The sequence below is a fragment of the Pleionea sp. CnH1-48 genome (assembly GCF_024124665.1).
Lineage (GTDB): Bacteria > Pseudomonadota > Gammaproteobacteria > Enterobacterales > Kangiellaceae > JAMXSB01.
Map to the genome: position 1 here is coordinate 57,672 of NZ_JAMXSB010000003.1, position 57,671 is coordinate 115,342.

Sequence of the window (57,671 nt, forward strand, 5' to 3'; positions counted from 1 at the left end):
GCAAAAACGCGATCTGGAAATCATTGGTCAAATTCTTGCCGTCGGACAAGAAAAAATGGCCGAGTTCCTCAGCTCGGGCTTTAACTTTATCAATGAGTGCCGTGACCTGATTACCAATACTGCTGAAAAAGACTTGGATGTCATAGCCACATTGTTCAGAAATATGCATACCATTAAAGGTAATGCTCGAACCTACAATTTCGCCTACATCACTAATTCAGTTCACGAAGTAGAAACCACCTACGATGAGCTGCGTAAGCAGGAAGACAAGGAGTGGCAACAAGAGCAATTACTAGAAGAGTTGTTAACGGCTGAGAAAGACATTGAGTACTATCGCGATGTTGCACGAGAAAAACTCGGGTACGATGAGTCTGGCGGTGGCAGTGTTCTTGATTCCGAGCAAGTTAAAAACATTCTCGAAAAAATCAAAGCACTTGATACACAAGCACTGGACGCTCCCGTTAAAGAAGTGGTCGATAAAACCTATCAACTGTTTATTTCTGGTGACGCCAAGCCTATTGGCAATGTGATTGATGGTGTTATTCAATCAGTCGATTCTCTGGCCAAAGAACTTGAAAAGACACCACCCAAGGTCAATATTTCTGATGCTGGTCTGCTTATCAAAAAAGACTTTTACAATATGATGAATAATATCTTTATGCATGTGTTCCGCAATGCAATGGACCACGGTATAGAGTCAAACAATGAGCGCAAAGAAAAAGGTAAACCCGAACAAGGCTCCATCTTTTTAGAAACAGAACTCAACTCCAGCATGGCCACTTTCAAAATTTACGATGATGGCCGCGGGCTTGCTATCAGCAAGTTATTTTCTAAAGCTGTTAATGATGGTCTGTATGAAGAAGGTAACAAACCCGCCGATCTAGAAATCGCCAACCTGATCTTTGCTTCTGGTTTTTCAACTGCCGAAGAAGTGACGGAAGTATCAGGAAGAGGCGTGGGGATGGATGCCGTTCGACAATTCTTAATTGAAGAAGGTGGCAATATCGAAGTCTGTCTGGAAGACGACAAAGAAGGCTCCGATTTTAGAGCCTTTAGCACAAAAATCTCCCTGCCGGACAAATTCTATTTATTAAGCAACTAACACCGAATGAGGGCCTTAAGGCCCTCTTTTTTTGCCTGCATTTTCTCCTCTTAACGAGTAGTACCTTCCCTCTCTTCAATCTCACTCTCTAATTGCCCCTACTTTGGCAAAATCTATCATCGCCATAGAAACAACCAATAAATAAAGCATTTACTTTATTAATGACCCAGCCTAATATATAAAACAATTACTTTATTTATTGGGAGCAACGTCATGTCAGCCCGTACCAACCTATGGATAGTTATGTTTATTACGCTTATTGGAACCATTGGCATCGCTTTGCCCTACCCTATTTTATCGCCACTATTCCTCAACTCAGAAAGCGCCATCAACCAGTTTATGGGTCTGGATCCCTACTGGTTACTGGGGATTGCGCTGGCAACCTACCCCCTCGGCTTGCTGATTGGCGGCGAATGGCTAGGCAGACAATCGGACCGTCTGGGCCGCAAACCGGTTCTACTGTGGAGCCTGCTCGCATCGGTGGTCGCACACGGTTTGTGCGTATGGGCATTACTGGAAGAGTCCTTTGTTCTCTTTGCCCTTACCCGCCTGCTCACCGGTATTCTTGAAGGCAACATCTCCGTTGCTCGGGCCATAGTGACCGACCTTAATGACGCCTCAACAAAGACTGTTGCTTTTAGCTACGTTAGTTCGGCCAGCTACGCAGGTTGGTTTCTCGGGCCATTTATAGGAGGTTATAGCGCCGATCTGGGCTTTCACGCTCCCTTTGTTATCGCAGCACTGCTCAATCTCGCAGCGTTCGTGTTTGTATTAACCTCACTGGAAGAGAGCCACCAGCCAGCCCCAGCTTCTGTCTCAACTCAACAGGTTTCATCACCTTTCTGGCGAACGCCCTATCTTAAAACCTTTGTCGCCATTCAGTTTCTGCTCTTATTAGCCGTCAATATTTATTATGAGTTTTATCCGGTTTATCTGGTCGTTCAATGGCAGTCGAGCCCACAAACACTCTCTCATGCGACTATGATAGCCACTTCAGCAATGATGCTATGCAGTCTGTTGTTTATTCCACGCTGGGCAACAAAGATCTCTAAAGAAATATTGTTTGCAGGCGGTGCGATACTGACTGGCTTCAGCTTTATTATCTTCACATTACCAACCACAGAAAACGCAACCTTATTTACCTTTTTGCTCAGCGGATTCTGTATCTCTCTTTACGCCAGTATTTCCAATGCCTGGTTCTCGGATCGCTTTCCTCAGCTACAGCAGGGACGCTTAATGGGCACGCTGGTAGCAAACTTTTGCCTGGCCAACATAGTTGCAGCACTGGCGGGTAGTTGGCTCGCCAGCTTAAGCATTACCTTGTTGTTAGTCCTTGCGGGTATCGCAGCTATTGTTAGCGGTTTGCTTTTAATCATTGCGTTTGATTATCAGACCAAACAATCACTAACTCATCAAACATCTTAATCGGAGACCACAACCATGAGCACTATCGTTGAACACGCTAATATTTGTGTCGGAAACCTTGATGAAACTTTGCGCTTTTTGCAAACTGCGCTGCCATCTTATAAAGTACGAGGAGAACACTTTGAGTCAGGGGCAACGCCTCCCTATCGCTGGGTTCACTTTGGTGATGATGAACACTATCTGGCATTACAAGATGCTGTAGAAGAATCCACGGAGTCTTTCGGTGGTTATAAAAAGCTCGGATTAAATCATATCGGATTTCGCGTTGACTCTGTTTCTGATTTAATAAAACGGCTGCAAGATATTGACTATCATCCTCACTCGGTTAGCACTAGCCACCCTCACAGAACCAGAGCCTACTTTCATACGCCCGATGGTCTTGAGTGGGAGTTTGTTGAATACCACAGCCAACAAGCTGACGAAAGAAACAACTATCAATATTGAGTTTTGAGGACACACGTTTTGTCACAAGATACAGCAACCGCCATTATGGAATTGCTAAAACGCAATGGGCCTATGACGGCCAAAGCACTCTCTGCTGAGTTGGGCATCACCTCAATGGGTGCCCGTCAGTTTTTACTGAACTTACGCGAAAAAGAATGGCTGGTTGATTTTGATCGCGCAGAGAAGGTAGGACGTCCCGCCAAATACTGGCAGCTCACCGCAATAGGTCATCGACAATTTCCTGATCGTCATAGTGAACTCACCTTGCAAATGATTGAGTCGGTCAAAGTTATTTTTGGTGATGAAGGATTAGAAAAACTCATAGCTGATCGCGAAGAAAAAATGCAACAGCAGTATTTACAAGCCCTGCAATCCTGCCACAGTATCGGTGACAAAGTAGCCTGTCTGGCCAAGCTACGCTCTGACGAAGGCTATATGGCCATGGTTGAACAAAAAGACGATGGTACCTGGCTATTGATCGAAACCCATTGCCCGATTTGCTCAGCAGCTCAACAATGTCAAAGCTTCTGTCGTTCGGAGTTGGAAATTTTTCAACAGTGCTTTGCAGACACAGCGAAGGTTGAAAGAGAAGAGCATATATTGAACGACTCTTTTCGTTGTGTTTATGCAATTACTCCAGTTTAAATAGCAGGGTTTAAACTGTAGGGAATAAACATTGGAGGTTAAAACAATAGAACTTAACCAACGGCTTCTATTGCAGACGCACTTGACTCAGACTCATTTATAGGCAGTTCAATCGTAAAGCAGGTGCCCTTATTGATTTCGCTTTCCACAGAGATTTTTCCGCCGTGCTCCTCAATAATGCCATAAGCAATGGATAAACCCAGCCCGGTTCCGACTCCAACAGGTTTAGTGGTAAAAAAAGGATCAAAGATATTATTTAATTTATCCTCTGGTATGCCACACCCATTATCAGCGATCTGAATATAAACTCGTTCTTTTTCTTGCCAGGTTTTGATGAGAATAACGCCTCCCTCTTCCATCGCCTGGTTAGCATTAATAATTAGATTCAAAAACACCTGACTGAGCTCATCAATATTACACATCACCGGAGGAATATCAGCCAATGAAGGCTCAATTTGGCTAGTATACTTTACATCATTCCACACTACTTTGATCGTATTTTCCAAACATTGATTGATATCAGCCTCAGCGCGTTGATGATTGCCGGTACGGGCAAAGTTTTTAAGGCTCGAAACAATGTCTTTTACTCGTCGCATACCATTGGCGGACTCTTCCAGCATGTCACCAATATCGTCAAACAAGAACTCAATATCTTCTTGATCTCGATAATGCTCGATTTCTCTTATCTGATCTTTAAGCTCAGCACTCGCTTTTACTGATTGGCTTTCACATACGCTTTCATACTTTCTTATCAATGAAACTAGAGTGTCAATGTACTCACCCAAAGTATTAATATTACTGATAACAAACCCAATAGGATTATTAATTTCATGGGCCACTCCAGCAGAAAGCTGCCCTATAGATGCCAGTTTCTCTGAGTTAACCAGCTGTTGTTGAGCCAGCTTTAATGACTCATGAGTTTTAATAAGCTCTTCATGATTCTTTTGAGTTTGCTTAGTAGATAAGCGTCTCTCCAAAGCAATACCTAACTGGGAGGCAGCAACAGAGGCACTATCTTGAATACTTTGTGGAAACTGCTTCCAATCAGAAACACCAACCTCGATAACGGCAACTACTTTTGAATAGCACTTAATAGGGATAGCATGAATACCGATGAGATCGGGCTGGGTAAAAAGCTCTTCACATACATCAGTTTCACCCTGGCTCATGCTAACAGAATGACCTGTTTTAACTGCTTCGCTGACGGCCTGATTGAGCTCGTTTTTTTCTACATTGCCTTCAGAGATTTCTTGGTCAAGCATATGAAGTTCGGTAAACAGAACACTGGAAAATTCGCCAACTATACTGGCAAACTCTTCAATACTCTCAACAAACTTTTTTTCCTCTTGAGTGAATTTCGAAACAGTCACCAGTAACTCAAGGTTGCTTTTACGTTGCTGCAAGTCTTCAAACTGCTGTTGAATCAACAACATATTAGTGAAGACTTCTCTAGACTTTTCGTCGAGCATTTTCTCTGCACTTTGTCGAGCTTTCTTTTCTCGCTCCAGCGCTCGTTTGTAGACTTCAATATCTGCCATCATCGCTCACCAAAGTAAATATTGATATCACACTGTGCATCCCCTTTGTGCATACAGATGTCATGTGTAATTGTAATTGGCTCACCAAATTGTTTTGCGGCTCCTTCTAATAATCCTTCACTTAAGAAGCAGAGCTTTCTTGGCGATTGATAATGCATCACTAGCTCATCTGGCTTTTCATCAGTGTAAGTAAATGAAGGGAGGCTTGCTTCTGGGTGTAAACGAAGAACTTCCTTATGAATAACGGAGTCTACCTGAAGCAAAAATACTTTGAGACCACTATCAACATCCACATCTCCAGGCATACTACTATATAGTGACGAAAACAAGTACTCTCCAAACACCTTAATCAGATCAGGCAGAGCTATTTCGGTGATATCAGACAACTTTTGCGCGATAGCAAAAAGCTCTTTTTCGTTATAACGCATTACACTAGTGTAAGCCCCTCCAGACTCAGGAGCGACTTCAGTTAAAATACGGTCCCACAATTCAAGACCAAACTTTTCGGTTACCAAATCAGATAGTGCGATAAAAATACTGCCTTGCATAGTCTACCTCCTGGCCATAAATTCAACTTATATGTAAATAGCTAACACTGTTTTATGCTCTTTTTCATATTGTTTGAGTCGAGCTAGGTTTTCTTTAGTAATTTCTTGGTTAGCGGTTAATAGTGGCCGATTGTTGGATGGAATAATCAAATCTTTTTTCAGTGTATCTCCCACTCTTATTTCATCAGTACCTACACAATACTCAACACTTTCTGAGTCCTCAGGAGAACGTTCACTGATAAATATAATAAACTGTTTGACCAACTCTGGGTCATAAAGCTCACCGCTAAGCTCTGTCAACTCTTTCTTCGCAAGCTCATGAGATGTTGGCGTTCCGTTTAACTTGCCAGATACACGATCATCATATGCTTTAACTATACGCAATATTCTTGCCTGTATAGGTATAAGCTCTTTAGTTAAGTGCTCGGGAGTACCAGAGCCATCAAAGTTTTCTAGTTGGTGACGAATCGCTTTGGCTTCAATTTTAAAAGCTGGTAACTTCTCCAAAATATTGGCTCCAATGCAGGGGTAATCATGATTGTCATCACCCTCCCATACTTTACCGATTTCATGGAGAATAGCGGTTAAGTAAACATGAATAGCATCTGTTGACGATAAACCAATTTTCGTGGCAAACAAACGGCATTGGCTAGCGACTCTCTGTAACTGTCCGTTACCCTCTGGCTGACGCAGCTCAATGATCTCGGCCAACATATCCACCAGATTTTTATAGTGCTTATTTTGCGCATGATACTGCTTTTTAAGTTTTTCATGAGATATGGCTAAGGCTTCTGAGCGGCGCTTTACTTCTTCTTCTAAATTATTGTTAAGAAACTCTAACTCTTTGTTTCTTTCGGCCAAAGATTCTGACAACCTTTCTTTTTCGCGCTCAAGATCCTGCATCTTTGTTGCGTTAGCCAGTACTAATTTTATTTCGTTATTATCCCAAGGTTTTGCAATATAGGAATAAATAGCACCCTCATTGATAGCCGATATCGTAGATTCCATATCGGAGTAACCAGTCAGCAACAAACGAACGGCGTTTGGCTGAATATCCCGAGACTTCGCCAGAAACTCATCTCCCATCATGGTTGGCATACGCATATCAGAAATAATCAGATCAACTGGGTTGTCTTCTAAAAATGCCAAAGCCTCTTCGCCCGCTTCGAAAGAACTGACGACATACTCCTTTCTAAGTAATCGAGTAAGCGACTTTAAGATCTCTTTTTCGTCATCAAGAATGAGCAAACGCCTTTTTTTATTTTCCATAACTACTCCTTACTCACAGATGCATTATTACAATCACCTACGTCTTCCTTACCATATTGCTTAGGCCGACCATAAAGGTATCCCTGATGAAGATAACAGCCCAGTTGATTAAGCTTAGCTACTTGAGAGTGATTTTCCACTCCTTCTGCTATCACCTCAAAGTTGAGATGATTTGCTAACTCAATCATTGAAGCGACAATGAATAAGCTCCGATTGTCACTGTCTATATTTTGTATAAATGATTTGTCGATCTTAACAATATCTACGGGTAATTTTCTAAGATACTCCATAGTGGAGTACCCCGTGCAAAAGTCATCTAGCGCAATCTTAATCCCGAAGCTCTTTAAGGTATAAAGCTGTTTAGAAACCTGAGTTAATGACCGAATAAGTTCTGTTTCAGTAATCTCTAGAACAAAGTTACTTGCCGATGCTCCCAACTTTTTACAGAATGACTCAAGCTTTTTATAAAAAATAGAACTATCAAGTTGTAATGGGGACACATTCATACAAACTTTACGTTGACTGAGTACATGGGATAAATAATCCAGCAAATAGTCAAGCTGTTGAATACCAATATCTCGGATTACCTGACTGTGTTGAGTCAAAGGGAAAAAGTCGGCAGCCGTCAACAGTCCACGCTCGGGGTGATGCCAGCGAATTAACATTTCCGCAGCATACACCTCGTTGTTTTTTGTATTAATAATGGGTTGGAAGTAATTGAACAATTGATTGTTTGCCATTGCACAAGTTAACTCTCGTTCCATCTTTTGAGTTAAGTGCATATTTTCACGAGCATGACGATCAATGGCATTCTGCTCCAACACCGTTTTAACTTCTTGCCGAATTTCGCCATCAACCCAAGGTTTTAGTAGAAAACGTTGAATCGAAGCCTCATTAACAGCTTCGCTGAGAGCGGCAAAATCACAATACCCACTAAAAAGAATCCGCGATGTTGTTGGATAACGGCGATTCACTTCTGATAACAGAGCCGAACCTGTCATCAGGGGCATTCGCTGATCAGAAATCACCAAATCGAAGGGCTTTTGCTCCATTATTTTAAGCGCCTCGAGTCCGTTGTGTGCAGCCTGTAATGAGTATCCATCTTTACGTAAGACACGCTTAAGCGAATTAGTAATTCCAATTTCGTCATCAACTAGCAGGATCGATGGTTTCATACTCATTCTCCTCAATTAATATAGCTCTACGCCATTAAAGACAAATGCGACATTAGTGACATTTAATGTAATTAGTTATATAATGTGCTCATTATTTAGTCAAGCTCAAAACGAGATTATCAGTAGAGGGCAATATGGGATCTCAAAAAACACTGAGTAGTGGTGATGTCGCCAAATACTGTGACGTCAACTTACGCACCGTTATTCGCTGGATAGAAAAAGGCCACCTGAAAGCTCACAAGTTACCAGGACGTGGCAACAATCGTATCTTAGTGCCTGATTTTCTTAAGTTTTTAACTGAACATGAAATGCCCGTTCCCAAAGAACTATCGGATACAACAAATAAGATTCTGGTGATAGATGATGAACCCGCCATGGCATCAGCCATTAAACGTGTGCTAAAGAAAGCAGGCTTTCAAATAGAAACAGCAAGTGACGGGCTAGAAGCAGGTGTAAAACTGTCTGAGTTCCAGCCATCCCTGCTGATTCTCGATTTGATGATGCCCAATATGAACGGCTTTGAAGTCTTAAAGTTTCTGCGCAACAGCCAGTTTAGCAGTATTAAAGTGATCGTTCTGTCTGGTGCCGGTGATGATAAGTTGGACAAAGCCTTATCCTTAGGTGCCAATATCGCTATGGCCAAACCCTTCGAAAACGATGAGCTGCTAGCCAAGGTGCAAAACCTCATTGGCTCAGAAGCCGTCATCATATAAATAAACGAGTCATTAAGGATCTTCACAATGTTGATGACGAGTAATAAGAACGATATAAATAGCTTATAAAAACGAAACCATATAGAGAATGAACAATGAGATACCTTCACACCATGATCAGAACCTCCAAACCCGAAGAGTCGGTAGCTTTTTATACCGAAGCATTAGGGCTCAAACTGATCCGCAAGAGCGACTACCCCAATGGCCAATTCAGTCTTTATTTTATCGGCGAGTCAGAAACAGGGCCGATGATCGAGCTCACACATAACTGGGGTGATCGAGAATACTCCCAAGGCGATCAATTTGGTCATCTCGCCTACGCCGTCGATGACATCTATGGGACCTGTCAAAAGCTTATGGATATGGGGATCACGATCAATCGTCCGCCAAGAGATGGGCGCATGGCTTTCATCAAAGATCCCAATGGTGTCAGCATAGAACTGCTGCAAGCAGGAGAATGCTTACCAACTCAAGAGCCCTGGGCTTCGATGGAAAACACAGGAAGTTGGTAATACCCTTGTTTACCCTAAGCACAAAATCGAAACGATCACTTTGGGTAAACGCTAAAAATTACTTTTGAAATAGATAAATGCTTTCTCCATCCCCTATTTTTGCCATCTCTTGAATGGTGGCATCCGAGCTAGCACGACTAACTTCATCAACAGAAACAACATCCGATAATAACATCACTTTAAAAGGATACTTTTGCTCTTCTGGCGACAATTCTCGCAGCCAGTTTATCTGGTAAGTATTTTGATTAGAGTGAATCAATAAAGAACTCGGTAGCTGCGCTTGATCAAGCCAGCGGATCTCATAATTCACATCATTAACGCTTCCCTTCAGATGAGACTCGTTAGGACACACAGTAGAACTTTTGCTGAATTGCTTAACACTATCAACATCAACAAGGTGAAAGTATTTGTCCCATTGATGAGATTTATTAATCGCAGCCAAGTCTTTCGCTTGATAGCGAATGCCTCGATTATGTTCTGGAAAAAGCCGAATCAATTCCACTTTATTATTGAGATGACTGATCACCTCGATAACAGGTTCGTTTTTCCGCCATAGAATCACTCGATCAGCTGAGCGAATGTAGTTGAGCTCATAAACCTTAGAACCTACTGTTTCCTTATAAACAAAAGCGGCATTTTTCCCATCCACTACCACACACTCTTTGGCTTCCAATAACGTTGCCATACATATCAACCCATAAAGACTATTTCTAAACAATCTGCTTATTATTGTCATCACTGCACTACCACTCCATTAAGTTGCTTGATATCTAATCATTAAAACTGAACGCACTCCAATACTTTTACTACAAATAAACAACAGAAATATGACAATAACCACAAAGAATTTAATAATCTCCATCGCAACTTCCTGTTGCTCTAACAATCTCTAAAAAAGTGTCATCAAACTGCTTAATAATCGAAATAGAAATGCAATATTTTGAGATAGTAGCTACAATATAGAGACTCTGGAGCCAGTCTTAGTGCACTTCGTGCAAACAGAAAATTTCTCTTAAGGTAACTTTCTTACTCCATGAAAGATCATCAAGAACAGCGCCATCTGTATCTCACTCTCTTTACAGGTGTATTCCTGTTATCTGTCTGTAATGGCAGTCAAACAACACTCTTTGGTATTCGTGCCACCATGGAGGGGTTTTCGACCCTGGTTACGGGATTATTGATGTCCAGCTTTTTCGCTGGCTTTTTAATCGGGGCAATACGCGGCCCCATTATTATTCAGCGCGTCGGTCATGTAAGAACCTTTGGTGCTCTCACCGCACTGGCCTCGGCAGCTTTATTGTTACCTCCGTTGTTTGTCGATCCCTGGTTCTGGATGTTGCTGCGTTTTGTCTTTGGTTTCTGTGTATCAGGGATCTACGTTGTTAACGAAAGTTGGCTCAATGAAAAGTCCACGAACCAAAACCGAGGACAACTACTCGCCACCTACATGATGACCATTTTTATCGGTGTCGGTAGTGGGCAGTTTTTGCTGCAATTTACCGACCCCGGTAGTTTTGTTATCTTTAGCGTGCTCTCCGTACTGGTAAGTATCTCGGCGATTCCTTTGTTGGCAACCGCTGACAATGCACCAGAGTATAGAAAGCCAGACAAGGTACCCATTCGTTCATTGTATGAAACCTCTCAGGTGGGTGTTATTGGTGCGATATGCGCTCATGGCTCCATGGCGATGATATTTGGTATGGGCCCTGTGTTTGCCGCATCAATCGCTCTTACTCCGGCGCAAGTATCCTGGTTTATGGCAGCCTTTATTTTTGGCGGTTTCGTGTCTCAGTGGCCGATAGGCAAGCTCTCAGACTTAATGGATCGTCGCTGGATTTTGTTCTCTTGCTCATTGCTTGCAAGCCTTCTGGTTATCATAGTGCTACCGATGGTGAGAGACTCTCTGCTCATGCTGCTTTTCACCATCTTCCTGATCGGTGCCATGATACTGCCGCTCTACTCCATCTGTGTCGCCTATACTCACGACTCCTTAAAGCCAGAACAAAGAATCAGTGCAACGGGCACCTTAATTCTGGTAGCAGGCATAGGCTCAACCTCAGGCCCCTTTACTCTCTCGCTCATTATGAACCAGTGGCCTCGCGATGGCTTTTATTACGGGCTGTTCAGCCTTCTATTGTTCTTTGCCCTGTTCTGTCTGGTGCGCTTAATCGTCCGCCAGCGAACACGCCAATACACCAAAGAGCACCAACTGGTCGCCCCCACCTCCACAGGCCAGCTGGTCGAAGACCAAGAGAAAAAATAACCTTACAATTTCACCACCGGGTCATTCTTGTCAGCCCTGATCACAGCGTTTAGAATCGGAGCACGCACATAATAAGGATCAAAGAATGACCAGAATTACTCTCTCGTTGCTATCGGCCTTGGTGCTCACTGCCTGTCAGACCGATACCACTCAAACCGCTCAGAAGAGCACCTCAGAGAAGGTGCAAACACTCAGCATCCCTTACGAACAATACACACTGGATAATGGCCTGAATGTGATTCTCCATCAGGATAAGTCCGACCCTATTGTTGCTATCTCAACCATCGTACACGTGGGTTCGAATCGAGAAAAACCAGGGCGTACCGGATTTGCTCATTTCTTTGAGCACATGGCGTTTAACGACTCAGAAAACGTCCCTCAGGGTGCCAATCGCAAAATGATTGAAGAGCTGGGTGGCACGCGCAACGGCGGCACCTGGTCAGACGGTACAATTTATTACGAAGTGGTCCCTAAAGATGCTTTCGAGAAGTTGATGTGGATCGACTCTGACCGTCTGGGCTTTATGATCAATACGGTAACCGAAGGTGCTCTGGAACGAGAAAAGCAGGTAGTAAAAAATGAGAAGCGCCAACGCGTAGATAATCGTGCCTATGGTCATACTAACCACGTTATTCTCAAAAACCTCTATCCAGAATCGCACCCCTACAACTGGACAGTGATTGGCGATCTGGAAGATCTGCAAGCAGCGACTCTGGAAGATGTTAAAGAGTTTTATCATCAATACTATGGCCCAGCCAACGCCACACTCGTTATTGCAGGCGATATTGAAATGGATAAAACCAAAGCGCTTGTAGAGCAATGGTTTGGCGAAATTAAAGCTTCAAAACCGATTGCCGATCCTGAGCCGCAGGCTGTCACACTTGAAAAAACCAAGAAGCTTTACCATCTGGATACCTTTGCCAAAGCTCCAGAATTGCGTTTAACCTTTCCAACGGTTGAGCAGTATCACAAGGACGCCTACGCCCTTAGCGCACTGGCCGAGATTTTAAGTGATGGCAAAAAAGCACCGCTTTACCAAACCTTGGTTGCCGAACAAAAATTAGCTCCCGGTGTTGCCGCTTACCATAGTGCACAAGAAATTGCAGGCACCTTCACAATTCGTGTTCGCGCCCATGCAGGAAAAGATCTTGATGATGTTTTGACACATATCGAAAAGTCATTGAAAAACTTCGAGCAAAATGGCTTTAGTGACACAGCACTTGAGCGTATCAAAGCGCGTCAGGAAACGTCTTTTTATAACGGTATTTCCAGCATCTTAAATAAAGCCTTCCAACTGGGTAACTATGCCGAATATGCTGGCAGCCCCGACTTTATTTCTCAAGATATCGAAAACATCAAAAAGGTCACTCGTGCCGATGTGATGCGTGTGTATAATCGCTACATCAAAAACAAGCCTTACATAATGACCAGCTTTGTTCCTAAAAATGCACCCAAGCTGATTGTTGATGGTTCAGCCAAAGCCAATGTGAAAGAAGAAAAAATCGTACAAGGTGCTGAGAAAAACTTCGACTCCAACAAAGAAGCCCAGTACGTCAAAACGCCAACCAAACATGACCGTTCTGAGCCACCACTAGGCAAAGCCGCCGTTGTTCAAGTGCCAACCATTCATAAAACGGGCACCGAGAACGGTATGATGGTGTACAACATTGAACACAATGAATTGCCATTGGTTGAATTCAGCTTACGTGTTAACGGCGGCGGCTGGTTAGAAACCAAAGATAACCTGGGCTTATCCAGCGTGATGGCGCAGTTAATGAATGAAGGCACGCGCAGCAAAACCCCAGCCGAGCTGGAAGATGCCATTGGTCTTTTAGGCGCGAGTATTCAAATTTCTAGCGATCAAGGTGGTATTTTTGTAACCGGTAATACTCTGGCTCGTAACTACGACAAAACCATGGCGTTAGTTAAAGAAATGCTGTTGGAACCCCGTTGGGATGAAACCGAGTTTAAGCGCATCAAAGCCAGACAACTCAGCGGCATCCAACAAAGCGAAGCCCAACCCTTCCGCGTTGCCAGCCGTGCTTTTTATAAGCATTTATACGGAGACAAACATCGTGCAGGGTTGCCCGTTTCTGGAACTAAAGAAACCATCAGTGCACTCACTATTGACGACTTGAAAGCCTTTTATAAAAAGAGCCTTTCTCCTCGCAATGCCTACTTCCATGTTGTTGGCGATATCAAACAAGATGCCATTATTGCAGGCATTGAGCCTTTGATTAAAGACTGGCAAGGCGATAAGGTTGTGATTCCTTCTTTTGAACCACCAGCCCCCATCAACAAGCCTAAAGTCTTCTTTATTGATATTCCTGATGCCAAGCAGTCGGTTATCATTGCCGGTAAGCCTGCACTTAAAGGCGACAATAAAGACTTCTATAAATTTACGGTGGCACAGAATCGTTTAGGTTCAGGCAGTAGCGCACGACTATTCCAAACCTTAAGAATTGAAAAAGGTTATACCTATGGTGCCTACAGCAGCATTAACAAAAGCGGCTTTACTGCACCCTTCTTAGCTTATTCTCAAGTACGCTCTAACGTAACTTTAGAATCGCTACAAATCATCAAAGATTTGATTGCCAACTACGATGAGACTTTTGAAGCCAAAGACTTAGCCATTACCAAAAACATTTTGTCAAAAGCTAACTCGCGCCGTTTTGAAACTCTGGGTAACTTAATCAATATGTTGGATGATGTGAGTCAATTTGATTTGCCAGCTAACTATGTTGAACAACAGCAACAACAACTTAAGGCTTTAACATTAGAAGAAGCACGAGCCTTATATACAAAGTATGCCGAAGAGCAGCAAATGATCTATGTTGTGGTGGGCGATGCTAAAACACAGCTCGATCGTGTTAAGCAGTTTGGCTATGGTGATCCCATCTTATTAGACCGCAAAGGCAATAAGATATAATGTAAAAAAGTCCCCCTCAAAAAATTCTCGTCGCCGAGATTGAGGGGGATAATAATTGTCGTCATAGGGTATAAAACTCTAGAACACAAATAGAACGCCCTCGCTTACGTTTTATTCCAATATTTATTAAATATTTTTTCAACCTTTTACATCATAAAAAAAGCCCCTTCGATCGACACCGTAGCGGTGATATCAAAGAGGCCTAATGTCGTTTATCTAGGGGTATTGGATGAACGACATATAAATAACGTTCATCATTTATTTTTATTCCCAACAAAACCAATAAAAATTAACCTTAATATAAAAGCAATTTAGAAGGATGTTTGATTCCAGTCGGGGACCGATTCCAAAATAAACTCCTGATTCGTTTTACCCGCAGAGCCGCATCCCCAAAGTTGCCATTGTGTGCCGTTTTGCGTTGACCAACCGGGAACATCAATACAGTAGCTATAGTTTTTCGAACGGCTCTTAAACATACCGTTTAAGGTAATTGCCCATTTTTCTGAATCACCACCATCGCAATCCCAAAGGTGCATTTTTTTGCCATTACCTGCACTGCCCGATGAAAAGTCGACGCAATATTTATTATGATGTTTAGGCCGCAACTGACCTTCTGCCGTATAAACAAAACGCTGATTATCACCACCATGACATCCCCACTGATGAATTTTGGTTCCATTAGAACTACCAGAACCAGAAACATCCATGCACTTGCTGGGAGCGTGAGTGGGCTTTAACTTAAAGTATACGGGCAAACTACGACGCTTACCCACCAAAGGCACTTCACTCACCCAACTGGGCGTATGGAATGGACTGGCAATGTCCCAACCGTGGGCCTGCACACCGTGCCCTATTGCCAGCCAGGTCGCGGCGAAATCTGTATTATTAAAATCGCCAGCTCGATCCCACAGGTGCATAATCTGTTTGTATTCTGCAGCTCGATTCGCCGCAAGCTGATAATGATCTCCAGCTTTTACATTACCGCAAAAAAACTTTCTTGAGTTAGTAGAAGAAATAGAATCAATGGTCGAAGAAAACTCCTCGGGATCATCGGCATCCATATCAGGGCATAAGAATGTTGCCTGATTCGAGCCACGAACGGCTAAAGAAGATTCCATACGGTCATTCACATCAAACAGTTTTCCGCCCGTTAAAGCCACAATCACTTTGCCACGCAGTGATTGCACCAATGGCCAGCCAATAGCCTTTAGACGCTCTCGATAATTGCCACTGTAGGCCGAGCCTAAGCGAGCGGTTAAATCGCTATAGCGATACATCTTGTTGCCCAGGTAGCTACTGATAAAAGAATCTAAGGCAGCAATTTCGTTCGGGTTCCAGTAGTCGGCAAAAATATTACTGCCCGACTTCATATCGACCAGAATTAACAAAGGCGGCTCATTAGGATTATCGTTCAGCCATTGGCGAATATCATCAAAACAGTGCCCTAATCGATCATTGCCCGAATAACTACAGTTGGCACCCGAGGGGCTGTAGTCATGGCTAATATAAGGCCCTTTGCTATTGCTTTGCCAGCTGCCTGAATCGATAACATCCAGCTCCATCGAGCGATATCCATTATCCAGCCAATCTCTCAAGGAATGATGATGCTCGTAAGTATTATGGGGCTGTATGTAATAGAGCTGATCAAAGCGAAAGTGATCTTGCACCCCTTGCGCCTGATAGGGAGGGTAATGATTTTGTGTCATGCCACTGACCGCCATCAAACCCAGAGCCAGACTGCCAAAAAGTCGAACTGCCTTATGTTTTAATCGATTGTTAAACGCCACTTTATATCTCCAAGAATAAAGATTACCGAATGAAATTACCTCAAAATTGCTTAAGAAGTATCTAGGAAGAGCTATCTATACCCAAAGTATTTCAAGGCGACGGGCATACCCAAAGCATTTCAAAGTTCAGGTAGGCGGCCAGCAAGTGAATCCCCTGAGCTTAGACACACTAAGTGATTGGGGTGAGTGCGCGCAGCCAACACCGCTGCACCTTGAAATGCAACGGGTATAACAGAGTTCTATTAAAGTTTCTTAAACATCCTTGTAAAAAAGCTAAAGGCTTAACACTATCGATGGATTCATCTCAATAAAGAGAGAGCTCCAGAAACCTATAGCCCGTCGTTCATGAGCGACACTTTAAGCCCGTGTTTCTCTGCGTAAAGTGAGCAATTGCATAATCCCCAGCTCTGCCACCACTAAAGCAATCACCAGTGCAGTAACAATTCCAAAAGTCGTCGTCACGCCAAAGCCTCCAACCACTAACACCAGCGTCGCTAATACCCAGAGAAAGTCTCCTGCCGAAAAATAGAAAATCCAATGACGCGAAGGTTTGGACTGATAGGCAGCCCATAGCAAATGCCCACCGTTCAGAAGTAACACGATTCCTGTTGCCCAAATTAATAAGCTGGGCAACGGTTGCGACTCACTTAAAAACACGGCAATGCTGGACGGCATCACTGCGAACAAACTACCAAACATAAGACAACTGGCCGCATTCAACTTAAGTACCTGTTTTAGCGTGATCATCACTCACTCCTCATGTAAACTAGATTGACATAAGTATGGTTCGAGGAAGACTTCATGTCAACAAGGTTGACACAAAAAGGCACACCGATGGTAGACAGCCTGTCGTTGCAGCTGGTGTTTAGCGCTTCGAAGCTACAAGAGCAGATTTCTGATTATCTGGCTAACTCATTGAAAAGCAAGGGCTACGAATCCGCATCCCCTACGGTTCTTAACTTTCTCAGCGCACTCGACTGTGGCGTTAATTACGGTTCAGAGATTGCTCGCAATCTGGGTGTCTCGCGGCAAATGGTTGCCAAAACCGTTAAAGAGCTTTGTCGTGTGGGCTATTTAGAACAAGTGGCAGGCGTGGGTAAACAAAAGCAAATCTTGTTTACTCAGTTAGGTGAGAATTTAATATCCGATGCGCGACAGTTGCTTGCGGATCTGGATAAAAAATTTATGACGGAAGTGAACGATAAGAAGCTTCAGGAAACCCTCGATTCACTGAACCAACTTAATACCTTGTTGCTCGATTCGGACAAACAATAGAAAGTAGAACCATGTCGACTCTTAAGAAATCCCCCCATCATCGAATCAATGTGATCGGCACCAGCGCCAGCGGCAAGTCGACCTTTAGCCAAGCCTTGGCAAAGCAGCTCGATATTCCCTATATCGAAATGGATGCTTTGTTTTGGAAACCAAACTGGCAACACCCAACAGATGAAGAGTTTTTTGCAAAACTGCAACAAGCCATCAGTGCAAACACCTGGGTGCTTGATGGCAACTACAGCCGCACTATGGCCTTTAAGTGGCAACAAGTGAATATGGTGATCTGGATCGACTATGGTTTCTTTCGAACGCTTTATCAAGCTATCTCTCGAACACTGAATCGCTGCTGGACTAAAAAGGAACTCTGGCCAGAAACCGGCAACAAAGAGTCTTTTAGAAAAGCATTTTTTAACCGCGACTCGATTCTTTGGTGGATGCTAAAAAATTATTATCCAAATAAAAAGAAAATAAAAAAGTGGATGGAGTCTGATGATTACTCACACATTCAGTTTGTGCGTCTTAGTTCTCCCGCAGAAGCCAGAGCATTTTTGGAAAGTGCCATCATTGAGAATGGATAAGTTAGAGTTTTACATAAAGCTTTATTAAAGATCTTCCTTCCACTCAACTTTTACATCCGGTATTTCTAGTTCCATATTCACAGGCTCAATAACAAGCGGCTTGATTTCTAACGCAGGATGTTCGCCGCTTTCTAATAGCCTACGTTCTTCTTCCATTGCCCGACTGATGTCTTTTACATCTTGCAGTACTCCCTTATCAAAACTTAGCTGGTACGCTGTCTTGTACCCATACGCGCAATGAGCCCCAATAGCAAACTCAAAGCAATCCACACTGTCTTGACCAATAAACAACTCGCCAGTAAAGTCGAGTGGATAATTCATATTATTAAATGCCCAGGGCCCAATGGCATCGACTCTCGACTCTTCTGGCTCTATGCCTGCAAAAGGTTTCGGCATGCGAGGTTGGATTCCATCGGAATCATTAATGATTAAAGTTTGTAAGTAGAGTTGTTCTTTATCCGAAGAGGTTTCGACTTTGTATTCTACCCAATAGCCAGCACCACAAGCGGTACTCGCAGGCATAGGATCATAGCCATGTTTTGTTGGTGAAAATAATGAACCACCGTCAGTCCCGCAAATAAAAAAGGAACGATCCTTCCAGATAACCACATCGGATGCTTGTTGAGTCATATTAAAACGAACCTCATATCATTGCTATCAAGCTAGCTTAGGTAAATAACAACAAAAAGCCAAGCACTAAACACTTGGCTTTCGTTAGCTAACCTATTATTTATTGCAGCAGCTCCAGTGCTCGCTCGATAGCCGCATCAGTACCCGCATCACGATCACTTTTTAAGAAAACATCCATAGCAATATCTGGCTGAAATCCTGATGCTTCGTAACTAACACCGTCTCTATCGCGATACACTTCGTTCGATAAAGAAAAGTGCCAACCATTCGGCAACTGTCGAACGAGCCGATTAGAAAAAATGCCTGCCGTTTTTTCTCCAATCACTGTTATAGGCAGTGACAGCAAACTCAGCAATTGAACTTCGGCGGCACTGGCTGTTACCGAACTGGTTAATACCACAATGGAGCCTGTCCAGGGTTGTGCAGCAGGGCTCAAGGCAATCACTTGCTCTGGTGTAAAGCCTGTACCATCTCGTGCTGAAACAGAAAAAACGGGCGTATCTTGTGAAATCATTCGACGCGCTACTCTCAGTGCCGACTCGGCCATACCACCACCGTTCAAACGCAGATCCAGCACCAGGCTCTGGGTATCGGACAAATCAGCAAACACCTGATCCAATGCCGATTCCAGTGCGGCCATCTGGCTGTCAAAATCCGTCGACTCGGTAAAGTTCTGCATTTGTGCCAGTGCCAAATATCCGGTGTGGTCATTCAGTTTGCCCCAAATTACCTGACCATTCGCCGCCTGTTTTACATCTCCTCCTAGATAGACCGCCAATATCTGCAAGATACGCTGCTGTTGTATGGCAATGTATTCATCCAATGTGCTTACCTCTGACTGCGCCGCAAACTCCTGCGCAATTCGCGCCAATAAAGCAGGCACTTCTCCTGCACGATACTCCAAATATTCATCCGTAAGAGAGACATGGTCCTCTTTGAACCTAGACAGCATAGATACCATGATCTCTTTCAATTCTGCACTGGTAGTGGATGCAGATACCTGAGGTCTGAATTCTGCATAAGCAGCCGCCCAGTTAACATTACGTTGCTCAAAAAAAGCATATTGTTCGTTGAAGGTATGCCACAACACTTCAAAGTTATATTCTGGGTCCGATGGCGCAGGTGTTTCACCCAGACATTGAGCGGGTAAAGCAGACACCTTATTCAAGTAGAACTCTGTGTAATTCCCATGATATTGCAGCTTCATCTGTGTCTGTGAGGTATTCACTTCAAATTGGTCCAGGCTCAGCTCTAAGCCTTCCAGTGTTCCTTGTTGTGATGGCAAACAGCTGACCTCGCTCACTTGATAGTAACGATAATTCTCTTCAGTGATTTCTAACACCTGACCATACCCCTGCTGCAACCAGACACCCTGAAATTGTTTAAAAGGCGATTCGGGCTCTACAGGGTTCGAACTTTTGCAAGCCGTCAGACACAGCAAGGATGCAGCCAAAGTGAAAAGCGATAGCGTGTTAATAGTCATCATGTATTCCTCATCAAGGTTAAGTTGAACAGCGATGCAGGTCGCCGCGTGATGAGAAAAGTATGCTGAGAGAGTCGGTATGGAGACAGCGAATCCATTGCCCAATACCGGAATTGGGCAACGAAACCTTCTTGGGAGCCTTAATTGGGCACTATTTGGCTAAAAATCAGCCCAACTTTTGCTCTCGATAGGCTTTGGGCGTCATATTCTCGTACTGCTTGAATAACCGATTGAAAGTGGATGAGGATTTAAACCCACAGTCGTAGGCAATGCCTTCCAGCTTATCAAATCGCTTATCAGGATTTTCCAGGCACCGCTTCACGGCCTCGATGCGATATTCATTCACAAAGGCATAAAAGGTTTTATCGAAGCGGCTGTTAAGAATATGAGAGACTTTTTTGGCATTCAGCTGCAAATGCTCAGCGAGTTGTTTGAGTGATAATTCAGAGTTGAGATAGAGTTTATCCTCTTCCATGGCTAATGTGAGTTGCTCACCTACCCTGTCCACTACATCTGGCTCTATGGATATCGATGATTTCTTTTTCGTTGTCTGTAGCTCAAACGTCAGCACCTCTGGTTTGAGCATGCTGTAATATCCCATCCAATAGACCAACACCGCCATCGCCAACCAGAACCCTTGAAAAACATATTCAGGGTAATGAACATTCAGAATACGAAGATCGGCGCCAAATACCAGCACCCAGATTAAGAACAATCCAATAAAGGCCAGCAACAGTTTTTTGATCCAACGCATGCCAACCCCTTCTACTGAAGAAAAATTCAACTCCAGCTCGTGGTCGAGTCGGCGCAATCGTAGTACCGCCAGAATAAAGTACACCAGAGTTTGAATCACCACCAGAACCACCAGCAAACTGAAGACCCCGATCAACCACGGGTATCGCTCGGCTTCTGGCCAGTCAGTCACCCCCAACAAAGCGCTAGATAACAAGACTCCCAGATACACAGCCGCCAATATAAAGTGTTTGCCATAATTTGGCTTAACCGTCGCTGTCACCGAAATCGCGGCCACGACATAAAGGTAGATAAGAGGACCGTACAAAGCAGGCATGCCCAGAGATACCACTCGAACGATATCGAAGTTCGCCAGATATCCATGGGCTTCCAGAATATTCCGTAAAATATTAATCGAAAAGGCTAATACAAAAAGCCCTAAAAACAGGTTAGCGGCTTTTCGATGGCGAGGAGAAAACAGCAGTACCGAGCTGAGGAAGATGCCCTGAATCCCACCTAGTAAAATAATCGATTCGAGTAAACTAAAGCCCATAATTATTCTTGTTTATTGGGTTTGAGCTCTCAGCATGGCGTAACCACAATAGGCTTGTCAAATGAAGCTCTCTTAGCATTCTGTTTTAGAATGTATGCATTGATACAGCTTGATAATTTTTTGCTTTTCTTCTTCTGTCAGCGAATCATGGTTACGTCGTTGATAGGCTTCCTTAATCCAGTGACGAGCCAATGCTCTATTTTCAGTCCCTGTAATATCGGTGGTATAAACCGATGCTAATGTGAACTGGGCCAACACATGATTTTGCTGGGCGGCTTTTTCTAACCATAAGACCCCCGTCTTAAAATCAGGTATACCTTGTGCCTTATAGCCTTGAAAGTAGATGACTCCCAATAAGAATTGATCTCGAGGATTTGGCTCTTGTGCGGCTTTGTCGATGACTCCATACATCTCTTCAACCATTCGATGCATTTTACTCACGATACTGACCGGAAAAGCATGACTATGCACTTCATAACAGGATGTCGCTCGTGTTAAGCCTTGCTTAAATCGACGATAAAACTCCGATGGCTGGTTATTTTGTAAAGCACGATGCGCTAGCCAGTAACTGGACTCCATACACTCGTTGTCAGCGGCCTTGTAATGATAGCTCAAGGCTTTCTTTTCGTTTGAAGACCGATAGGTGTAATAAAATGCCAGTGCTGACTGGGCTTTTCTATGCTCTTCACTAGCGGCTTGAATCAACCACTTTTCTATTTTAGAAAAATCGCGCTTGCCAGAGAATTCTTTCAGGGCTTTTTGATAAGCACTTTCAGCGCCATTAGCAAATGCGGATTGAGCCAATACCAATCCAAGCAGTGCAAACCCTAACACAATGAGCCTCGTACTTCTTAAGCAAGTATTACTTTCTATCATTCCAACTCGTATTCATTGATCACTCTAAAACAGTAATATACCACTCTATGCCCATGAGATAGAACAAAATGCGAGCCACGGATATTTATATATCGGGTAGCGCTATTCAGCGGTTTCAAACCGATATCCCACATCCCGTATCGACTTTATGTATTTTGGCCGTGCAGGATTGGGCTCAATTTTTTTCCTCAAGGTGGTGACGCACCGATCAACGCTGCGCGTTGTGGTCATTACACAGCTCTTCCATACCGCATTCAAAATAGTCTCACGCGCTAATGCTTGCCCTTCTCGTTGCAAGAATAACAATAAAACACCAAACTCTTTGGGAGTTAATGGAATTTCATCATCACCTCTCAGTAACTTTCTGGAATCAATGCTCAGTGCATAATCATCAAACTGATAGGTCGTCACCTGCTTTCTTTTTCTTAAAAACGCATTCGCCCTTGCTAACAGTTCCATAATACTAAAGGGTTTTGTGACGTAATCATCAGCCCCCAGATTCAACCCTCTTACAATGTCCTTTTCTTGACCTTTTGAAGTCAACATGATGATGGGCATGTCGCGTTCACATTCTCGAATACCTTCGCACACCTGATATCCATTCATTTTAGGCAACATAATATCCAGTATTACCAGATCGATATCTTCACTAACCACCATATTCAAACCGGTCTCTCCATCCATGGCTGTTTTAACGTCGAACCCACGTTTAGAGAAGCTGTCTTTTAGCCCTCGAATCAGGGCCGAATCATCCTCGATGATTAATACTGTCTTTGTCACTAAGAATTCTCCTCACAAACTGGCAGCCGAATAGTAAAGGTGCTGCCAACACCCAGTTCGCTTTCGACGGTAATGTCACCTTGATGGTGCTCAACAATGTACTTGGTAATATTCAGACCAATACCACAACCATCAATGTTTTGCGCCAGACTTTGATCGACGCGATAAAAGCCATCATAAATCTTTTTGCAATCATTACGTGACAATCCAATGCCTTGATCGACGATATCAATATAAAGCGCTTGCTCTACTACTCTCGTTGTTACGGTAATATGTTTTCGTTCAACGGAATATTTGTAAGCGTTCTCCAATAGATTACTGATGGCCACCACCATTAAATCGATGTCCACTTCTATATCCGGCAAGGTTTCTGGCAAAGGCGTTTCAAAAATAAATTGCTCGGCCTTCAGCTTTTCATAAAAAGGCGCTAGCGCGGCTTCTATAACATCGAGAGCACACACCTGCTCGCGCTGAAACACCTGCTTGCCACGTTCCATCCTGGAAAAAGTCAGGAAGTTTTCGATCAAACGCGTTAACCGTCGATTTTCCTGGTCGATGAGCAACAGATACTCTTGAGTCCGTGGCGATAAATCCTCTTCATCATTTAATAAAATCTCAACAAACAGGCGCATGGAAGACAGTGGCGTTTTGAGTTCATGAGTCACCGTCGCCATAAGATCATTCTTTAAAGTGTGCAACTTCTCGCGAGTGAATATGTACCGCACAACAAAGCTGTACACAATCACCATGGAGACCACCAGCAGCACACCAATCCACAGATAGGCGGCCACCTTGGCTTCAGAGGTTTCACTGCTCATCAGCTTAGAGTCCAAATAAAGATTCAAACGCCATCCAGGCATAAAGTCACCGATAGCAACAGACTCGGCCACGGGCTGTCCCTCATGATGATAAGCCTGCGCAGGCAATGGAGGTTGCAACTTAATCGAGTAACCTCGCCCCGCATAAAGGCTGTCTAACTCTTGCTGTAAGAATTCAGTCGTTATTAATATACCGAGACCAGTGCCACCTAGCTTCCATAACCAAAGATTTTCAATGGCCGTTCCACTCAGTACTCCCTGTTCCATAGAAGTCGCTTTAGTTTTCAAATAGTCATGGGCCAGCTGCTCTGCGCGATAAGTGGGCATGTGTTGTTGCAAAGATTCCAGTTGGTTCATGATAAACCAACGCTGTTTAGCATCCAGCGCTTTGGCACTGTAGTGATTAACCAACTCTACCAGGCGACCTTCAACAACTTTAAGTTGTGCAGATGAATCTGACATTTCAGCTAATAAATCCCGCGCCTGCAATAATGCATGAGCAAGCACCAATCGTCCCTGAAGGTTACGTACTTCAGAAAATTGAGACTGAGTATAAAGCTCTTCCAGTGTCGAGAGCGCTCGTTTCGGTTGCTCTAATTTGATCAAACAACGCGCAGCGGCTTGGTAGGCTAATGCTCTAACCAAGGGTTGATGATGATTGTGAGCAAGATACTGATACTCTTTGAGAGCTGCTGAAAAATTGCGTTGTCTAAACTCAAGAGCCCTTGCATTTGACCATTGATCAGGAAAAGCAATAGAAGCAGAAAAGTCTCCTCCAGTAACAGGATAGCCTGCTTTTGTTCCCTTTGGTTCGATTAGAATGCTGCTTGCGATTTTTCTTTCTATAACCTGTTGAAAAAGTGCCTGACTGGCTAGTGAGCGTTGCGACAATTGTTCCAGCTGATTTATCTTTTGACGCCAATGCTCTTCCCATCGCTGATGAGCCGACATAAGTTGCTCGCGATACACCTCCACTACTTTTTGACGAGCGGCGAAACGTTCGTTTTGCATCGCCTCTACCATAAACCATAAAATAAAAGCGGTGGGCACAAAAACCCCAAGAACCAGTGCAAACGCAATGGTTCTTGGGAATCTTCCATAATATATCCGATTAAACATCATTAATCGTTCTCGTCCTTACAGTATTTCGAAGCTGTTCATGATGTCTTGAAGCTGAGCATTCACACGCTCGTACTTCGCTTTATCAGTGATGATACTGAAATAGAACAGCTGGTCATTGTTGGCAAAGAAAACTCGTGCCATGACTTTCTCTTTACTCTTTTGAGTAAAGTCGGCAACAAAGCTATGTGTCGATAATCCTCCAATGGTTCTCTCTGCTACATCAGAGCGCAACGAGAAGTTATCCAGTCGACTCTTAAGTCGGTTCACCTGATAGTCACGCTTGTTACCAGGAACACGTAAATTCGCCGAAGTGTCGTCTTTTTCTGGCGTAATCACCGTCAAGTAGATGGGTGTATCCATGTTAGAATCGAAAGCTCCCAGCAACAACTCAACGGAATCATCTTTAAAGGTTAAGTCCAGGGCTTTTCTGGCTGCTTGAGTGGAAAACTTAAAGTTTAACTTATCGAACCGGTGCTCAACTTTACTCGCCGTTTTGCTAGGCGCAATTTTTTGCAGTTGAATAGAGGTTCCGTTGCTTTGTTCTTTCAGGTAATAGCGTTTGCCGCTGTTTTCTACCCAGTGCAGACTTTCCTGAACGGTTCTGCCGTTGTGAGATAAGACGAGCTTTATTTTGAAGCAGTCAAACTCTTGCCCTGCGGTTTTAATGACTTCTTGTCCAACCACAGAAATGTTAGCGTCGTAGACACCATTCGACATGTTTTCGTACAGCGAAATGCTGGTGCTGTAATCATTGTTCAACGGCAAGCGTCTTAATAGATAAGGCAAGAGTTTCATATCAAACGCAGGGTTCTTTAAATCCAGCTTGGTTTCTGAATCCTCACCATCTCGGTTATAACGCGTCTTCACACTGTTGGAGTCGAATGATGAAGCGCTCGTACCAAATTGTGGGCTTTTTGATGCGCTGCTGATTGAAAACAGGTTGTCCAGGTTTGCAGACGACTGAGTGTAAAGCTGATTACCACCAGCAATATAATTTTCCATAGTCCAGATAGGTCGGCTGCTGCCATCTGTTTTCTTTACAGTCGAAACCATGGAACCCATTTGCTTTCCGGAAGGTATCCGAATTGAGTAGTGCAATTCTTCACCATCTTCCCAGGGCGTGGGCAATAGCGCAATGTCTTCGGCGTTGACTTCTAGCATTAAGGTTTTGGCTTTGCTCACCAGACTCGCTTGTGCCGGGTATTGATTGATCAATCGAGTCAGTGCGTTAATGGACTTTTGCTTATCACCTAATAAATGGTAACAAACCGCCTGTCGATACAATGCTTGAGCAATATCCTGTTTGCTTGCATCGGCCTGACCGATAACCTTTTCATACAACTTAATGGCTGCTTTCAGCTCTCCTTTGCTCTCTTCGATATAAACCGCTCGCTCCATCAGCTCTGATGATGACTCGGCTAGCGCGGGGCTAGGAGTAGAAGTCATCGCTAACATCATGGAAAGCATACCTTGACATGCCATGTTTTTAACTAAATTCATTGTTTCATCCTCTTTGATTAACTTTTACGTCTAAGCGATGGTTAAATTAGCAATTCCATGACACCACTTTGTTACCAAATCGGACTAAATTTAATAAATGCGTGATTTATTTGCAAGAAGGGGACAAACCACATACCGATTTATCCCCATTAGGATAGAAAAAGCTAGTCTGTCGGCGTTAACCAAGAAACCACTTTAGCCCTCATTCATGAGAAACAGAAACATCCGACCCGAAAGAAGAATACTACCTTGTATTTATCTTCTCTTTATTATCGATTGACCTGGGCCTTTCTTTCAATTTTTTTAACAAGATGCTACGAACTTCTGGAGGGTAGTTCTCTTCACTAAATATTTTGGAAAGCAATATTGAGCCATTAGATAACTTAACTCCTTCGAAAGAGTAGTAACCAACTTTATTTTTTATGATCGAATAAGGGATATTTTTTATCTTCACGGGAATAGAATCTGTCGTAGCGAAATATAAAGCTTCTTCATCATAGGTTATGTACCCCCTTAGCATCTCTTTAGAAGACAAGCTTGCTAGCTTTTCAACTGCTTCAATTAAATGTTCATCGCCTTTACGAATTATTTGGTCGGGCGAACAAGAACTAATATTAACTGACTCTCCCGTCTTGGAGTAAAGTAAATATCGCCCCTTTTTTACCACCGAATGACATAGGCAGCATACCGCATGATCTACAGTTTCTATATAAGAGGGGCCATGGTAAATACCTTTCAATGTTTTAACGACCTTAAAATGTCCTCGCCTAAGCCCTTCTTTAGAAGCGCTTCTAATATTACTTTCCTCAGCCCCACCTTTTTCCAATACTTCAATCATGTAAACATCGACAAGGATAATAGCGTCATTTGCAGCCACAGCTTCTTCTTGAGTATAACGCATGCATGAGCAAGCCAGCGCAAATGATGAATAGGCCACAATCAGAATCAGTATCCAGTTCTTTATTTTCAGCATCGATAATGCCTCCTTTTAATCTGTTCTGGTTACTGTTAACGATGTAAAGGTTGAGTTGGGTATTTTTAATGTAAATTATTTTGGTAGCTTATTAAGTTTTTTAGACGTCAATGCTAGTAGTAATTAGGGGTCTGTAAGCGTTTTTTTTAAATATCTAATATAGACAACTCTGAAATTCGACCGTTTTTAATATCCTTAATGCCACCAATAATATGCGAAACAGTGTTCTGACACTCCATTTCTTTGCGTATCAAATGTTGTAAATACTCATTCGGTGAGGAAAAAGGTTTGGTATTCCCAACTTGAGAATTCACGAAGTTTGTAAGCTCATCAGAAAGCGACAACTTCAAATTGCTTGACATAATAGATACCTCCATACTAGAAGAAAGAAATTAAATAGTGCTCTTAGTCTTGTAAACTGTCAATATTCAGCAATACCTTATAGTTAGCTTCAAAGCAAACACTACCTAAATCCAACAACGAGACAACTTAAAATCTAGTCGCTGTTGTTCCAAGTAAGTATGCCTTTTATCTCGCCAAAGCCGCTGTAGCAACTAAACTCAGTTTCTTTGGCAATGACATGTACCCATGCTTCCATAGACTCGCTTATCTTTTCTCGATCAACCGAGATTCCTTCTGTTTCTGGAAATCTAGCAAGTAAGTTATCTATCTCGGTTGCCTTTGCCTCGGGCAGTCCAGTATCAAAGCCGTCAAATAACATGCACAATTGAGTTTCCAGATGTTCAGGATCAGTCAGTAGCCTATCGTTGTTAATCGGAATCAAATAGCCTTCAATGATAGGTTGAGAGCACGTACATCCATTGGCCTGATTAGTGTAATGAATCCCACTAGGTCCAGGTATAATTAGCGCTGCGCCACTTAATTCCCATAGTAGTACTTTTTTCATAATAGGTTCTTACCGGTTAAAGGTATTCATTAATGGCTATTGCGAAAAATGTCCGCGATTGGGACCATCAGAGAATTTGAAGTACCACTGAGTTTGGCAGCTTTTGCATTGGTAGGTGATTTCCAACCCATTTTCATTGATTTGGGTTAAGTTGCCTTTGTTAATGTTTTGTTTGATCACCTGTTCGATGTTCTGCGAGATGGCTTCGGTGGCTATCCAGTTGTTAGTGAGTGGCTTGAGGTTATTGCAGGTGGTGCAATTAGTTTTGTTGAATGATGTGTTCTTTTTTTGCTTTCCCATTGAGTATTAATCCTTGTTAGTCTCTTGCTCTACGTTAATACTTTCATTACCTTGTTGAGCGATATGCAGTTCCATATCTTTAGCAATTAAACGATAAATAGGCTTAAATTTGGCATCGTTTTCAGCAGATGAAAAATTGAGGAGAACATCACTGCTTTCAGATAAGTTGGTAGGTAAAGAGAGCTCTATATCAACAACCTTCATAAACTGTTCATAAGTCATTCCAATTTTAGGCGCTTCAGTTCGTATAATCTCCTCTAAATTTTGCCGATGTCCTTGAATGGCGGAAATAACCAAGCTTGGAGTTTTTTCGCTCAAGCTCGATAAAGATACAACCTCTTCATGTTCATAAGTCTGCTCGATATTGCATTTTGATAGCAAAAATAATGTTAGGACGATAAGCCCCAGGATATTTCCTATCTTATGACGCTTTGTTTTTCCTAAAATACTGAATCCAGACATGATACCTCCAAGCCTTTTAAACTTAATAAGACAATAATTTCCAATAACTATATGCAGATATTTTGGATATTAAACCAACAGTCTAACGCTTCGAAACATCAATATTATTCCTTTCCAGTAAGCTTTCTAAAGCCCCAAGATCTATTGCCACCCCATTTTTATTAGGAACAAATAGGCATTCATCCTTATTATGGTAAACAAATATACCACTCTCAACAAAAATAGACCTCTCTATCAAGTTCCACTTCCATCTCGCTTCAGAACTTTCAGTAACCAACTCCATCCCGTCATCATCAAAGCTTACACTGACGGCGTCATTATTAAATGGCGATAACCTCAATTTTCTCTGACAGTACCAATAGTCAAGCTTCGGAGACATAACAAGCAACACCATAAGTAGCACCATAAAAGCTGCGGCGAATAAAACGGACTTGTCGTAATTGATACTAATGAAAACAAATATTGCCAAAAGAGCCAGCAAACCGATAAAAGAGACAATCTTTAATAAGATGCGAAGACCTCTGGCTTTATGCATCTTTCTGTAAGCATCCAGTGTAGCTTGGATGTATTCTGTATCGAAGTTGAACTTCACGCAAATCATACTGCTACCAGTTACCAATTTTAACCATATTCAAATAATCTAAGCTTCTTGCTACTAAGGTTAAGCACCTGTTCTCAGAGCTAATATATCTTAAATAAGTAATATGCCCTGTTCTTTTGTTCGTACCCTTGATCTCTAAAAACCTTAACTCATTGGATATAAACTCCCTTGTTAGCTCAAACTTGGGTGGCTTAATCTCAGAACCTTCTATGCAGGGCTTATGGCTAGTTCTGATTGAAATTAAATATTCGCCAGTTGGTGGCTCACAGTGGATGTTATATTCAGCATCTTCGCTTTCAGCATAATTCATGCAGTATTTTGGGAGCTCATAGTTACCCCCGAAAACCTCTATAAATGATATAGGTTTCTCTGCCATAGCCATAAATGGTAACAAACAAAACACCTTTAACACTCTCATAACTTTCATACCTAATTTATAATGATTAAGCCCATGTCCTAGATTTTACTAATTCACTTACTCAATTGATATAATGCCCTACTTCGATAACTTCCCCGGAGCATCCAATTGTTTCAGAGCAGTTTTCTAAGCTAAGATTAAGATCATAACCTTCTGTTTTTAATAACTTTTTACCATAGTCCTTATGGTCGTTTTCGCTCTACTTTGCCTATCATTCATGCTAATATCAAAGCTACTTATTTAAGTAGTTATTTTATTGCTATTTAAATAAGTATTAGGTGCGGATTGAAGAGTTGCAGCTCTCCAACCCGCTGTTCGAATAACCTGTATACGAGGTTACTCAAACATGAAGAATGATAGTCAAGTTACACCCGTTGAGGCAATAGCCAAATTTCGCTCCAATCATCCTATCAACGATTTATTGATTGGCGACACGTTAGAAGAAAACCTGTTTAAACTTCAACAGCTACTCGCCGTTATCCAGCAAGGCTTTACCCCGCCTTTTACAGATATCCCTATGAAAGAAGCGACCATGGCAGGTTTGGATTTGTTATTGGAGTATGCGCAGCAATTGCTGGAGTTAGAAATTCAGCGGATTGAGGTTGAGTAAAACTCTTAAGAGAATCAACCCAGTTTAATCAGTACTGGGTTGATCGAAACTAAATATTAATTTGCCCCAACAAAATCCAAGCCAACTCTTGACTTAGCAAAACCCAAGCGAGCTAAAAGATTCAATGCATATTCGTATCTGAGCTCTGCTACTACTTTTGCGTTTATACTCTTAATCTGGACCTGCTTACTCTCAGTGCAACCATAGTGCAATATAACTTCTTTACTTTCTTCATCAAATATTCCAGCATTAGCAACCCAGTACTCTCTTGCATTAGGGTTAGCCTTTCCATCTATACCAACAGTAAAACTAAAGCAAGAAATATCTTCCTTTTCAGGGAGCTTTACGAAGATCAAGTTGTTATTTTTAGAGTAACTTAATACTTGTTCTTCAATATTATTTAAGCTGGGATCAAGTTGACTAGGATCAACTTTCAGAGTTTCAGCCATGCGAGCTTTTGTTGAGATCCAAGCAGATTTCGCATCATACAACCTAACCAAGGTTACGGGGAGAAAACTTCCAGCTTCTTTTTGCCCAGGCACTAAGTCGCAAGCGGGAGACAAACAGAGCCAAAAATTGCTATTTTCTTGAATAATATGACCAGTATTTAAATGATATGACTCTACACTCTTCGAGCAGCTAAAACAGTTTTCATGGTAAGCCTGTTGGTTAGAGTTTTCGATGATGTGCTCCTCTACAAATAACTGTAAAACTTCGTGAGTAGAGCCTTTCTTTCTTAGTTCATGGGCTAGCTTCAAAGCGAATTTACTAACGTTATTTTTTGTCTCGTTAGCAAGCTCTTCCCATAACTTCGAAGTAACATTCCAGGTAGCAGATTGTAAGGCTCGGTCGTCCTCTATTTCCAGCAACTTTCTTAACCACGCCGCTTGCAAGTATTTTTTATTAATAATGTTTTGAGCTGCAGAAATCCCCATACTTTCCACTTCATGTCTCAACTTAGCTAACACCAGCTTGTTGGGATGAGGATTCCAACAGCTCAAAGCACCAAGCAATCTATCAGGTATCTCCTTAATTGAAGTTTTCTGCTTTCCAACTACAGTTAGAAAAAGGTTATCTGTCTTTAAGAAATTATAATCACCAGAAACTTTCCAATCAAAATGCCCATAATCATTCTCACCAAAACTGTCGCTATGTTTAGAAAATTTCCTAGTACATAACCATTTTATCAGGAGTGGAAAAGAAAACTTAACATTTTCTGGCTTAGAATTATAAAGTGTTTTCAATTCAGATAAATACTTCGAGTTTGAGCTTCCATCAAGCAACTCACTTTTCTCGTCTTTACATAACTGAAGTAATTGAATAGTAGAAATTGAGTTAATGAGCTTCTCCTCTAAACCGTCCATATCTGCAGCATCTTCCCAATTATTCAAGTATTCATCTACTTTATTACTCAATCGCTCTGGGAAAGCACCTATGTTAGGTTCTTTTTGCATCTTGAAAACAATATCTTGAAAAACAGTATTTATATTTCCTTCATAGCCTTTTGTGTGTACGACAACTAGATTAAAATGACTGCTATTAGCTAGCTTTTCTATCAGATTGAGAGTTATATCACACGAACCATCATCCTCACCATCAAGGTGGTAATCTAAAATCAACAAGTCACTATGATACAGCTTTCCTGCAATATCTTCGCTATCGTGGCTCAATTCACTCCCATCATATACATCCAGAAGCCAATTAAATTCTTTCTTACGAGCTTGTGTTATGACATTTCTAAGTCTATCAATATCATTCTTATTATAGTTACTTAGTTGTCCATCTATAAGAGTTTCCAGTGTTGGATACTCATCATCAATTACCGTAACGGTTCTAATTGGATCAATATATGCACTTCTTAAAAATGGCGTATAATCAATATTCCTTTCACTTGTCACTACAAATCCCCTCAAATAAAATCACAAAGTTTGCCCCGTTTAATATTTTATTATTCTTATCTTCTTCATAATAAATGCTATGACCGCCAGCTTGAAGATTCATTCGGCAAAGATACAGACCAACGCCTCGTCCTCCTCGTTGCTTTCTGGTGAAAAATATAGTAAATAAGTTCTGAATATCTTCAGGGTGAACTCCAGGTCCATTATCACCAACTATTACTTTTTCATTAATATAATCAAGCTTGATAAGGCGTTCTCTTTCTTCTGTATGCTTAACCCAATATCTAGAGTTATTTACTAAATTTATAAATACAGGATATATTCTTGAGGGTAAGTCAAATAAGTGAAGACTACGAAATGACTCAGAACAAGATAGCTCAATACCGTTACTTTTTAGTCTATCACTGAAATAATCTACTACGTAATTAAATATATCTTCCCCAGTAATATCAACTTTTACTTTCTCACCAGATAACTTGAGCGTAGAAAGAAAGCGCCATGAGTTACTTAATGATTGATGAGCTAATATCACAGTGTTTAGATACTTCTTTTGTTGCGGTTCTAAGTTTGTACCACTTAGATTTTTCAACCCTGATTCTATGGTAACATCCAACCCTTCAATTTCATGGCCAATTATTTCAACAGTAATTCCTAACTGAGCAAGACTGTGAAGTCGTTCAACTTCTTTCTTAAGGGCACGATTTTCGTTTGATGAATAAATGGCGACTCCTTCTAGGTCGATATTATCCCCAATGCTTTTTAGTGCAGAAACGTATGGTCTAAATTGCTGAACAACTCTTAAGTAATGCTTCTCGTATTCATCATTTATTTTTCTAGTTACCTTAGAAAGCTTCATTCTTCCTGCAGCAAGATCATCAAGATAGTCCGAAAGCTCTCGATGAAAGCTCTTGTTAGCAATCGACACTTCCTCATCAAACCTACTTAATTCACGGTTCAACAACTTTCTTCCTTCCGCAGCATACTTCTTAATCACTCCATGAAGAATCCCTGCTTTGCTCCTAAATTCACTTTCAGCAATATCGATGTCTTCTTTAACGATTAAACTTTCTAATGCTAAGTCTAGAGTTTCTTTGATATCTTTAGAGCACGAAAGAGCTTGCAGCTCTAGCTTTCTATAATCTCTATATGCACTTTCGACATTGCCTAATGAGCTAGGGATAGGAGATAACGACAGCTCTTTCAGCTGACCAGAAAGAAAAGTTACCTTATGTCTTAATTCAACAATTTCATTTTGACTTTCTAAACTCAGCCTTGATTTCAAGCTAGACTCTAACTCGACTAACTCATCAAGCAATACTGATAGCTTAGGACTATTCTCCTTAATCGAGCTTCGTATTCGCCTTTGCTCTTTCCTTAAAAGCTTCCGTCTATTTTCATTTGCTTTTTCTTCTTCTCTCTTTCTTTGAATTGTATCTAGATTATCTTTTCTGATCTCAGAATTTCTTCCAATAAAACGATCAGCTACCTCGATCAGTATGTTCTCCACTATCTCTTTTAATAACTTTGAAGCTCTATTATCTATTAAACCTTCACGGCCAGCTTTATCCTTCAAGTTAGGATTACTTTCTTTATTTATGCATATCCCGCCAAACATTCCTCTATTAGAAAAGACATATCTACCTGCATTTAGCGTTCTTCGCTTTTCAATTTCAAAGAAGTCATTATTTTCTCTACCATAAGGCATAACACGCAAATTATCTCTATGAACCATAAAGCCAGAAAGCTCTTTCACTTGCTCTCCAAACTTAGCAAACAACTCATCCGAGAGGCTTGTCCTCCCTTTCTCTCTCTCAAAAGTTCCAACTCTAATACTAAAAGGTCCAAACCTAGAGTCTTTCCTGGTTTTATAACGAACTTTTGGTCTAATTGTAATATTATTAAACCACTTTCCAAAAGACTTAACCTTTCCATAAAAAAGTCCTTCTTCATTAACACTGCCTTCAATTGCATGCTCCAACTGATCAAAGTCAGAAATACTAAAACTCTTAGCATTATCAATTATCTTTCGTTGCATACTTCCATTATAAGCTACAACAGAATAATTAAAATCAGCCACACAACTTTCATTTTCTCGGGTAAGTGGATTTACAAAACTAGATAAGGTTTGGTTAAAACTTTCTTTAGCTCTCTTTTCAGGACCATCTAACTCTGAAGCTGAGTCTGATGACAATTGTGCTTTAAGGTCATCATTCAAGTTACCAATGATCATAGCTGTCCCACAATTGGACTTCCCACTCCAAACTGACCATGATTCTATATGGCGCTCAGAAAAGGCTTCCTCTATAACAGTATTTTCGATTAGTTCTTTAGTTGAAGACTCTTTTCCAGACTCTAACTCTTGTTGATGAAACAACTCCCACGCATCCTCTACCCTTTTGTCTCGATCAGTCTTTTCTGCCCCTCCCCATATATTTCCCATTAACATATCAAACATACTAGGCATTAACTCTAGTAGCTCAGCTCTTGTCTCAAACTCATTAATAGGAAGTTGAACATCTCCAAGCATTAAATGAGGATTTTCGAACAGTCGCCAGTCGAGTAGACATGCAGAGAATTTTTCTTTCTTCTTTTTTGATACTAGTAGGAGCAAAGAGCCTAATGCAGCACAAGAAAGCCGTCCAATTCCCTTCTGTCCTTGTTTAACCCTTTTAGTCTCTATTCCATTCATGTCTTCTATAGAAACTTCTTGAGATACGGCCTTTGACTCTGTCCCAACTACAAGCCATTTAGACTCTATATCAAAAACATTCATACCGTGGCCGTCATCAACCAATGTAGCTACAGGTGACACTCCATCAAATATATTAAGGGATACATTCCTAGCATAAGCATCATAAGCATTTTTCCATAACTCAGAAATTGCTGTCGGGCAATCTGCTATTTGCTCTCGACCAAGATGGTCAATGGTTCTAGCTCTTGTCTGAAAACTAACTGCTGTAATCATATTCTTTTCTTTTAGCTTTTAGTTGGGATAGACCAACACTTATAAGGAATGTTACCTATGCAGCTTTGGCCTTTTTCTTTACAACAAACATTTTTGAAACAGCTTTTATCAACTCAGTACCAAGTGCTACTGGGACTGCATTACCTATCTGTCTAGCTTGTTCTGTTGTATTGCCTAAAAAAACAAATTTATCAGGGAAAGTCTGCAATCTAGCAGCATGGCGAAGAGTAAAACCATGGTTAAGCCAAGGATGTACAAACCGTCCTTTAGATGGATTATTACACCCTGTCGTAATAGTGTTTGATGGTAGGTGAAAAATCACTCTACCATAAACATCTTTATGGCCTTTGTAATCTTCGTGACACTTCAGCTTGAACGCTATATCTTCTCGACTTCCATTCAAAGGAGTTTCGGAAAAACGCTTTGCAACACTATCAGTGTGAACCATGTGAATGTTACAGGGATCGCTATTTTTCACAGGCGAACCAAACTTAATCTTTGAAACAAACTGAGCAGCTTCACTTCTACTCCACCCGTTGACACTCATATATCTTTTTATCAGCTTGTTAATAACGGACTTAGGAGGCTCTTCGAATACTTCTGATGCACTACGCCAACTTCTAGCCTTTTGCTCAGATGGCGAAAAGTGCGTTGGCTTAGGAGGCCACTCAGCATCATGTGCAACACAGATATCTTCTCGATAAGCAAGAATAAAGGCTCTACGCCTATTTTGAGGCACTCCATAATCTCGGGCATTAATTACAACTGGTTTGCCACCAACAACCTTATACCCATTCTTTTTAGCTAACTTAAGAAAGCGAGCTAAGTACTCCTCATGTTTTTTCCACAGAAGACCAGGGACATTCTCGACCAAAAATGCTTTTGGCTTAAGCTCTTTCACAAAATCAAAGTACTTGATTAGAAGTTGGTTTCTAGGGTCATTAACGCCACGATTAAGAATTCGATGACTTGAAAAACCTTGGCATGGCGGCCCACCAATCAAAATATCCAACTCCTTACTCTTCAACTTCAATTCTTTCATCAATTTAGGAATATCAACCTCATTAATATCTTTATTAATTAATTTAACAGGCATATTCCGCTTAATAATATTTTTTCGGTATGTTTTCGAGGCACACTCATCCAACTCAATTGCAGCAAGCACCTTTAAGTCAGACTTTATGGCAGCTAAAGAGAACCCTCCAGCCCCCGAAAATAGATCAATCGCAGTTAGTTGCTTATTCAAAACTCGATGTTTCTCGTATATTGTTATTCTTTGCTTTGCCAAGGATGATAACTGAATCTCAGTCCCCAGACAAACCCGAAAAAACTACTCATATGAGTACCCAAAGCATCACCAAAGTGCTGCTGTAACAAAAGACAACTAACGTGCTATTAATCAACAAATATACTTACTACATTTCTCTATGTATAAGCCATAATTGACTTTATAATTCAAAGTCTTACCCAGCATATAAAGAACACAATACGAGATATTAAATTCCTCTAATATCTATCTTCAACTCGGAAAAGCTTCTATTAAATTATCGATAGCTTCGAAAGCTCCATTTCCCCCTTGATTTAACAAAGCATAAGTCTTGCCATTTATATAAAATAATTGGCCTTCTTCGCAAAAATAGCACATCTTGCTTGGAATGGGTCCACTACTATCAAAACCATCAGATTTTTAGTTTAAAGCTTTGCTTCATTAAAGTTGCTTATTACCTGATACTTAATGTACTCATTTGTTGCTTCCACAATTTTCAATCGAGCACCTTTATAACCAATCATAGACGACTCTCCGATATCGTACTCAACATTATTGTTAAACGCAGGTCTGGCTGCACTTCCATAAAACTCTCTATAGCTAATGTTTAGCTTATTGCCAACTTTTCCACTATATATAAGAGTTCTTTGAAATGAATCATCCCATACAATTGGCTTTTTCTTCCTCACAAACTGATTGGTTTTTATACACGAAAGAGCATTGAAAATTGTGATAATACAAAGCTCATCCTTGTCTTTATATGCCATTATCGCTTTCCATCGATCGGCCAGAGCAGCCTTAACAACGGAGCCACCATCTTCCCCACCACTAGGTAAATAGGTCTCTGAGTTGTCATCCTCTCCTTGCTTTAAATAATAACCAGGGTTTAGGTCATAGCCCCAGCTCACTTCTACTAGGCTTTGAATATAAAGAGAGTCGTGTTCTTTATATTTCCCTTGCTTCAGCATAGGGTCGCCAACATAAGCGATATTAACGCTTCTTAATGGAGGTTCACTTATTCGAACTGATTGAGCTCTATAGTTAAAATCGGCAGTAGCGCAACCAGACAAAAGTACTATATAAATTAATGCAACAATAAACTTCACACTCTCCCTCCATATTGAATAGTCACCTAATGGCAGTAACGCGGCACTAACCAGTTTACTTAGGTTAGTTTATTGTTATACCTAATACTCTTACAGATTAGGTATATAAAACAGAACTAAAGCTATGCATTAGGTGAATGTTTTTTGCAATCTATTATATCGAGAATTTTGATAAAGCAAACTCTCAAGAAAGGATAATCACGGAAGTAGTATTTAGAATGAGTAATAGAACCATTATATGCAGTAGTGTGACTACCGATGGAGACTGGCGGACTAATTACCAAGGGACTTTGTCGTATTGTCACCACCAGATTGCTTTTGTCTGAGCTAATCCAACTAAGCCATGGGATCACACTCAAACATGCTACTAAATTACAATCTTTCGCCGAATGGTTTGATTTTTAGGTAGCAAAACGAACAGGCGAGACAAACCAGTAATGTCGTCCCGCCATTATTTGGAATAAGCTTTAATTAAAGGTCTTAACTTGCAGCCTGTGGAGAAAGGTCCTCAGCTTGAATTAGTAAACGAACTGATTCTTTAAACCTTCGCCACTGAGGAGAGTTACGGTCTCTTTTTGCTAAAAACCTTTTTTGTAGCTCAAAGATTTCCCTGGAGCTAGTATCTGCACCGTATTCTTCTTTCGATAGCTGACGGAATTTATCCTTATAACTGCCTCGTTCAAATCGTTCTTTAATTGCAGAAATATTAAGCGGTTCATTTCCTGTGGCAACTTCCCACACGAGCTTTTCAGGAGTATGGGCGCTCATAAAGTGGAATTTTTCATGGAATACATTAAGCATTCGCAGCTTAAACTCTAACTCCTGCGCACTATTATCAGCATTCCCACCATTTAGAGGCAAAGCAAAGGAGCTGCCACATCTTCCTGTTTGTTCTCGTATAATAGTGTCGATATTTCCGAGTTCTATCTCGGATATGTTTTCTCGCATAACTTGGTTGATGAAAGTACCCGCTTTCAATTCTGCTTCGAAACCTTCAATCTCATGGCTTCTAACACATTTTCTCATGTCTCCATCCAAAAAAACCATGTCGTTAGTCGAGGCTTCAGATGCGGTGAAGTGAACGAGTAAGTTATTAAGTATTGTATCAGCTCCACCAGAATATGGAATAATTTCGATTAAACTGAGAACTTCACTATCTATTTCTTTGATAGCTTCAGTCACCACAGCTTTAGCCAGAATATCTTCAACATATATTTTCCTTTTGTTGCAGTGAACTTCTGAACCTAAACGAATAAATGCTTGTTCGGGCGAACAGTTGTTTATCACACTATACGACTCTGAATTATCATCATATTGGAATAGCTTTATAGCTTTGTTTGGTAGACCTTGAACAAAGTGCTCGGAGTGAGTTGACATTACGACTTGGCAACCAGAGGTTACTATCACGTGAAATAGTAACTCTCTTAGTTCTTTTTGAGCTCCAGGGTGCAATGAAACTTCTGGTTCATCTAACAAAATTAACGAACTCTCTTCAGCTCTAAGTACTTTAACAACACAGTTAACAACAGATACCTCACCACTACCAGCAACAGCTTCACTATAACTTGAACCCGACTTAGTGAAGATTATGGAATATCCATTATTGTTGAACAGATCATGTTCTACGACTTTTGCAGCAATGTAATTTTTACCAAGAATACGATTAACCCACTCCAGTTCCTTTTTCGATAGATATTCAGCTTTTCTAGTGGAACGACCATGCCAAGTTCTAGGTGTCATAGTACTTTCGAGTTGAGAAACATGTTCCTTTAGTACTTTTGAGCGTCTTCTCAAAAAATCTTGTTTAGAATTTATTGAGTTGCTTTTGGTATATGTACCAAAATAGAAAAACTTATCGAAAGAACTTAGCTCAGCCCGAAAGTCTATATAAACCACATCCTTTTCCATCTTTTTCCAACGAGTCAAACTTCTTAACTCTTTTAATTCAGGAGGGAATGGGGTTGGCATTGGCTCCATACCATCTCTAACCAACGGTCTAGCCGTTTCCCAGTAATCGGGGTCATTTGCTCTTCTAGTTCTTTTCTGAGCAATTTCTACTGGTTGGCTATAACCTTGAGGTTTATATTTGTATATGTATCGATATGCTTCTCCACCACTTTCTTTAATTGGATCAATTGCTGTCGAAAACCAATAATGGGCAACGTTATAACCCGAAGGGCAGCCATAGAGAGCCTGTAAAGTAGAGGACTTACCCGAGCCATTTGGGCCGACTAATGCTGTAAATGGAAAGTCCAGGTTTATCTCTGTTCCTGGTTTGAGTTTTTTAAAAAATGGGAATCTAATCTGTTGAATGTAGTTCTGAAAGGAAGCAATAGAGCGACCTTCTACTCTAGGAAGTAAGCTTTCCATATTACGGCTAATCTCTCGTGTAAAAGTAATTAGTTCTGAGATTGAAAGAGGCCATCACCCTCGTATCTATATTCGTTGGACACCAACTAGTTAAATAGTTTACTACTTAATCATTAATAACCATCTTTAACTACTTAAAATAACTTATCTATTCCGTTAAACATAACAGCCTATACTCTCTAAGTAAACTCAACTAAAGTTTTAGACTAACGACAAAGGTCTTCGCAAGAAGTCCTTGGTCACAACATTCTCAAAATGATATTTTACGACAGTCGTATTATAAAAATAACTAAGGAACAACCATGGGCTGTTTAATAGCACTTGCTCTATTAGGTATCGGTTTCATAGCCTTTATCATTTGGGGAACTCAAGGATATGTCGACTGGATGAGTGAAGTTGGTCTGATATTCGTTTTCGGTTTTATTATGATAGGCGTTCTTTTTTGGGATTATTTTTACAAGCAGTCAAAAGACAAGAACAAAGATTTAGACTCCGAAGAAATGGACATCGAAAACTATGAATCACTCTCGGACAAAACCGATAGTCACTTTGATAGCTCTTCTAACTCAGGCTCGTCTGGTGGAGGCTCCACTTCCAATTAGTAAATGAGCTAAACCATGGTCAAAACTTCCCTAAAGTGATACTTTAGTAATGCAATAAGATTAGATTTTATTAAAGGATAACAATGCGCTCTCTAGCTTGGCTTTTTGGGCTAACAATTTTTTCATTTATTGTGTTCGTAGTATTTTTTACGGATGTCTCAACCAGCTGGTTGCTAGATACCCTATTAATTATTCTAGCTGGTTTTCTGGTCGTTTTTGCAGTCATTCAAATAGCAACGTTTATTCTCTCTAAATCTGATGAAGAAAAAGAATTGGAACAAAGCTCAAATAATCAAGAGATGGATATAGAACAATATGAATCGCTTGCTGATTCCATTGAAAATACTTTCAGTGACTCTTCAGATTCAGGATTTTCCGATACTGGTTCAAGTATTGACTAATTTGAGGTTTAAGAAATAAATCCCATGCTCCCATCATCTATAAACTGTGACACTTGCAGCCAATCCTATGACTTCCCCGATCCCGCAAATGGGCTTTATCTCTATGCACCTCAATACGATGTAAAAAACAAAACCGTCAAAGATGAACACTTGCTATCAATCCCTAAACAACCTGTTTGGTGTGGCACATGCAATGCTCCAACTTTCTCAGAAGATTTGAGAAGCATCAGAGACTGGGAACATGCAATCGCCTTAACGAAGATGAACAAGTCCATTGAATACCCGATAAATACAACCCCATTAGAAGACAAAACCACTGCAATAGAAGAGCTAAAGCAACTTTTTAACATTCGTCAAAAACGTCACCCCAAAGGCCACTGCCTCTTTTGTGGTGGCTTACAATACATTGAATTCAACAATCCAAACCAGCAAATAAGACATGACGGATGCGGAGGGAAATTCAAATTCCTCTATTCGGTATTCTCCTGCATCTATCGAACCTCTGCTTATCGCATCTACTCAACAGATGGAAAACAAATTGGAAGACTCCAACAACACGGAGAAACAGAAGGCACTTTTATCGTTAACGAATGTGGATACGACTCACCCAACGAGAAAACAGAATAACGGAAAAACACTTTCTTCCAGGCACAAAAAAACCGAACTAAAAAGTTCGGTTTTTTAAGAATTGGTCGGAGTGAGAGGATTCGAACCTCCGACCACTTGCACCCCATGCAAGTGCGCTACCAGGCTGCGCCACACTCCGATTTACTGCTCCTCTATGCGAGGAGCCGAAATAATACCTGCTTGAGAAAAAAAAGCAATGGGTTTTTGATGCCTGTTCAACTAATTTTTAAGAAGCCGAATAATGTCTTCTAATTCACTAATCAATAATTGAACATTTTGTGAATTGACGCCGGAATCTTGCTGTTCCTCGGCCTCAAGTTGTTGGCGGGCACCGCCAATCGTAAAGCCCTTGTCATACAAAAGCTCACGGATCTGACGGATCACCATCACGTCTTCGCGCTGATAATAACGACGATTACCACGGCGCTTAATCGGGTGCAATTGAGGAAACTCCTGCTCCCAATAACGCAAGACGTGCGGCTTCACCTGACACAAGTCGCTAACCTCACCAATGGTGAAGTAGCGCTTCGCAGGGATAGGTTTTAGCTCATTATTGTTGCTTGCTTCCAGCATAGGCCTCTACCCGGGCTTTTAACTTCTGACCTGGCCTAAAAGTAACCACTCGACGAGCAGAGATAGGGATCTCTTCGCCCGTTTTAGGATTACGGCCAGGACGTTGATTTTTGTCACGCAGATCAAAATTGCCGAATCCTGACAACTTAACCTGCTCTGCACTTTCCAACGAATTACGAACCTCTTCAAAAAAGGCCTCGACCATCTCTTTTGCTTCGCGTTTATTTAACCCCAGTTCGTCATATAACCGCTCAGCCATGTCTGCTTTGGTTAACGCCATAGACTAGTCCCTCAAGACAGCATTTAGTTCTTTTTCTAAAACGGCGATGGCTCTATCAACAATCTTGTTGACCTCAGCATCTTTTAAAGTTCGCTCGGAGTGCTGCAAAATAAGCCCCAGGGCGATACTTTTTCTACCAGAATCAACACCTTCGCCACGATAAACATCGAAGATATTAATATGTTTTAGTAAATTTCCGGCCGTCTGTCTAATTAAATCAATAAGTTGCGACGCACTCACTTCATCGTCGACGATCACTGCCAGGTCACGCCTAATCGACGGATATCGCGACAATTCTGTGAATTTCGGCAACTTTCGCTGATTAACGGCTTCTAAATCCAGTTCAAACAGGTACAAATCCTGCTCTAAATCTAATGATTTCTTTAAACTTGGATGCAATTTGCCAATCCAACCAGCGGCTTTTTTGCCCGCCATGATGCGCGCAGATTGTCCAGGATGCAGTGCATGATGACTCTCTGCAACAAAGCGGAAAGTGTCAGCCATGCCAGAAAGTTCTAGTACGGCTTCGACGTCTCCTTTTATATCATAAAAATCAACAGCTTGTCCCTTACCTTCCCAACTTTCTTTGTCAATTGAGCCACAAATCACACCAGACAGTGTGGGTATTTGCTTCAAGCCATCTTCGTGATTCTCAAAACGTAATCCTATCTCAAACAAACGGACACGCTCTTGCTGACGCTTAAGGTTGTAATCCGCCGCACTGATCAGCGCAGGCCAGATAGACGTCCTCATTACAGACATCTCTGAAGAAATAGGGTTCAATAATTCAATCGTCGGAACACCAGGATTGATTAGCTCCTGATGCGAAGGCTCAACGAAAGTGTAAGTAATCGCTTCTTGATAACCTCTTGCAGCCAACAGGTTACGAATAGCACTCTTACGCAAGTTACGCTCTGGACGAGGCACCATGCGCATTTCGTTTTGTGGCGCCTGGCTAGGTACTTTGTTGTAGCCATAAATACGCACCAGCTCTTCGATCAAATCTTCTTCAATCGAAATATCAAAACGGTAGCTAGGGACTTCAACAGTCCAACCTTCGTCGTTGGCGCTCAAGGTCATGCCCAGACGGGTCAAAATGTCTTCAACGGTCTCATCGGACAGCTCAATGCCCAACAAGCGAGAAATACGCGCACGACGCAAATTAACCGGCGCTTTCGATGGCATCATCTCGTCATTACGAACGTCGACTACCGGGCCAGCTTCACCACCCACGATATCCAGCAACAACTGAGTCGCTCGCTCCATCGCAGTGACCTGAAGCTCATAATCCACACCACGCTCATAACGATGAGACGCATCGGTATGTAAGCCATAACTACGTGCCTTACCCGCGATTTTAATCGGCTGGAAGAAAGCACTCTCAAGGAATACGTCTTTGGTGTCTTCACTGATCCCAGAATGCTCGCCACCCATGACACCCGCAATGGCCAACGGCTTGCTGTTATCAGCAATCATCAGAGTATCAGTGGTCAGGTTCACTTCTTGGCCGTCCAGCAAGACCAGCTTCTCGCCTTCGTTGGCCCAACGAACGTCAATCTTGCCGTCAATACGCGCCAAATCAAAAGCGTGCATCGGATGGCCCAGCTCCAACAATACGTAGTTGGTCACATCAACAGAAGGCTCAATAGCACGAACGCCCGCAGACTCGAGTTTTTGTTTCATCCAGTCGGGTGTTTTTGCCGTAGCATCAATATTACGAATCACACGGCCCGCATAACGAGGGCAACCTTCTGGTGCTGATAAAGTGATATCCAACGTATCGTCGATAGTTGCTACAACAGGCTGAATCTCAGGCTCGGTGACAGGCGCCTGATTCAATACGCCCACATCACGAGCGATACCACGGATACTCAGGCAGTCGCCACGATTCGGCGTTAAATCGATATCGATAATAGAATCCGCCAACTGCATGTGCTCAACAAAAGGCGTACCTAATACCGCATCCTCTGCCAGCTCCATAATGCCATCGTGCTCTTCTGACAGCTGCAGTTCGCTTTCTGAACACAACATGCCGAACGAAGCCACACCGCGCAATTTGGCTTTTTTGATTTTGAAATCACCGGGCAATACCGAACCAATGGTCGCGACCACTACTTTGATGCCATCGCGCGCATTAGGTGCGCCACAGATGATTTGTAGATTTTCTTCTGCACCGACATTGACTTCACAAACACGCAGTTTGTCAGCGTCAGGGTGTTGTTCTGCTTTGACGATTTGACCGACGACCACGCCGTCCAGGCCTTCGCCTACTTTTTCCAATGAATCCACTTCGAGGCCAGCCATGGTTACTTGCGCTGCCAGGTCCTCGGTAGAAATGTCAGGGTTAACCCACTCTCGTAACCACTTTTCACTTACTTTCATTGTCTTGCTTCCGTTATTTCAGCTCGTTGTCGAGCTTTCAATTTGTTCGATAATGAGAGGGTTTGTGTCTCTCATGCGTTAATGTTGAATACTTGATGCGATCAGTTAAATTGCTTCAAGAAGCGCAAGTCGTTCTCGAAGAACAATCGCAAGTCATTCACGCCATAACGCAACATGGTTAAACGCTCTACGCCCATACCGAAGGCATAGCCGCTGTATTTTTCGCTGTCGATACCCACCGACTTAAGAACGTTAGGATGCACCATACCGCAGCCTAATACTTCCAACCATCCAGTGTGACTACAGACTCGACACCCTTCGCCTTCACACATTACACATTGAATGTCGACCTCGGCCGATGGCTCGGTGAAGGGGAAATAAGAAGGACGGAAACGAACATCCAGATCTTTTTCGAAGAAGTTTTTCAGGAACTCGTCCAATACGCCTTTTAGATCGGCGAAGCTGGTTTTTTCGTCAACCAATAAGCCTTCAACCTGGTGGAACATCGGCGTATGGGTTAAATCAGAATCACAACGATATACTCGGCCTGGTGCGATGATGCGCACTGGCGGTTTTTCGTCTTCCATCACTCGAATCTGTACGGGCGAGGTGTGAGTACGTAACAATAACGACTCGCTGAAATAGAAGGTATCGTGCATGGCACGGGCCGGGTGGTGGCCAGGAATGTTCAGAGCTTCAAAGTTGTGGTAGTCATCTTCAATTTCTGGACCTTCAGAAACGCTGAAACCCAGCTGAGCAAAGAATTCTTCGATACGCTCTAACGTACGGTTAACAGGATGAACGCCGCCTACGGATGCTTTGCGACCGGGCAAAGACACATCAATGGCTTCGTTAGCTAACTGCTGAGCAATTTTAGCTTGCTCCATCTGTTCTTTCTTGGCGTCGTAATCGGCCTGAACCGCCTGTTTTGCCTGATTGATTTTTTGCCCATAAGCAGGACGTTCTTCTTTTGGCAAACCGCCCAGCTGTTTCATCTGCTGAGTGATCAATCCTTTTTTGCCAAGATATTCGACTTTTACCTGCTCAAGAGACTGTAAATCTTGTGCTTGCTCAATAGCCTCTTTTCCTGCTGTAACCAGAGCCTCTAGCGATGACATAGCGTGCTACCTTCTGTTCTTTCTGTTGGTAATGAGTGAGTTCGAATAACGCGTTTTTCGAGCCTGACTCATTGTATCTAATTTAGTTTTTATTTCGACAATTCAATCACATAGATTTGTTATATGTGCGACTGTCTGAATGTTGCCTGGGTCGAAAGGCAACGCCCCCTCACTGCAATGAACAAGAGGATTTAAAAAATTCATAAAAAAAGGGGGAAGAGCCGAAAGCCCTTCCCCCTTTTTAACGATCCTTTGCAGGATACCAAAACAGAATAATCTGTTTTGTCGACTCAGCCTAACTTACGCTGACAGGGCAGCTTTCGCTTTTTCTGCCAGGGCTGCAAAAGCGGCTTTGTCGTATACAGCAATATCAGCTAGGATTTTGCGATCTACTTCAACAGACGCTTTTTTCAGCCCGTTGATAAATCGGCTATATGACAAACCACACTCACGAGAAGCAGCATTGATACGCTGGATCCATAAAGCACGGAATTGACGCTTACGCTGACGACGGTCACGGTAAGCATACTGGCCTGCTTTAATAACAGCTTGTTTAGCTACACGATATACACGGCTACGTGCACCGTAATAACCTTTAGCCTGTTTTAAAACTTTTTTGTGACGACGGTGAGCCGTTACACCACGTTTAACTCTTGGCATCTTTCAACACTCCTGCTTATAAGTAAGGCAACTGACGATTTAGCTGAGCAACGTCAGCTGGCGCGATCAACTTCAAGTGACGAAGATGACGTTTACGCTTACTGCTTTTCTTAGTCAGGATGTGTCTCAAGTGCGACTGAGCGTGCTTGTAACCACCTTTACCGGTCTTTTTGAAGCGCTTAGCAGCGCCGCGATCGGTTTTGATCTTTGGCATAGTAAATCTCGCATTTGTTAATAGAAGCATAAGCTTCACTGTTTAGTTCACAGGCCACGTCCGAAAACGTCGTTTAGACCATAAAAAGGCCACAAAGCACGGTGAACACCATAGTAAAAGAGAGCAAACTCTCTTCATCATTTGCCGTTGCTGGTCGGTAGCGAAAAACCGCCAGACAACGATTTGAGCCGATGAAAACTCAAATACGAAAAGGTGATACTCATGGAGTATCACCTAAGTTATTCTATTTCTTACGCTTTTTAGGTGCAACCACCATAATCATCTGGCGACCTTCAAGCTTGGGATGGGATTCTACCACACCATGCTCTTCTAAGTCTTTCTCCAATCGCTTTAAAAGCTCAAAACCTAATTCGCGGTGAGCCATCTCGCGACCACGGAAACGCAGAGTGATTTTGGTTTTATCGCCATGATCCAAGAACTTAATCAGGTTACGCAATTTGATATTGTAATCACCAATATCAGTACCAGGACGGAATTTAACTTCCTTTACCTGCATTTGCGTCTGTTTTTTCTTGGCAGCATTCGCGGCTTTCTTTTGTTCAAACAAGAATTTGCCGTAGTCCATGATACGACAAACCGGAGGAGAGGCTTCTGGCGAAATCTCAACCAAATCCAATTCAGCTTCTTCAGCCAAATACAATGCCTTGGCGCCCGTCATGACACCAACCTGTTCTCCATCGGCGCCAATTAATCGAACTTCTTTTGCGTTAATTTCACCATTTAAACGGACTGTGTTTTTTTGCTGTCCGCCTTTACCTTTTACACCTTTAATAGTTTACCCCTCCGATACGCTTCGACCGAGCTGTTCGATCGACTCATTTAACAATTTTTTGAAATCTTCTACAGGCATCGCACCTAAATCTTCCCCAGAACGAGTGCGCACAGCTACCTGGCCCGCTTCAACTTCTTTGTCACCAATCACCAACAGGTATGGCACGCGTTGAAGCGTATGCTCGCGAATTTTAAATCCGATCTTCTCGTTTCTCAAGTCCGCATTGACTCTAAATCCATCAGATTTCAAAGTTTTTGCCACTTTTTGCACAAATTCACTCTGTTTATCGGTGATATTCATGATCACCGCCTGCGTTGGCGCTAACCAGGCAGGGAATTTACCCGCATATTCTTCAATGAGAATACCAATAAAACGCTCAAGCGATCCCAGAATAGCACGGTGAATCATAACCGGTGTTTTCTTGGTGCCATCTTCGGCAACATATTCTGCACCTAAGCGACCCGGCATAGAGAAGTCTAGCTGGACTGTTCCACACTGCCAAACACGATCAAGACAATCGCGCAAAGAAAATTCAATTTTAGGGCCGTAGAAAGCACCTTCACCTGGCTGAAGATCGTATTCGATGCCTTTGGCTGCCAATGCATCGGCCAGACCTTTTTCGGCTTTGTCCCAGATTTCGTCTGAGCCTACGCGTTTTTCGGGACGCGTAGAGAGCTTGATTTCGACTTTGTTGAAGCCAAAATCGGCATAAACTTCATAAATCATATCGATCAGAGTCGACACTTCTTCCTGGATTTGGTCTTCGGTACAGAAAACGTGTGCATCGTCTTGAGTAAAGCCACGAACGCGCATTAAGCCGTGCAAGGCACCCGATGCTTCATTACGGTGACACGAACCAAACTCAGCCATACGTAATGGCAGGTCGCGGTAGGATTTCAAACCGTGGTTATAAATAAGCACATGGCCAGGACAGTTCATCGGTTTAACCGCATAAGTGCGGCTTTCTGACTCGGTGGTGAACATGTCTTCTTTGTATTTGTCCCAGTGGCCCGACTTTTCCCACAGGCTGCGATCCAATACCTGAGGCGCTTTGACTTCTTCATAGTCGTGACGCGCTAAGACATCGCGCATGTATTTTTCGAGTTCTTTAAAGATGCTCCAGCCATTGTGGTGCCAGAACACCATTCCAGGAGATTCTTCCTGAAAGTGGAATAAGTTGAGTTGCTTACCTAATTTGCGGTGATCGCGCTTTTCAGCTTCTTCTAGACGATGCAAGTAGGCTTTTAAGTCTTTTTTGTTGGCCCAGCAAGTACCGTATACACGCTGAAGCATTTCGTTGTTAGAGTCACCACGCCAGTAAGCGCCGGCCACTTTCATCAATTTGAAGGCTTTTAAGCGGCCAGTACTTGGGACGTGAGGACCACGACATAAATCGATGAAATCACCCTGACGGTAAAGAGAGATATCTTCGTTAGTCGGGATGCTGGCAATGATTTCTGCCTTATATTCTTCACCCATATTGCGGAAGAACTCAACGGCCTCATCACGAGGCATAACCGAACGCTCAACATCGTAGTTGGCTTTGGTTAACTCAGCCATTTTCTTTTCGATGGCGGTTAAGTCTTCGGGTGTGAAAGGACGCTCATAAGCGAAGTCGTAATAGAACCCATTGTCGATAACGGGACCAATGGTAACCTGAGCACCTGGGAACAATTCTTTCACAGCCTGGGCCAACAAGTGGGCACAGGAGTGGCGCAAAACTTCCAATCCATCTTCATCACGCTCGGTAATAATGGCCAATTCTGCATCTTCGGTCAGCGTGTAAGAGGTATCAACGGCCACTCCGTTAACTTTACCCGCTAGAGCTGACTTAGCTAAGCCAGGACCAATATCTGCTGCCACGTCATAAACTGACACTGGCTTGTCAAAATTACGCTGACTTCCGTCAGGGAGAGTGATAATAGGCATTGCTTGTTTTAACCTTTGCTAATCTCTTAGTTTTATTCCCGTCGTTTTAAAAAGGTCCGTCGGGTAGTTAGGGTCTCATTGTATTCCGTAGCAAGTTAGTGGCTTCTAAATCAAAGAAGCACCCAGGCAAGGGTGCTACGGAAGTGACCGATTGTATATCAAACCAGCCCGCCATCGCCAGATCTATACCCAAAGTATTTCGAATTGGCGTAGGCAGCAATCAAACGATGGATTGGGTCAGGGTCAATATTTAGACATCGGCACGAATTAATTGGAGTAATTCGTCGGTTTTTTCTCGCATAAGCGTCTTATCACCGCGAGTTTCTAGATTTAGTCGAATCACAGGCTCGGTATTGGATTTGCGCAAATTAAAGCGCCAGTTGTCGAACTCAACACCAATTCCGTCGGTGTAATCTATATGATTGGCGTCAGCTTGATAGGCATTGAGTACGCGCTCAAGGGTCTCATCCGCATCTTTAACCTTGCTGTTTATTTCACCAGGAGATGGATAGGTATCCATTCGTTCCTGCACCAACTGACCTAAAGGCTTACCTGTCTTGCAGATAAGTTCGACCACTAATAACCATGGGATCATGCCGCTGTCGCAATAAGCGAAGTCTCGAAAGTAGTGATGTGCACTCATCTCGCCACCGTAGATGGCATTTTCTTCACGCATGCGTTCTTTGATAAAAGCGTGTCCGGTTTTTGACATGATGGGAACACCTTTGTTTTGCTCAATGATGTCTTGAGTGTTCCAGGTCAGTCGAGGATCGAAGATGATTTTTTCTTGAGGGTGTTTTTGCAAGAAAGCTTCAGCCAACAAACCGACAATATAATAGCCTTCGATAAACTGCCCATCTTGATCAAACAAAAAGCAGCGATCAAAGTCACCGTCCCAGGCGATCCCCATATCGGCATTATGTTCTTTAACACAAGCAATGGTGTCTGCACGATTTTCTGGGAGCAATGGATTGGGAATGCCGTTAGGGAAGCTACCGTCTGGCTCGTGATGCAGCTTAATAAATTCTACGGGCACCTGGAGACGCTGAAATTCTGCTTCAATGGCATCGATAACATGACCGGATGCGCCATTGCCACTGTTAACCACCAGCTTCAACGGTTTTAATTGAGTAACATCGACGTAGGTCAACAAATGACGAATGTAGTCAGGTAAGTGCTCCAACGTTTTTACCGAACCGCCTTCAACAGATGGTAGTTCCTGCCCTTCCATCGCCTCTGCCAGGCGACGAATTTCGTCGAGTCCAGTGTCACCACTGATTGGCTTAGATTCTTCACGCACCAGCTTCATACCGTTGTAATCGATAGGATTGTGACTGGCCGTCACTTCAATACCACCATCGGCCTTGAAATGCTTAGTCGCAAAATAGACTTCTTCGGTCCCTGTCATGCCGATATCCAGCACAGTCACACCTTCGTCCATCAAACCTTTTGCCACAGCCGCTTTTAACGTCGCCGATGTTTCTCGAATATCGCCACCCACCACAACGGTCTTAGGCGATAAAAATTGTGCAAAGGCTCGACCTATACGATAAGCAATGTCTTCATTTAATTGTTCGCCTAATTTGCCGCGAATGTCGTAAGCTTTAAAACAGGTTAAGGATGTCATTTTTTGTCCATAAAAAGTGTGTTAACCAATAGTTCTGAAAATAATATACCCGTCGCATTTCAAGGTACAGCGCTGATGTTCAAGTTGCAGCGCTGCGCGCACTCACCCCAATCACTTAGTGTGTCTAAGCTCAGGGGATTCGCTTGCTTGCCGCCTACCTGCACCTTGAAATTCTTTGGGTATAGATGCTTTGAGCATTAAGTCTATCGTTCCTTAGTATTTTCAGCACTTCTCAACACAAGGTAGGTGAAAACGAAAAAGGGTAACCAGTGGTTACCCTTAACGCAAGCTCTTATTCCCGTCGCCTTTCAAGTTGCAGCGCTGATGTTCAAGTTGCAGCGCTGCGCGCACTCACCCCAATCACTTAGTCTGTCTAAGCTCAGGGGACTCGCTTGCTGGCCGCCTGACTGTACCTTGAAATTCTTTGGATATATACCCGTCGCCTTTCAAGGTGCAGCGGTGTTGGCTGCGCGCACTCACCCCAATCACTTAGTCTGTCTAAGCTCAGGGGACTCGCTTGCTGGCCGCCTGCCTGTACCTTGAAATTCTTTGGATATATACCCGTCGCCTTTCAAGGTGCAGCGGTGTTGGCTGCGCGCACTCACCCCAATCACTTAGTCTGTCTAAGCTCAGGGGACTCGCTTGCTGGCCGCCTACCTGCACCTTGAAATGCTTTGGGTATAGCGATGAAATATTTAAGAAAGGAGGAGATTTGAAGGCTAGCGAATATAGCCCTCACTTTCTAATTTTAAGATCACTTCCTGTGCCGCTTCGTCCGGTGTTAAGCCAAGGGTATCAATAGTGATCTCGGCCTGCTCTGGCACTTCGTAAGGATCGCTGATCCCGGTAAACTCTTTGATCAATCCCGCGCGCGCTTTAGCATATAAGCCTTTGCGATCACGTCGCTCACATTCTTCTAGCGACGTAGCCACATGCACTTCGATAAATCCACCTAATGGCTCGATCATGGCGCGCACTTCTCTGCGGGTCGCCTGATAAGGAGCGATAGGAGCACAAATCGCAAAGCCACCATTTTTGGTTATCTCACTGGCAACATAACCAATACGCAAAATATTAATATTGCGATGCTCTTTGCTAAAACCTAGCTCGCTGGATAAATGCTTACGTACAATATCACCATCTAATAAAGTGACAGGACGGTTGCCCATCTCTAACAATTTAATCATCAAAGCGTTAGCAATGGTGGATTTACCTGCACCCGATAATCCAGTAAAGAAGATAGTCACCCCTTGTTTATCTCGAGCAGGACTGGTTTTGCGCAGTTCTTTAACCACTTCGGGATAAGAAAACCACTCAGGAATTTCGAGACCTTCTGCCAAACGACGACGCACTTCGGTTCCAGAAATATTCAGAGCGGTCATCCCCTCTTCAACTTCGTCCGCAGGAAGGTATTCAGCTTTCTCTTTTACGTACACCATCATCTGGAAAGGCACCATCTGGATACCTAACTCTTCTTCGTGTTGTTGTAATAAGGTTTGCGCATCATAAGGGCCATAAAAGTCTTCGCCGTTGCTGTCTTTTCCTGGACCAGCGTGATCACGACCTACAATTAAGTGAGTACAGCCGTAATTCTTGCGGATGATGGCATGCCAAAGTGCTTCTCGAGGCCCGCCCATACGCATGGCCAGCGGCAGCAGACTGAGCATGGTGGTTTGCTCTGGATACTCTTTAATAATGTGCTCATAGCAACGAACACGACTGTAGTGATCAATGTCACCAGGTTTGGTCATACCGACTACGGGATGAATTAATAAATTCGCTTCTTCCTGGCGGGCGGCGCGGAATGTCAGCTCCTGATGGGCCCGATGCATAGGATTACGAGTCTGGAAGGCCACGACTTTACGCCAGCCCCACTTTTTAAACTTCGCACGTAATTCCGCAGGCGTATCACGATAGCCTTTGTAGTCATAGTGATTGGGAGCTTCGACACCTTTAAGGCGACCGCCTAAATAAACTTCTCCGGCTTTATTCAGTAGGTAATCGACAGCTGGATGCTTTTGATCATCCGTGCCAAAGACCTTTTGCGCTTCGAGAGTTTTATCAGGAGTCCAGATATCTGACACCTCCAGCACAGCCAACAACACACCCTCTGCGTCTCTCAGTGCCACACTAGAGCCTGTTTGTATGGTCTCAGCAAACTGAGCATCCACATCCAGAGTTACTGGAATGGGCCATAGAGTCCCATCAGCCAGGCGAGTGGAATCTAAAACGGATTGATAGTCTTCTTTGGATAAAAAGCCGGTTAGAGGAGAAAAGCCACCATTAAGCAGCAATTCGATATCACAGAGCTGTCGATGGGTAAGATCCCAAGAAGGTAATCCTGTAGCCAACTCTTTCAACTGCTGTTGTTCTGATTCAGATACGTACAACTCGGTAAGCTGTCCGCCATGCGGTGCGGTTAAATGTGTCATAAGTAATAATTTCTATAGCCGTTATGTTCTACCTTGTATGCTGACTACCTGGCTGGTAATACCCTACAAAGTATTCCAATTCATTGAATGCAGCTATTTAAACGCAAAAAGGTCATATTGGCTCATAATATGCCAATATGACCTTATAATGTTAGAGAATTTACAGTGTGGTTTAGCTGATCGTCTTGAATTTAACGATATTATTCTCAGACAACTCCCTTGCAGCATCGGTTTTCCACAAGAGATCACAGACTTCATGCTGAGGGTTGTAGCCCGTTGGTGTTTTCAACAACATTTGCACCACGCCATCGCAGTCCATATTCACACACAACTCATCAAGGATGTTAAGCACGTTGTTCATATCATCCCAGGCAAGCATTTCTTCATTAGCACGCATAATACGGGCATGCTCTGTACCCTCTACGTTTTCGCCAATCAGCAGCTCTTCATAAAGCTTCTCACCAGGACGTAATCCTGTGAACTGGATTTCAATATCACCGTCCGGATGTCTTTTACTTTTGATGGTTCGTCCCATCAAATGAATCATTTTTTCTGCAAGAGCGGCAATCTTAACAGGCTCGCCCATATCTAATACAAACACATCACCACCCTGTCCCATCGCACCCGCCTGGATAACCAATTGAGCGGCCTCTGGAATAGTCATAAAGTAGCGAATAATGTCCTGATGAGTCACAGTAACTGGGCCACCACTGCGAATTTGCTCACGGAATAACGGTACAACAGATCCCGATGAACCCAGTACATTACCAAAGCGCACCATGGTAAACAGCGTTTTACCTTCACGTAGATTCATCGCCTGCAATACTAACTCAGCCAAACGCTTGGTGGCTCCCATTACGTTTGTTGGGCGCACGGCCTTATCGGTAGAAATAAGCACAAACTTTTCTACACCCGCCTCTACCGCGGCTTCTGCTGTATACCAGGTGCCAAACACATTATTTCGAACACCTTCAATAATATTGTGTTCAACAATAGGAACATGCTTATAAGCTGCCGCGTGATAAACCGTTTGAACCTTAAATGAAGTCATTGCGCGAGTTAAACGATTGCGATGCTGAATCGAACCCAACAGAGGCACTAACTCCAATTTTATATCTGAATCTTTCAACAAGGCCTTAAGCTCTTTTTCGATGGCATACAAGCCATACTCAGATAACTCATATAAAATCAATGTCTTAGGGCCTAATAAAATGATTTGACGGCAAAGCTCCGAACCAATCGAGCCACCTGCTCCAGTGACCATAACCACTTTATCAGTGATGTTCTTTGCCATCAGTTCTTTATCAGGGCACACGGCATCGCGCCCTAATAAATCTTCTACATCAATGTCTTTCAGTTCACCAATACTCACCTTGCCAGAAATAATATCTTCCATTCCGGCGATGGTTTTTACTTTGATAGGAAAAGGCTCAAGATGAGACAAAACTTCGCTGCGACGAGCATGAGAAGTCGATGGCATCGCTAACAATACATGGGTAATTTTGTACTTATAGATAGCCTCTTCAATCTCCAACGGCGAGAGTACTTTAAGCCCCTCAATCTCTGAGTGATAGAGACTTGAATCATCATCAAAGAAAATGACTGGTTGATAATCATCGCCGTAACGCAATGCCGAAGCAAGCTGCCTACCTGCGGCTCCCGCTCCGTAAATAGCAACAACAGCAGCACTATTGTGGACTCTTTCCATATAGCCTTTGAAGCCAAGCCGAGACCCACCTACAACCAGAGTAAGAAAGCACCAATAAAATAAGGCCTGACTAAAGGAAAAGCTGGAGTGAACGCTCCAGTAAGTCACAAAATAGATGAGTGTACTGGCTGACACACCGAGTAAAATAACGGATACAGTCGTGATTCCAATATAACGCAAGATTGCTCGATAAAAGCCCAATCGAACAAAAACAAGGATAGAGCCGCCAAGTGTAAATAAAGCGACCAAAAAGTCTTGCTGCCGCCAAGCAAATTCATTGCCTAGATCGATCATTAAAGACATTGCAATACAAAACGGGATAGCAATACCATCAAACGACAAGGTTATAAGTCTTTTTATAGGTCTAGGTGATTCCAGAAAGTACTGGATCAAATCTTTAAATTTATCCACATTCACCCTTGTAAATTTACTTACCACTCTCAGCTTAGTAAATTTTATTTAATCTTCAAACAAAATATACCGCTATAGTAAGAACTTAGCTACTTTTGAGCAAGCAAAAGAACATCTCTTAATACGTTAGCGCAGAGGTTAATTTCTTCATCGGTCAAAGTTGGGTGTACCAACATCATGATACTAGTTTCTCCCAAAACTTGCGCATTTCTTAATCTACTCTTCGGTCTAAAACTTGTTCCATCGAAAGCTTTTTCTAAATAAACTTCTGAGCAGCTACCCTGAAAGCACGGTACCCCTCGAGAAACGACTTCTTCAACGATTCTATCTCTTGTCCAGCCGTCCGCTAACAAACTAGTATTAACAAAAAAGTAATGCTTATATTCCGCGTGCTCAAAAGCCTGACCAACCTCAACGGTTCTGATACAGGAAAAGTCTTTAAGTACATTATCCAGCTTAGCAGCATTGTTTTGTCTTTTGGTGGTCCATTGCTCCATTCTGGACAGTTGAATGCGACCAATAGCTCCCTGCATTTCGGTCATTCTCCAGTTTGTTCCAAAAGACTCATGCAACCATCGAAAACCTGGAGGATGCTCTTTTTCGTAAACCGCCTGCCATGACTTTCCATGATCTTTAAAGGACCACATTTTAGACCACAGCTCTTCATCATTAGTGGTCACCATGCCGCCTTCACCGCCAGTAGTCATGATTTTATCTTGGCAAAACGACCAAGCACCTATATGACCAATACTCCCCACACTTTTGCCTTTGTATTTCGCTCCATGAGCTTGAGCACAATCTTCAATAACATAAAAGTTATGTTCTTCAGCTAATGACATGATGGCATCCATGTCTGCTGGCATTCCGCCCAAATGAACCACAACTACTGCTTTGGTCTTAGGGGAAAGACATTGTTCAATAGTATGAGCCTCAATATTTTGACTATTCAAATCGACGTCAGCAAAAACGGGAGTGGCACCAGTATTCACCACAGATGATACGGAAGCCAGAAAAGTACGCGGGGTAACAATAACTTCATCGCCATCTCCAACGCCTAAAGCTTCTAAGGCTAAATCTAACGCGACGGTTCCGTTCGCTACAGCAATAGCGTGTTTTGAGTCTGTAAATTCAGCAAATTCTTTTTCAAACGTTCGGCACTCTTGACCCGTCCAATAATTCACACGATTAGATAGGAGAACGTCTCTAACTTTGTTCCCTTCTTCTTCAGTAAACAAAGGCCAACCAGATAACTTTGTATTCGACATGATATTACTCTAACTTATTAGTTCTTTCGCTGGTACACCGACAACCGTCAATTCATCTGCAATATCATTAACTAC

53 protein-coding genes and 1 tRNA gene (2 of these 54 cut by a window edge) are annotated in these 57,671 nt (G+C 42.5%); 14 read left to right on the forward strand and 40 right to left on the reverse strand.

What is annotated here, in order from left to right:
* The 4 genes from NH399_RS05405 to NH399_RS05420 all read left to right on the forward strand — a co-directional run.
* A protein-coding gene (locus tag NH399_RS05405) for a GAF domain-containing protein (protein ID WP_253037679.1) crosses the window boundary here: on the forward strand, positions 1-1,102 show its end. 1,679 nt of this gene lie to the left of the window's left edge; only the last 1,102 of its 2,781 coding nucleotides appear in the window; the start codon falls outside the window, past its left edge; the stop codon is at positions 1,100-1,102.
* 213 nt (positions 1,103-1,315) lie between these two features.
* Positions 1,316-2,527, forward strand: coding sequence for an MFS transporter (locus tag NH399_RS05410; RefSeq protein ID WP_253037681.1), 1,212 nt, complete (start codon positions 1,316-1,318; stop codon positions 2,525-2,527).
* A gap of 15 nt (positions 2,528-2,542) precedes the next feature.
* Complete coding sequence (locus NH399_RS05415) at positions 2,543-2,971, forward strand: VOC family protein (protein WP_253037682.1); 429 nt, start codon at positions 2,543-2,545, stop codon at positions 2,969-2,971.
* Between the two features lie 18 nt (positions 2,972-2,989).
* Positions 2,990-3,616 (forward strand): metalloregulator ArsR/SmtB family transcription factor, encoded by a 627-nt coding sequence (locus NH399_RS05420; RefSeq protein WP_253037683.1) that lies wholly within the window; start codon positions 2,990-2,992, stop codon positions 3,614-3,616.
* Positions 3,617-3,669: 53 nt separating this feature from the next.
* On the opposite strand, the gene NH399_RS05425 is transcribed toward NH399_RS05420, so the two are convergent.
* From NH399_RS05425 to NH399_RS05440, 4 genes are read right to left on the reverse strand one after another with little or no spacing between them, the layout of a single operon-like run.
* Positions 3,670-5,157 (reverse strand): sensor histidine kinase, encoded by a 1,488-nt coding sequence (locus NH399_RS05425; protein ID WP_253037684.1) that lies wholly within the window; start codon positions 5,155-5,157, stop codon positions 3,670-3,672.
* A complete protein-coding gene (locus NH399_RS05430; RefSeq protein WP_253037685.1) occupies positions 5,154-5,702 on the reverse strand; it encodes a heme NO-binding domain-containing protein in 549 nt (182 codons plus the stop codon). Before NH399_RS05430 ends, NH399_RS05425 begins: the two co-directional genes overlap by 4 nt.
* 27 nt (positions 5,703-5,729) lie before the next feature.
* Positions 5,730-6,971 (reverse strand): HD domain-containing phosphohydrolase, encoded by a 1,242-nt coding sequence (locus NH399_RS05435; RefSeq protein ID WP_253037686.1) that lies wholly within the window; start codon positions 6,969-6,971, stop codon positions 5,730-5,732.
* 2 nt (positions 6,972-6,973) lie between these two features.
* Entirely contained in the window at positions 6,974-8,146 is a 1,173-nt protein-coding gene (locus NH399_RS05440; protein ID WP_253037687.1) for an EAL domain-containing protein, read from the reverse strand.
* A 134-nt stretch (positions 8,147-8,280) separates the two neighbouring features.
* On the opposite strand from NH399_RS05440, the gene NH399_RS05445 reads away from it, so the two are divergent.
* Both NH399_RS05445 and NH399_RS05450 read left to right on the forward strand, forming a co-directional pair.
* On the forward strand, positions 8,281-8,859 hold the full coding sequence (locus NH399_RS05445; RefSeq protein WP_253037688.1) for a response regulator: 579 nt from the start codon (positions 8,281-8,283) through the stop codon (positions 8,857-8,859).
* Between the two features lie 95 nt (positions 8,860-8,954).
* Complete coding sequence (locus NH399_RS05450) at positions 8,955-9,371, forward strand: VOC family protein (protein WP_253037689.1); 417 nt, start codon at positions 8,955-8,957, stop codon at positions 9,369-9,371.
* A gap of 58 nt (positions 9,372-9,429) precedes the next feature.
* On the opposite strand, the gene NH399_RS05455 is transcribed toward NH399_RS05450, so the two are convergent.
* Positions 9,430-10,056, reverse strand: a complete 627-nt coding sequence (locus NH399_RS05455) for a hypothetical protein (RefSeq protein ID WP_253037690.1) — start codon at positions 10,054-10,056, stop codon at positions 9,430-9,432.
* A 348-nt stretch (positions 10,057-10,404) separates the two neighbouring features.
* Here NH399_RS05455 and NH399_RS05460 point away from each other — a divergent pair, with 348 nt between their 5' ends.
* Together NH399_RS05460 and NH399_RS05465 are read left to right on the forward strand one after the other, a co-directional pair.
* On the forward strand, positions 10,405-11,634 hold the full coding sequence (locus NH399_RS05460) for an MFS transporter (RefSeq protein ID WP_253037691.1): 1,230 nt from the start codon (positions 10,405-10,407) through the stop codon (positions 11,632-11,634).
* A gap of 85 nt (positions 11,635-11,719) precedes the next feature.
* Positions 11,720-14,563 carry a pitrilysin family protein gene (locus NH399_RS05465; protein WP_253037692.1) on the forward strand — a complete coding sequence of 948 codons (2,844 nt, stop codon included), beginning with the start codon at positions 11,720-11,722 and terminating at the stop codon, positions 14,561-14,563.
* A gap of 311 nt (positions 14,564-14,874) precedes the next feature.
* On the opposite strand, the gene NH399_RS05470 is transcribed toward NH399_RS05465, so the two are convergent.
* Positions 14,875-16,350 carry a Ca2+-dependent phosphoinositide-specific phospholipase C gene (locus NH399_RS05470; RefSeq protein WP_253037693.1) on the reverse strand — a complete coding sequence of 492 codons (1,476 nt, stop codon included), beginning with the start codon at positions 16,348-16,350 and terminating at the stop codon, positions 14,875-14,877.
* Positions 16,351-16,707: 357 nt separating this feature from the next.
* Complete coding sequence (locus NH399_RS05475) at positions 16,708-17,097, reverse strand: hypothetical protein (RefSeq protein WP_253037694.1); 390 nt, start codon at positions 17,095-17,097, stop codon at positions 16,708-16,710.
* 54 nt (positions 17,098-17,151) lie between these two features.
* On the opposite strand from NH399_RS05475, the gene NH399_RS05480 reads away from it, so the two are divergent.
* Together NH399_RS05480 and NH399_RS05485 are read left to right on the forward strand one after the other, a co-directional pair.
* Positions 17,152-17,625, forward strand: a complete 474-nt coding sequence (locus NH399_RS05480) for a MarR family transcriptional regulator (protein ID WP_253037695.1) — start codon at positions 17,152-17,154, stop codon at positions 17,623-17,625.
* A gap of 11 nt (positions 17,626-17,636) precedes the next feature.
* Positions 17,637-18,203: an adenylate kinase gene (locus NH399_RS05485; protein ID WP_253037696.1), complete on the forward strand. Its 567-nt coding sequence runs from the start codon at positions 17,637-17,639 to the stop codon at positions 18,201-18,203.
* Between the two features lie 24 nt (positions 18,204-18,227).
* On the opposite strand, the gene NH399_RS05490 is transcribed toward NH399_RS05485, so the two are convergent.
* The 14 genes from NH399_RS05490 to NH399_RS05555 all read right to left on the reverse strand — a co-directional run bounded on the left by NH399_RS05490 (position 18,228) and on the right by NH399_RS05555 (position 30,334).
* Positions 18,228-18,833 (reverse strand): hypothetical protein, encoded by a 606-nt coding sequence (locus tag NH399_RS05490; RefSeq protein ID WP_253037697.1) that lies wholly within the window; start codon positions 18,831-18,833, stop codon positions 18,228-18,230.
* Positions 18,834-18,933: 100 nt separating this feature from the next.
* Positions 18,934-20,319, reverse strand: coding sequence for a S41 family peptidase (locus NH399_RS05495; protein WP_253037698.1), 1,386 nt, complete (start codon positions 20,317-20,319; stop codon positions 18,934-18,936).
* Between the two features lie 163 nt (positions 20,320-20,482).
* The gene (locus NH399_RS05500; protein WP_253037699.1) at positions 20,483-21,601 is read right to left on the reverse strand and encodes an AraC family transcriptional regulator; all 1,119 of its coding nucleotides are present in this window, start codon (positions 21,599-21,601) and stop codon (positions 20,483-20,485) included.
* A 72-nt stretch (positions 21,602-21,673) separates the two neighbouring features.
* Positions 21,674-22,435 (reverse strand): tetratricopeptide repeat protein, encoded by a 762-nt coding sequence (locus tag NH399_RS05505; protein WP_253037700.1) that lies wholly within the window; start codon positions 22,433-22,435, stop codon positions 21,674-21,676.
* A 144-nt stretch (positions 22,436-22,579) separates the two neighbouring features.
* Positions 22,580-23,257, reverse strand: coding sequence for a response regulator (locus NH399_RS25830; protein ID WP_253037701.1), 678 nt, complete (start codon positions 23,255-23,257; stop codon positions 22,580-22,582).
* Entirely contained in the window at positions 23,257-25,197 is a 1,941-nt protein-coding gene (locus NH399_RS05515; RefSeq protein ID WP_253037702.1) for a HAMP domain-containing sensor histidine kinase, read from the reverse strand. Before NH399_RS05515 ends, NH399_RS25830 begins: the two co-directional genes overlap by 1 nt.
* A 15-nt stretch (positions 25,198-25,212) precedes the next feature.
* Entirely contained in the window at positions 25,213-26,697 is a 1,485-nt protein-coding gene (locus NH399_RS05520) for a tol-pal system YbgF family protein (protein WP_253037703.1), read from the reverse strand.
* Between the two features lie 244 nt (positions 26,698-26,941).
* Positions 26,942-27,670 (reverse strand): hypothetical protein, encoded by a 729-nt coding sequence (locus NH399_RS05525; RefSeq protein WP_253037704.1) that lies wholly within the window; start codon positions 27,668-27,670, stop codon positions 26,942-26,944.
* A 146-nt stretch (positions 27,671-27,816) separates the two neighbouring features.
* Entirely contained in the window at positions 27,817-28,032 is a 216-nt protein-coding gene (locus NH399_RS05530; RefSeq protein WP_253037705.1) for a hypothetical protein, read from the reverse strand.
* A 134-nt stretch (positions 28,033-28,166) separates the two neighbouring features.
* On the reverse strand, positions 28,167-28,577 hold the full coding sequence (locus tag NH399_RS05535) for a DUF6210 family protein (protein WP_253037706.1): 411 nt from the start codon (positions 28,575-28,577) through the stop codon (positions 28,167-28,169).
* A gap of 36 nt (positions 28,578-28,613) precedes the next feature.
* Positions 28,614-28,877, reverse strand: a complete 264-nt coding sequence (locus NH399_RS05540; protein WP_253037707.1) for a hypothetical protein — start codon at positions 28,875-28,877, stop codon at positions 28,614-28,616.
* A 6-nt stretch (positions 28,878-28,883) separates the two neighbouring features.
* Positions 28,884-29,339 (reverse strand): hypothetical protein, encoded by a 456-nt coding sequence (locus NH399_RS05545; protein WP_253037708.1) that lies wholly within the window; start codon positions 29,337-29,339, stop codon positions 28,884-28,886.
* 82 nt (positions 29,340-29,421) lie between these two features.
* A complete protein-coding gene (locus NH399_RS05550) occupies positions 29,422-29,940 on the reverse strand; it encodes a YcxB family protein (RefSeq protein WP_253037709.1) in 519 nt (172 codons plus the stop codon).
* Positions 29,941-29,944: 4 nt separating this feature from the next.
* Positions 29,945-30,334, reverse strand: a complete 390-nt coding sequence (locus NH399_RS05555) for a hypothetical protein (RefSeq protein ID WP_253037710.1) — start codon at positions 30,332-30,334, stop codon at positions 29,945-29,947.
* Positions 30,335-30,704: 370 nt separating this feature from the next.
* Between NH399_RS05555 and NH399_RS05560 the strand changes: the two genes are divergently transcribed.
* The gene (locus NH399_RS05560) at positions 30,705-30,968 is read left to right on the forward strand and encodes a hypothetical protein (RefSeq protein ID WP_253037711.1); all 264 of its coding nucleotides are present in this window, start codon (positions 30,705-30,707) and stop codon (positions 30,966-30,968) included.
* A 56-nt stretch (positions 30,969-31,024) separates the two neighbouring features.
* Here NH399_RS05560 and NH399_RS05565 read toward each other — a convergent pair whose 3' ends face one another.
* The 5 genes from NH399_RS05565 to NH399_RS05585 all read right to left on the reverse strand — a co-directional run bounded on the left by NH399_RS05565 (position 31,025) and on the right by NH399_RS05585 (position 40,574).
* Positions 31,025-32,866, reverse strand: a complete 1,842-nt coding sequence (locus NH399_RS05565; RefSeq protein ID WP_253037712.1) for a response regulator receiver domain — start codon at positions 32,864-32,866, stop codon at positions 31,025-31,027.
* Positions 32,856-35,831, reverse strand: a complete 2,976-nt coding sequence (locus NH399_RS05570; protein WP_253037713.1) for an ATP-binding protein — start codon at positions 35,829-35,831, stop codon at positions 32,856-32,858. The genes NH399_RS05565 and NH399_RS05570 overlap by 11 nt, the downstream gene beginning before the upstream one ends.
* A 55-nt stretch (positions 35,832-35,886) precedes the next feature.
* Positions 35,887-37,119 (reverse strand): DNA cytosine methyltransferase, encoded by a 1,233-nt coding sequence (locus NH399_RS05575; protein WP_253037714.1) that lies wholly within the window; start codon positions 37,117-37,119, stop codon positions 35,887-35,889.
* A gap of 404 nt (positions 37,120-37,523) precedes the next feature.
* Positions 37,524-38,204: a hypothetical protein gene (locus NH399_RS05580; protein ID WP_253037715.1), complete on the reverse strand. Its 681-nt coding sequence runs from the start codon at positions 38,202-38,204 to the stop codon at positions 37,524-37,526.
* 480 nt (positions 38,205-38,684) lie between these two features.
* Positions 38,685-40,574 carry an ATP-dependent endonuclease gene (locus NH399_RS05585; protein ID WP_253037716.1) on the reverse strand — a complete coding sequence of 630 codons (1,890 nt, stop codon included), beginning with the start codon at positions 40,572-40,574 and terminating at the stop codon, positions 38,685-38,687.
* 302 nt (positions 40,575-40,876) lie between these two features.
* Between NH399_RS05585 and NH399_RS05590 the strand changes: the two genes are divergently transcribed.
* The 3 genes from NH399_RS05590 to NH399_RS05600 all read left to right on the forward strand — a co-directional run bounded on the left by NH399_RS05590 (position 40,877) and on the right by NH399_RS05600 (position 42,204).
* The gene (locus tag NH399_RS05590; RefSeq protein ID WP_253037717.1) at positions 40,877-41,176 is read left to right on the forward strand and encodes a hypothetical protein; all 300 of its coding nucleotides are present in this window, start codon (positions 40,877-40,879) and stop codon (positions 41,174-41,176) included.
* An 83-nt stretch (positions 41,177-41,259) separates the two neighbouring features.
* Positions 41,260-41,577 (forward strand): hypothetical protein, encoded by a 318-nt coding sequence (locus NH399_RS05595; protein WP_253037718.1) that lies wholly within the window; start codon positions 41,260-41,262, stop codon positions 41,575-41,577.
* Positions 41,578-41,601: 24 nt separating this feature from the next.
* The gene (locus tag NH399_RS05600) at positions 41,602-42,204 is read left to right on the forward strand and encodes a hypothetical protein (RefSeq protein WP_253037719.1); all 603 of its coding nucleotides are present in this window, start codon (positions 41,602-41,604) and stop codon (positions 42,202-42,204) included.
* 62 nt (positions 42,205-42,266) lie between these two features.
* Here NH399_RS05600 and NH399_RS05605 read toward each other — a convergent pair.
* The 14 genes from NH399_RS05605 to NH399_RS05670 form a co-directional block, all read right to left on the reverse strand.
* Positions 42,267-42,343, reverse strand: a tRNA-Pro gene (locus NH399_RS05605).
* Between the two features lie 80 nt (positions 42,344-42,423).
* A complete protein-coding gene (locus NH399_RS05610) occupies positions 42,424-42,777 on the reverse strand; it encodes a MerR family transcriptional regulator (RefSeq protein ID WP_253037720.1) in 354 nt (117 codons plus the stop codon).
* The gene (gene ihfA / locus NH399_RS05615; protein ID WP_253037721.1) at positions 42,755-43,057 is read right to left on the reverse strand and encodes an integration host factor subunit alpha; all 303 of its coding nucleotides are present in this window, start codon (positions 43,055-43,057) and stop codon (positions 42,755-42,757) included. The genes NH399_RS05610 and ihfA overlap by 23 nt, the downstream gene beginning before the upstream one ends.
* A gap of 3 nt (positions 43,058-43,060) precedes the next feature.
* Complete coding sequence (gene pheT / locus NH399_RS05620; RefSeq protein WP_253037722.1) at positions 43,061-45,439, reverse strand: phenylalanine--tRNA ligase subunit beta; 2,379 nt, start codon at positions 45,437-45,439, stop codon at positions 43,061-43,063.
* 101 nt (positions 45,440-45,540) lie between these two features.
* Positions 45,541-46,557, reverse strand: a complete 1,017-nt coding sequence (gene pheS, locus NH399_RS05625; RefSeq protein ID WP_253037723.1) for a phenylalanine--tRNA ligase subunit alpha — start codon at positions 46,555-46,557, stop codon at positions 45,541-45,543.
* 300 nt (positions 46,558-46,857) lie between these two features.
* The gene (gene rplT / locus NH399_RS05630) at positions 46,858-47,217 is read right to left on the reverse strand and encodes a 50S ribosomal protein L20 (RefSeq protein WP_253037724.1); all 360 of its coding nucleotides are present in this window, start codon (positions 47,215-47,217) and stop codon (positions 46,858-46,860) included.
* Positions 47,218-47,233: 16 nt separating this feature from the next.
* On the reverse strand, positions 47,234-47,431 hold the full coding sequence (gene rpmI / locus NH399_RS05635; protein WP_253037725.1) for a 50S ribosomal protein L35: 198 nt from the start codon (positions 47,429-47,431) through the stop codon (positions 47,234-47,236).
* Between the two features lie 244 nt (positions 47,432-47,675).
* A complete protein-coding gene (infC, locus tag NH399_RS05640) occupies positions 47,676-48,224 on the reverse strand; it encodes a translation initiation factor IF-3 (RefSeq protein WP_371876063.1) in 549 nt (182 codons plus the stop codon).
* 3 nt (positions 48,225-48,227) lie between these two features.
* The gene (gene thrS / locus NH399_RS05645; RefSeq protein ID WP_253037726.1) at positions 48,228-50,153 is read right to left on the reverse strand and encodes a threonine--tRNA ligase; all 1,926 of its coding nucleotides are present in this window, start codon (positions 50,151-50,153) and stop codon (positions 48,228-48,230) included.
* Between the two features lie 250 nt (positions 50,154-50,403).
* Entirely contained in the window at positions 50,404-51,780 is a 1,377-nt protein-coding gene (locus NH399_RS05650; protein WP_253037727.1) for a phosphomannomutase CpsG, read from the reverse strand.
* Positions 51,781-52,499: 719 nt separating this feature from the next.
* On the reverse strand, positions 52,500-54,212 hold the full coding sequence (locus NH399_RS05655) for a bifunctional sulfate adenylyltransferase/adenylylsulfate kinase (RefSeq protein ID WP_253037728.1): 1,713 nt from the start codon (positions 54,210-54,212) through the stop codon (positions 52,500-52,502).
* A 172-nt stretch (positions 54,213-54,384) separates the two neighbouring features.
* Positions 54,385-56,331, reverse strand: a complete 1,947-nt coding sequence (locus NH399_RS05660; RefSeq protein ID WP_253037729.1) for a polysaccharide biosynthesis protein — start codon at positions 56,329-56,331, stop codon at positions 54,385-54,387.
* 89 nt (positions 56,332-56,420) lie between these two features.
* Positions 56,421-57,596: a DegT/DnrJ/EryC1/StrS aminotransferase family protein gene (locus NH399_RS05665; protein WP_253037730.1), complete on the reverse strand. Its 1,176-nt coding sequence runs from the start codon at positions 57,594-57,596 to the stop codon at positions 56,421-56,423.
* A 9-nt stretch (positions 57,597-57,605) separates the two neighbouring features.
* Positions 57,606-57,671, reverse strand: partial view of an acetyltransferase gene (locus NH399_RS05670; protein ID WP_253037731.1) — the final stretch only. Its footprint extends 558 nt past the window's final position; the window shows 66 of its 624 coding nt (coding positions 559-624); the start codon falls outside the window, past its right edge; its stop codon occupies positions 57,606-57,608.

Coding starts and splice junctions, on each gene's coding strand:
- NH399_RS05515 (WP_253037702.1), bottom strand. CDS start 25,197: ATGATGTTTAATCGGATATATTATGGAAGATTCCCAAGAACCATTGCG.
- NH399_RS05425 (WP_253037684.1), bottom strand. CDS start 5,157: ATGATGGCAGATATTGAAGTCTACAAACGAGCGCTGGAGCGAGAAAAG.
- NH399_RS05530 (WP_253037705.1), bottom strand. CDS start 28,032: ATGTCAAGCAATTTGAAGTTGTCGCTTTCTGATGAGCTTACAAACTTC.
- NH399_RS05415 (WP_253037682.1), top strand. CDS start 2,543: ATGAGCACTATCGTTGAACACGCTAATATTTGTGTCGGAAACCTTGAT.
- NH399_RS05435 (WP_253037686.1), bottom strand. CDS start 6,971: ATGGAAAATAAAAAAAGGCGTTTGCTCATTCTTGATGACGAAAAAGAG.
- NH399_RS05500 (WP_253037699.1), bottom strand. CDS start 21,601: ATGGGCTTTAGTTTACTCGAATCGATTATTTTACTAGGTGGGATTCAG.
- NH399_RS05495 (WP_253037698.1), bottom strand. CDS start 20,319: ATGATGACTATTAACACGCTATCGCTTTTCACTTTGGCTGCATCCTTG.
- NH399_RS05440 (WP_253037687.1), bottom strand. CDS start 8,146: ATGAAACCATCGATCCTGCTAGTTGATGACGAAATTGGAATTACTAAT.
- pheS (WP_253037723.1), bottom strand. CDS start 46,557: ATGTCATCGCTAGAGGCTCTGGTTACAGCAGGAAAAGAGGCTATTGAG.
- NH399_RS05610 (WP_253037720.1), bottom strand. CDS start 42,777: ATGCTGGAAGCAAGCAACAATAATGAGCTAAAACCTATCCCTGCGAAG.
- NH399_RS05600 (WP_253037719.1), top strand. CDS start 41,602: ATGCTCCCATCATCTATAAACTGTGACACTTGCAGCCAATCCTATGAC.
- NH399_RS05590 (WP_253037717.1), top strand. CDS start 40,877: ATGGGCTGTTTAATAGCACTTGCTCTATTAGGTATCGGTTTCATAGCC.
- NH399_RS05445 (WP_253037688.1), top strand. CDS start 8,281: ATGGGATCTCAAAAAACACTGAGTAGTGGTGATGTCGCCAAATACTGT.
- rplT (WP_253037724.1), bottom strand. CDS start 47,217: ATGCCAAGAGTTAAACGTGGTGTAACGGCTCACCGTCGTCACAAAAAA.
- NH399_RS05480 (WP_253037695.1), top strand. CDS start 17,152: ATGTCAACAAGGTTGACACAAAAAGGCACACCGATGGTAGACAGCCTG.
- NH399_RS05560 (WP_253037711.1), top strand. CDS start 30,705: ATGAAGAATGATAGTCAAGTTACACCCGTTGAGGCAATAGCCAAATTT.
- NH399_RS05460 (WP_253037691.1), top strand. CDS start 10,405: ATGAAAGATCATCAAGAACAGCGCCATCTGTATCTCACTCTCTTTACA.
- ihfA (WP_253037721.1), bottom strand. CDS start 43,057: ATGGCGTTAACCAAAGCAGACATGGCTGAGCGGTTATATGACGAACTG.
- thrS (WP_253037726.1), bottom strand. CDS start 50,153: ATGCCTATTATCACTCTCCCTGACGGAAGTCAGCGTAATTTTGACAAG.
- NH399_RS05410 (WP_253037681.1), top strand. CDS start 1,316: ATGTCAGCCCGTACCAACCTATGGATAGTTATGTTTATTACGCTTATT.
- NH399_RS05540 (WP_253037707.1), bottom strand. CDS start 28,877: ATGGGAAAGCAAAAAAAGAACACATCATTCAACAAAACTAATTGCACC.
- NH399_RS05525 (WP_253037704.1), bottom strand. CDS start 27,670: ATGCTGAAAATAAAGAACTGGATACTGATTCTGATTGTGGCCTATTCA.
- rpmI (WP_253037725.1), bottom strand. CDS start 47,431: ATGCCAAAGATCAAAACCGATCGCGGCGCTGCTAAGCGCTTCAAAAAG.
- NH399_RS05520 (WP_253037703.1), bottom strand. CDS start 26,697: ATGAATTTAGTTAAAAACATGGCATGTCAAGGTATGCTTTCCATGATG.
- NH399_RS05475 (WP_253037694.1), bottom strand. CDS start 17,097: ATGATCACGCTAAAACAGGTACTTAAGTTGAATGCGGCCAGTTGTCTT.
- NH399_RS05430 (WP_253037685.1), bottom strand. CDS start 5,702: ATGCAAGGCAGTATTTTTATCGCACTATCTGATTTGGTAACCGAAAAG.
- NH399_RS05570 (WP_253037713.1), bottom strand. CDS start 35,831: ATGATTACAGCAGTTAGTTTTCAGACAAGAGCTAGAACCATTGACCAT.
- NH399_RS05655 (WP_253037728.1), bottom strand. CDS start 54,212: ATGACACATTTAACCGCACCGCATGGCGGACAGCTTACCGAGTTGTAC.
- NH399_RS05535 (WP_253037706.1), bottom strand. CDS start 28,577: ATGAAAAAAGTACTACTATGGGAATTAAGTGGCGCAGCGCTAATTATA.
- NH399_RS05455 (WP_253037690.1), bottom strand. CDS start 10,056: ATGGCAACGTTATTGGAAGCCAAAGAGTGTGTGGTAGTGGATGGGAAA.
- NH399_RS05485 (WP_253037696.1), top strand. CDS start 17,637: ATGTCGACTCTTAAGAAATCCCCCCATCATCGAATCAATGTGATCGGC.
- NH399_RS05595 (WP_253037718.1), top strand. CDS start 41,260: ATGCGCTCTCTAGCTTGGCTTTTTGGGCTAACAATTTTTTCATTTATT.
- NH399_RS05545 (WP_253037708.1), bottom strand. CDS start 29,339: ATGTCTGGATTCAGTATTTTAGGAAAAACAAAGCGTCATAAGATAGGA.
- pheT (WP_253037722.1), bottom strand. CDS start 45,439: ATGAAAGTAAGTGAAAAGTGGTTACGAGAGTGGGTTAACCCTGACATT.
- NH399_RS05550 (WP_253037709.1), bottom strand. CDS start 29,940: ATGATTTGCGTGAAGTTCAACTTCGATACAGAATACATCCAAGCTACA.
- NH399_RS05465 (WP_253037692.1), top strand. CDS start 11,720: ATGACCAGAATTACTCTCTCGTTGCTATCGGCCTTGGTGCTCACTGCC.
- NH399_RS05585 (WP_253037716.1), bottom strand. CDS start 40,574: ATGGAAAGCTTACTTCCTAGAGTAGAAGGTCGCTCTATTGCTTCCTTT.
- NH399_RS05450 (WP_253037689.1), top strand. CDS start 8,955: ATGAGATACCTTCACACCATGATCAGAACCTCCAAACCCGAAGAGTCG.
- NH399_RS05650 (WP_253037727.1), bottom strand. CDS start 51,780: ATGACATCCTTAACCTGTTTTAAAGCTTACGACATTCGCGGCAAATTA.
- NH399_RS05490 (WP_253037697.1), bottom strand. CDS start 18,833: ATGACTCAACAAGCATCCGATGTGGTTATCTGGAAGGATCGTTCCTTT.
- NH399_RS05665 (WP_253037730.1), bottom strand. CDS start 57,596: ATGTCGAATACAAAGTTATCTGGTTGGCCTTTGTTTACTGAAGAAGAA.